Annotated in this window: 57 protein-coding genes and 1 tRNA gene (1 of these 58 cut by a window edge); 22 read left to right on the top strand and 36 right to left on the bottom strand. The window is 70.3% G+C overall.

The window, feature by feature from the left end; genetic code table 11:
* The first annotated feature begins 242 nt into the window (after window positions 1-242).
* Window positions 243-563 carry a hypothetical protein gene (locus A4X17_RS09525; RefSeq protein ID WP_064295440.1) on the top strand — a complete coding sequence of 107 codons (321 nt, stop codon included), beginning with the start codon at window positions 243-245 and terminating at the stop codon, window positions 561-563.
* A gap of 64 nt (window positions 564-627) precedes the next feature.
* Here A4X17_RS09525 and ligD read toward each other — a convergent pair whose 3' ends face one another.
* The 3 genes from ligD to A4X17_RS09540 form a co-directional block, all read right to left on the bottom strand.
* Complete coding sequence (gene ligD / locus A4X17_RS09530; protein ID WP_064295441.1) at window positions 628-1,653, bottom strand: non-homologous end-joining DNA ligase; 1,026 nt, start codon at window positions 1,651-1,653, stop codon at window positions 628-630.
* 70 nt (window positions 1,654-1,723) lie between these two features.
* On the bottom strand, window positions 1,724-3,205 hold the full coding sequence (locus A4X17_RS09535) for an MFS transporter (protein WP_064295442.1): 1,482 nt from the start codon (window positions 3,203-3,205) through the stop codon (window positions 1,724-1,726).
* A gap of 173 nt (window positions 3,206-3,378) precedes the next feature.
* Window positions 3,379-4,311 carry an alpha/beta fold hydrolase gene (locus A4X17_RS09540; RefSeq protein WP_064295495.1) on the bottom strand — a complete coding sequence of 311 codons (933 nt, stop codon included), beginning with the start codon at window positions 4,309-4,311 and terminating at the stop codon, window positions 3,379-3,381.
* Between the two features lie 116 nt (window positions 4,312-4,427).
* Here A4X17_RS09540 and A4X17_RS09545 point away from each other — a divergent pair, with 116 nt between their 5' ends.
* Complete coding sequence (locus A4X17_RS09545) at window positions 4,428-5,264, top strand: DUF1206 domain-containing protein (protein ID WP_064295496.1); 837 nt, start codon at window positions 4,428-4,430, stop codon at window positions 5,262-5,264.
* Window positions 5,265-5,356: 92 nt separating this feature from the next.
* Window positions 5,357-7,195: a DEAD/DEAH box helicase gene (locus A4X17_RS09550; protein ID WP_064295443.1), complete on the top strand. Its 1,839-nt coding sequence runs from the start codon at window positions 5,357-5,359 to the stop codon at window positions 7,193-7,195.
* An 84-nt stretch (window positions 7,196-7,279) separates the two neighbouring features.
* Here the strand turns inward: A4X17_RS09550 and A4X17_RS09555 are convergent, their stop codons facing one another.
* The 3 genes from A4X17_RS09555 to A4X17_RS09565 are packed head-to-tail and all read right to left on the bottom strand — an operon-like array spanning window position 7,280 to window position 9,929.
* On the bottom strand, window positions 7,280-7,843 hold the full coding sequence (locus A4X17_RS09555) for a hypothetical protein (RefSeq protein WP_064295444.1): 564 nt from the start codon (window positions 7,841-7,843) through the stop codon (window positions 7,280-7,282).
* Window positions 7,844-7,900: 57 nt separating this feature from the next.
* Window positions 7,901-9,259 (bottom strand): cell wall metabolism sensor histidine kinase WalK, encoded by a 1,359-nt coding sequence (locus A4X17_RS09560; RefSeq protein WP_082916067.1) that lies wholly within the window; start codon window positions 9,257-9,259, stop codon window positions 7,901-7,903.
* Window positions 9,252-9,929, bottom strand: coding sequence for a response regulator transcription factor (locus tag A4X17_RS09565; RefSeq protein ID WP_064295445.1), 678 nt, complete (start codon window positions 9,927-9,929; stop codon window positions 9,252-9,254). The genes A4X17_RS09560 and A4X17_RS09565 overlap by 8 nt, the downstream gene beginning before the upstream one ends.
* A 122-nt stretch (window positions 9,930-10,051) precedes the next feature.
* On the opposite strand from A4X17_RS09565, the gene A4X17_RS09570 reads away from it, so the two are divergent.
* From A4X17_RS09570 to A4X17_RS09595, 6 genes are all read left to right on the top strand, one after another.
* A complete protein-coding gene (locus tag A4X17_RS09570) occupies window positions 10,052-10,879 on the top strand; it encodes an AraC family transcriptional regulator (protein WP_157583430.1) in 828 nt (275 codons plus the stop codon).
* 239 nt (window positions 10,880-11,118) lie between these two features.
* Window positions 11,119-12,144: an iron-siderophore ABC transporter substrate-binding protein gene (locus A4X17_RS09575; protein ID WP_064295446.1), complete on the top strand. Its 1,026-nt coding sequence runs from the start codon at window positions 11,119-11,121 to the stop codon at window positions 12,142-12,144.
* A complete protein-coding gene (locus A4X17_RS09580) occupies window positions 12,144-13,187 on the top strand; it encodes an iron ABC transporter permease (RefSeq protein WP_231884349.1) in 1,044 nt (347 codons plus the stop codon). Before A4X17_RS09575 ends, A4X17_RS09580 begins: the two co-directional genes overlap by 1 nt.
* A complete protein-coding gene (locus A4X17_RS09585; RefSeq protein ID WP_064295448.1) occupies window positions 13,184-14,236 on the top strand; it encodes an iron chelate uptake ABC transporter family permease subunit in 1,053 nt (350 codons plus the stop codon). Before A4X17_RS09580 ends, A4X17_RS09585 begins: the two co-directional genes overlap by 4 nt.
* A 34-nt stretch (window positions 14,237-14,270) precedes the next feature.
* The gene (locus tag A4X17_RS09590; protein WP_064295449.1) at window positions 14,271-15,074 is read left to right on the top strand and encodes an ABC transporter ATP-binding protein; all 804 of its coding nucleotides are present in this window, start codon (window positions 14,271-14,273) and stop codon (window positions 15,072-15,074) included.
* 38 nt (window positions 15,075-15,112) lie between these two features.
* Entirely contained in the window at window positions 15,113-15,298 is a 186-nt protein-coding gene (locus tag A4X17_RS09595) for a hypothetical protein (protein WP_064295450.1), read from the top strand.
* Window positions 15,299-15,304: 6 nt separating this feature from the next.
* Here A4X17_RS09595 and A4X17_RS09600 read toward each other — a convergent pair whose 3' ends face one another.
* Entirely contained in the window at window positions 15,305-15,769 is a 465-nt protein-coding gene (locus A4X17_RS09600; RefSeq protein WP_064295451.1) for a carboxymuconolactone decarboxylase family protein, read from the bottom strand.
* Between the two features lie 101 nt (window positions 15,770-15,870).
* Window positions 15,871-16,089: a hypothetical protein gene (locus A4X17_RS09605; protein WP_064295452.1), complete on the bottom strand. Its 219-nt coding sequence runs from the start codon at window positions 16,087-16,089 to the stop codon at window positions 15,871-15,873.
* A gap of 25 nt (window positions 16,090-16,114) precedes the next feature.
* Between A4X17_RS09605 and A4X17_RS09610 the strand changes: the two genes are divergently transcribed.
* The gene (locus tag A4X17_RS09610; RefSeq protein ID WP_064295453.1) at window positions 16,115-16,660 is read left to right on the top strand and encodes a CGNR zinc finger domain-containing protein; all 546 of its coding nucleotides are present in this window, start codon (window positions 16,115-16,117) and stop codon (window positions 16,658-16,660) included.
* Here the strand turns inward: A4X17_RS09610 and A4X17_RS09615 are convergent.
* The 7 genes from A4X17_RS09615 to A4X17_RS09645 all read right to left on the bottom strand — a co-directional run bounded on the left by A4X17_RS09615 (window position 16,649) and on the right by A4X17_RS09645 (window position 25,160).
* Window positions 16,649-17,833, bottom strand: a complete 1,185-nt coding sequence (locus A4X17_RS09615) for an ATP-binding protein (protein ID WP_064295454.1) — start codon at window positions 17,831-17,833, stop codon at window positions 16,649-16,651. The genes A4X17_RS09610 and A4X17_RS09615 overlap by 12 nt on opposite strands.
* Before the next feature lie 96 nt (window positions 17,834-17,929).
* Window positions 17,930-19,111 carry a M20 family metallopeptidase gene (locus A4X17_RS09620; protein ID WP_064295455.1) on the bottom strand — a complete coding sequence of 394 codons (1,182 nt, stop codon included), beginning with the start codon at window positions 19,109-19,111 and terminating at the stop codon, window positions 17,930-17,932.
* Entirely contained in the window at window positions 19,108-20,778 is a 1,671-nt protein-coding gene (locus tag A4X17_RS09625; RefSeq protein ID WP_064295456.1) for an amidohydrolase, read from the bottom strand. Before A4X17_RS09625 ends, A4X17_RS09620 begins: the two co-directional genes overlap by 4 nt.
* Entirely contained in the window at window positions 20,778-22,241 is a 1,464-nt protein-coding gene (locus tag A4X17_RS09630) for an amidohydrolase (protein WP_064295457.1), read from the bottom strand. The genes A4X17_RS09625 and A4X17_RS09630 overlap by 1 nt, the downstream gene beginning before the upstream one ends.
* Window positions 22,238-22,912, bottom strand: coding sequence for an FMN-binding negative transcriptional regulator (locus A4X17_RS09635; protein WP_064295458.1), 675 nt, complete (start codon window positions 22,910-22,912; stop codon window positions 22,238-22,240). Before A4X17_RS09635 ends, A4X17_RS09630 begins: the two co-directional genes overlap by 4 nt.
* Window positions 22,909-23,889: a hydroxymethylglutaryl-CoA lyase gene (locus A4X17_RS09640; protein WP_064295459.1), complete on the bottom strand. Its 981-nt coding sequence runs from the start codon at window positions 23,887-23,889 to the stop codon at window positions 22,909-22,911. Before A4X17_RS09640 ends, A4X17_RS09635 begins: the two co-directional genes overlap by 4 nt.
* Complete coding sequence (locus A4X17_RS09645) at window positions 23,886-25,160, bottom strand: hydroxymethylglutaryl-CoA reductase, degradative (RefSeq protein WP_064295460.1); 1,275 nt, start codon at window positions 25,158-25,160, stop codon at window positions 23,886-23,888. The genes A4X17_RS09640 and A4X17_RS09645 overlap by 4 nt, the downstream gene beginning before the upstream one ends.
* Before the next feature lie 202 nt (window positions 25,161-25,362).
* Between A4X17_RS09645 and A4X17_RS09650 the strand changes: the two genes are divergently transcribed.
* Complete coding sequence (locus A4X17_RS09650; protein ID WP_064295498.1) at window positions 25,363-27,168, top strand: GAF domain-containing protein; 1,806 nt, start codon at window positions 25,363-25,365, stop codon at window positions 27,166-27,168.
* A 14-nt stretch (window positions 27,169-27,182) separates the two neighbouring features.
* Here the strand turns inward: A4X17_RS09650 and A4X17_RS09655 are convergent, their stop codons facing one another.
* From A4X17_RS09655 to A4X17_RS09695, 9 genes are all read right to left on the bottom strand, one after another.
* A complete protein-coding gene (locus A4X17_RS09655; protein ID WP_064295461.1) occupies window positions 27,183-27,608 on the bottom strand; it encodes a cupin domain-containing protein in 426 nt (141 codons plus the stop codon).
* Between the two features lie 37 nt (window positions 27,609-27,645).
* A complete protein-coding gene (locus A4X17_RS09660) occupies window positions 27,646-28,419 on the bottom strand; it encodes an ABC transporter ATP-binding protein (protein ID WP_064295462.1) in 774 nt (257 codons plus the stop codon).
* Window positions 28,416-29,285 carry an ABC transporter ATP-binding protein gene (locus A4X17_RS09665; RefSeq protein WP_064295463.1) on the bottom strand — a complete coding sequence of 290 codons (870 nt, stop codon included), beginning with the start codon at window positions 29,283-29,285 and terminating at the stop codon, window positions 28,416-28,418. Before A4X17_RS09665 ends, A4X17_RS09660 begins: the two co-directional genes overlap by 4 nt.
* Before the next feature lie 57 nt (window positions 29,286-29,342).
* Complete coding sequence (locus A4X17_RS09670) at window positions 29,343-30,914, bottom strand: ABC transporter substrate-binding protein (RefSeq protein WP_064295464.1); 1,572 nt, start codon at window positions 30,912-30,914, stop codon at window positions 29,343-29,345.
* Complete coding sequence (locus A4X17_RS09675) at window positions 30,911-31,891, bottom strand: ABC transporter permease (protein WP_064295465.1); 981 nt, start codon at window positions 31,889-31,891, stop codon at window positions 30,911-30,913. Before A4X17_RS09675 ends, A4X17_RS09670 begins: the two co-directional genes overlap by 4 nt.
* Window positions 31,888-32,838, bottom strand: coding sequence for an ABC transporter permease (locus tag A4X17_RS09680; RefSeq protein WP_064295466.1), 951 nt, complete (start codon window positions 32,836-32,838; stop codon window positions 31,888-31,890). The genes A4X17_RS09675 and A4X17_RS09680 overlap by 4 nt, the downstream gene beginning before the upstream one ends.
* Window positions 32,839-32,842: 4 nt before the next feature.
* Complete coding sequence (solA, locus tag A4X17_RS09685; protein WP_064295467.1) at window positions 32,843-34,003, bottom strand: N-methyl-L-tryptophan oxidase; 1,161 nt, start codon at window positions 34,001-34,003, stop codon at window positions 32,843-32,845.
* A 129-nt stretch (window positions 34,004-34,132) separates the two neighbouring features.
* A complete protein-coding gene (locus A4X17_RS09690) occupies window positions 34,133-35,836 on the bottom strand; it encodes an AarF/ABC1/UbiB kinase family protein (RefSeq protein ID WP_064295499.1) in 1,704 nt (567 codons plus the stop codon).
* 61 nt (window positions 35,837-35,897) lie between these two features.
* Window positions 35,898-36,485, bottom strand: coding sequence for a PadR family transcriptional regulator (locus A4X17_RS09695; RefSeq protein ID WP_369808452.1), 588 nt, complete (start codon window positions 36,483-36,485; stop codon window positions 35,898-35,900).
* A gap of 103 nt (window positions 36,486-36,588) precedes the next feature.
* Here A4X17_RS09695 and A4X17_RS09700 point away from each other — a divergent pair, with 103 nt between their 5' ends.
* The gene (locus tag A4X17_RS09700) at window positions 36,589-37,461 is read left to right on the top strand and encodes an oxidoreductase (protein ID WP_064295468.1); all 873 of its coding nucleotides are present in this window, start codon (window positions 36,589-36,591) and stop codon (window positions 37,459-37,461) included.
* A 21-nt stretch (window positions 37,462-37,482) separates the two neighbouring features.
* Here the strand turns inward: A4X17_RS09700 and A4X17_RS09705 are convergent, their stop codons facing one another.
* Entirely contained in the window at window positions 37,483-37,968 is a 486-nt protein-coding gene (locus A4X17_RS09705) for a glutathione peroxidase (protein WP_064295469.1), read from the bottom strand.
* Between the two features lie 185 nt (window positions 37,969-38,153).
* Here A4X17_RS09705 and A4X17_RS09710 point away from each other — a divergent pair, with 185 nt between their 5' ends.
* Genes A4X17_RS09710 through A4X17_RS09720 form a run of 3 tightly spaced genes read left to right on the top strand, consistent with a single transcriptional unit; the run spans window position 38,154 to window position 40,557 of the window.
* Window positions 38,154-38,780, top strand: coding sequence for a dihydrofolate reductase family protein (locus tag A4X17_RS09710; protein ID WP_064295470.1), 627 nt, complete (start codon window positions 38,154-38,156; stop codon window positions 38,778-38,780).
* On the top strand, window positions 38,777-40,189 hold the full coding sequence (locus tag A4X17_RS09715) for an NAD(P)/FAD-dependent oxidoreductase (protein WP_064295471.1): 1,413 nt from the start codon (window positions 38,777-38,779) through the stop codon (window positions 40,187-40,189). The genes A4X17_RS09710 and A4X17_RS09715 overlap by 4 nt, the downstream gene beginning before the upstream one ends.
* Window positions 40,190-40,233: 44 nt before the next feature.
* Complete coding sequence (locus A4X17_RS09720; protein WP_064295472.1) at window positions 40,234-40,557, top strand: YciI family protein; 324 nt, start codon at window positions 40,234-40,236, stop codon at window positions 40,555-40,557.
* Window positions 40,558-40,678: 121 nt separating this feature from the next.
* Here A4X17_RS09720 and A4X17_RS09725 read toward each other — a convergent pair whose 3' ends face one another.
* Window positions 40,679-41,239, bottom strand: a complete 561-nt coding sequence (locus A4X17_RS09725; RefSeq protein ID WP_064295473.1) for an NADPH-dependent FMN reductase — start codon at window positions 41,237-41,239, stop codon at window positions 40,679-40,681.
* 161 nt (window positions 41,240-41,400) lie between these two features.
* The gene (locus A4X17_RS09730) at window positions 41,401-42,258 is read right to left on the bottom strand and encodes a helix-turn-helix transcriptional regulator (protein WP_064295474.1); all 858 of its coding nucleotides are present in this window, start codon (window positions 42,256-42,258) and stop codon (window positions 41,401-41,403) included.
* 174 nt (window positions 42,259-42,432) lie between these two features.
* On the opposite strand from A4X17_RS09730, the gene A4X17_RS09735 reads away from it, so the two are divergent.
* Window positions 42,433-43,353, top strand: a complete 921-nt coding sequence (locus A4X17_RS09735) for an SDR family oxidoreductase (RefSeq protein ID WP_064295501.1) — start codon at window positions 42,433-42,435, stop codon at window positions 43,351-43,353.
* Window positions 43,354-43,417: 64 nt separating this feature from the next.
* On the opposite strand, the gene A4X17_RS09740 is transcribed toward A4X17_RS09735, so the two are convergent.
* Window positions 43,418-44,464, bottom strand: a complete 1,047-nt coding sequence (locus tag A4X17_RS09740; protein WP_064295475.1) for a YafY family protein — start codon at window positions 44,462-44,464, stop codon at window positions 43,418-43,420.
* 94 nt (window positions 44,465-44,558) lie between these two features.
* Between A4X17_RS09740 and A4X17_RS09745 the strand changes: the two genes are divergently transcribed.
* Both A4X17_RS09745 and A4X17_RS09750 read left to right on the top strand, forming a co-directional pair.
* Window positions 44,559-44,942, top strand: a complete 384-nt coding sequence (locus tag A4X17_RS09745) for a glyoxalase/bleomycin resistance/extradiol dioxygenase family protein (protein ID WP_064295476.1) — start codon at window positions 44,559-44,561, stop codon at window positions 44,940-44,942.
* Window positions 44,943-45,074: 132 nt separating this feature from the next.
* The gene (locus tag A4X17_RS09750) at window positions 45,075-45,626 is read left to right on the top strand and encodes an AAA family ATPase (protein WP_064295477.1); all 552 of its coding nucleotides are present in this window, start codon (window positions 45,075-45,077) and stop codon (window positions 45,624-45,626) included.
* 73 nt (window positions 45,627-45,699) lie between these two features.
* Here A4X17_RS09750 and A4X17_RS09755 read toward each other — a convergent pair whose 3' ends face one another.
* The gene (locus tag A4X17_RS09755) at window positions 45,700-46,329 is read right to left on the bottom strand and encodes a TetR/AcrR family transcriptional regulator (protein ID WP_157583432.1); all 630 of its coding nucleotides are present in this window, start codon (window positions 46,327-46,329) and stop codon (window positions 45,700-45,702) included.
* Window positions 46,330-46,415: 86 nt separating this feature from the next.
* Here A4X17_RS09755 and A4X17_RS09760 point away from each other — a divergent pair, with 86 nt between their 5' ends.
* Window positions 46,416-47,378 (top strand): zinc-dependent alcohol dehydrogenase family protein, encoded by a 963-nt coding sequence (locus A4X17_RS09760; protein WP_064295478.1) that lies wholly within the window; start codon window positions 46,416-46,418, stop codon window positions 47,376-47,378.
* Window positions 47,379-47,412: 34 nt separating this feature from the next.
* Here A4X17_RS09760 and A4X17_RS09765 read toward each other — a convergent pair whose 3' ends face one another.
* Window positions 47,413-47,778, bottom strand: coding sequence for a DoxX family protein (locus tag A4X17_RS09765; RefSeq protein WP_064295479.1), 366 nt, complete (start codon window positions 47,776-47,778; stop codon window positions 47,413-47,415).
* 119 nt (window positions 47,779-47,897) lie between these two features.
* Here A4X17_RS09765 and A4X17_RS09770 point away from each other — a divergent pair, with 119 nt between their 5' ends.
* Window positions 47,898-48,272, top strand: a complete 375-nt coding sequence (locus tag A4X17_RS09770; protein ID WP_064295480.1) for a helix-turn-helix domain-containing protein — start codon at window positions 47,898-47,900, stop codon at window positions 48,270-48,272.
* A 63-nt stretch (window positions 48,273-48,335) separates the two neighbouring features.
* Here the strand turns inward: A4X17_RS09770 and A4X17_RS09775 are convergent.
* Window positions 48,336-48,412: transfer RNA gene (locus A4X17_RS09775), tRNA-Pro, on the bottom strand.
* Between the two features lie 231 nt (window positions 48,413-48,643).
* Between A4X17_RS09775 and A4X17_RS09780 the strand changes: the two genes are divergently transcribed.
* Window positions 48,644-48,844 (top strand): hypothetical protein, encoded by a 201-nt coding sequence (locus tag A4X17_RS09780; RefSeq protein ID WP_071260713.1) that lies wholly within the window; start codon window positions 48,644-48,646, stop codon window positions 48,842-48,844.
* A 79-nt stretch (window positions 48,845-48,923) separates the two neighbouring features.
* On the opposite strand, the gene A4X17_RS09785 is transcribed toward A4X17_RS09780, so the two are convergent.
* The 4 genes from A4X17_RS09785 to A4X17_RS09800 form a co-directional block, all read right to left on the bottom strand.
* On the bottom strand, window positions 48,924-50,618 hold the full coding sequence (locus tag A4X17_RS09785) for a long-chain-fatty-acid--CoA ligase (protein ID WP_064295503.1): 1,695 nt from the start codon (window positions 50,616-50,618) through the stop codon (window positions 48,924-48,926).
* A 279-nt stretch (window positions 50,619-50,897) separates the two neighbouring features.
* Window positions 50,898-52,418 (bottom strand): flotillin family protein, encoded by a 1,521-nt coding sequence (locus tag A4X17_RS09790; RefSeq protein ID WP_064295482.1) that lies wholly within the window; start codon window positions 52,416-52,418, stop codon window positions 50,898-50,900.
* 46 nt (window positions 52,419-52,464) lie between these two features.
* Window positions 52,465-52,953: an NfeD family protein gene (locus tag A4X17_RS09795; protein WP_064295483.1), complete on the bottom strand. Its 489-nt coding sequence runs from the start codon at window positions 52,951-52,953 to the stop codon at window positions 52,465-52,467.
* Window positions 52,954-53,053: 100 nt separating this feature from the next.
* Window positions 53,054-53,968 carry an NUDIX domain-containing protein gene (locus tag A4X17_RS09800; RefSeq protein ID WP_064295484.1) on the bottom strand — a complete coding sequence of 305 codons (915 nt, stop codon included), beginning with the start codon at window positions 53,966-53,968 and terminating at the stop codon, window positions 53,054-53,056.
* Between the two features lie 146 nt (window positions 53,969-54,114).
* Here A4X17_RS09800 and A4X17_RS09805 point away from each other — a divergent pair, with 146 nt between their 5' ends.
* Window positions 54,115-54,762: a TetR/AcrR family transcriptional regulator gene (locus A4X17_RS09805; RefSeq protein ID WP_064295485.1), complete on the top strand. Its 648-nt coding sequence runs from the start codon at window positions 54,115-54,117 to the stop codon at window positions 54,760-54,762.
* 93 nt (window positions 54,763-54,855) lie between these two features.
* Here A4X17_RS09805 and der read toward each other — a convergent pair whose 3' ends face one another.
* Window positions 54,856-55,375, bottom strand: partial view of a ribosome biogenesis GTPase Der gene (gene der / locus A4X17_RS09810; RefSeq protein WP_064295486.1) — the 3' portion only. Its footprint extends 989 nt past the window's final position; only the last 520 of its 1,509 coding nucleotides appear in the window; the start codon falls outside the window, past its right edge — the gene reads right to left on this strand; its stop codon occupies window positions 54,856-54,858.

Here is a 55,375-nt window from a genome sequence, read left to right on the forward strand (position 1 = left end):
GTGTTGGGGGTGCTGTGGGGCGGGATGCACGCGCCGGACAGCACGTTCGACGCTAGCAGCCCACTCCACCGAACGGACCCCCAAGGGACGATCACCCGGGCTGTGCTACGAGCAGCGCGGAGGTGTGAATCCCTGCAGAGTTGCTTGGCAGTTCCCGCAGAGGATCGGCCTCGGGGTGGCATCTCGCCGAGAACCCGAGCATGGTGGGGAACTCGTATTCGCGAACGGAACGGAGAACACACATGCTCACCCTGACCGAGAACGCCGGCCGAGTCGTCAAGACCCTCGCCGAGAACGCACCACTCACCCCGGGACTGGTCGTCCCGGACGACGCGTCGTCGCTCACGCACGGCGCCGGACTGCGCATCAGCAGCAGCTCCGACGACAACAACTTCGAAGTCACCATGACGGCGACGCCGCACGAGGCCGACCAGGTCATCGAAAGCGCCGGAGCGACCGTCTTCCTCGAGGAGTCCGCAGCCGTCGCCCTGAGCGACGCGGTCCTCGACGCGCAGATCGACGAGCAGGGCGGCGTCCGCTTCGCCCTCGGCAAGGCCGAATAGCGCCCTGAGTCCACAGAACGCCCGGTGATCCACGATCACCGGGCGTTCGTGTGTCCGGGTGGGCTCAGTCCTCGGCGTGTCTGGCGCGACTCGGCTGCACCCGTGGCGGCTCGCCCGGCATCTTCGGGAAGTCGGGAGGGAACGGGAGCTCGCCCAGCCCCTGCTCGAGGTCCCGCTCCCACCACTGCAGGAGGACGTCGATGCGCCCAGCGGTGTCGTGCATGCCGGCCCACGGGTCGCCGGTCGTCCGGAGTCGCTCCGGGACGGTCCGCACTGTGAAGGAGCCCGGGTCGATCTCGGGGAGTTCGTCCCAGGTCACCGGGCACGAGACGGTCGCCGAGGCCAGCGCACGCGGGCTGTAGGCGCCGGCCATCGTCCGATCGCGGTTCGCCTGGTTGTAGTCGACGAAGATGCGTTCACCACGCTCCTCCTTCCACCACGAGGTCGTGACCCGGTCGGGATCCCGTCGCTCCAGTTCCCGAGCCGCCGCGATCACGGCGTGCCGGACGTCGAGGAACTCGTGCTCCGGCTCGATGGGCGCGAACACGTGGACACCTCGGTTGCCGGAGGTCTTCACGAACCCCGTCAGACCGACCTCCGTCAACAGCTCCCGCAGCGAGCCCGCAACGCGCACGGCGTCGGCGAAGTCGGTTCCCGGCTGCGGGTCGAGGTCGATCCGCAGTTCGTCCGGATGGTCGGTGTCCGACGCCTGTGACGGCCACGGGTGGAACACGACCGTGTTCATCTGCGCGGCCCAGACGACAGAGGCCGCCTCGTCGAGGACGAGTTGCGGATGCCGCCGGCCACTCGGATACACGACGTCGACCGCCCGGACGTACTCCGGCGCCCCCTTCGGCGGGTTCTTCGAGAAGAACCACTCGCCGTCCACGCCGCCTGGGAACCGCTGCAGGGACACCGGACGGTCGCCGTTGGCGGCGAGGAAGGCCGGCGCGACCTCGATGAGGTATTCCGCGAGCTCCCGCTTCGTGACACCGGACGCCTCCCAGAGCACGCGGTCGGGACTGGAGAGACGCACCTCGCGGTCGCCGTGCGGTCCGGGGACGGTGAGGACGATCGCGGTGCTGGCCATGTCGGACACGGTACGCCGACGGCACCCTGCTGTCAGGAGGCTTGTGCTCGACGAAGCGGCGCCGTCCCGCTCAGCCCAGGTGGACGGCCTGCTGGTCACCCGAGGGCAGGAGGTCCTCCTTGCGACCGCGGATGCAGACGACCGCGATGACGCTCGCGATCACGAGGCCGACCGCAGCCGCGATGAACGCCGCCGAGTAGCCCTGGGTGAACGCCACGAGCTGCGAGGCCTGATCCGTGACCGTCGCCTGGTCGGTGACACTCGCGTAGACCGTGGTGAAGACCGACAGGCCGATCGACCCACCGATCTGCATGGAGGCGTTCGCCGTGGCGGAGGCCGCACCGGCGTCGTGCGGGGCGACTCCCGTCAGCGCGAGGTTCTGCATCGGGACGAAGATCATCGCCATGCCGATCCCGAGCACGAGCAGCGCCGGCAGCACCTGGACGAAGTAGTCGCCGTCGGCCGTGATGCGGCTGAGGTATACGAGGGCGGCCGCCGCGACGAGCGGACCGATGATGAGCAGCGGGCGCGGGCCGATGGCCGGCAGGAGCTTCGTGGCGATCGGGGCGACGATCATGATCGCGACGGTCATCGGGAGGGTCGCGATGCCCGCCTCGAGCGGCGGGAAGCCGAGCACGATCTGCAGGTGGAACGTCAGGTAGAGCAGGGCACCGATCATGACGCTGCCGACGATCATCTGCATGAGGAAGGCACCGCCGCGGACCCGGTCCGCCACGATGCGCAGCGGGAGCAGAGGCTGCGCGACACGCATCTCGATGAAGACGAAGAGGGAGAGGAGTCCCGCACCGAGCGCGAGGAAGCCGATGGTGTCGGCGCTCCCCCAGCCGCCCTCGGCCAGCGTGAAGCCGTAGACGAGGGAACCGAGGCCCAGGATGACCGTGATCGCACCGAGCCAGTCGTAGCGGTTGTCGCCCTCGGCCTTGCTCTCGGTAACGAGGATGAGGCCGGCGATGAGTCCGACGATCACGAAGGGCACGTTGACGAGCAGGCACCAGCGCCAGTCGACGAACTCGGTCAGCACGCCGCCGAGGATCAGGCCCACGGCCGCCCCGGCACCGGCGACGGTACCGAAGACGGCGAAGGCCGTGTTGCGGTCGCGGCCGTGGGCGAAGGTGACGGTGAGGAGCGCGAGTGCGGCGGGCGCCATGAGCGCGGCGAACACGCCCTGCAGGCCGCGCGCGATGATGAGTTCGGTCCCGCTCTGGGCGAACCCGCCGAAGGCCGATGCGGCGCCGAAGCCGACCATGCCGACCAGGTAGGTGCGCTTCCGGCCCCAGTAATCGGCGATGCGGCCACCGAGCAGCAACAGCGCGCCGAACGCGAGGGCGTAGGCCGTGACGACCCACTGACGCTGCGTGTCGGACAGCTCGAGCTCCTGCTGGGCTGCCGGAAGGGCGATGTTCACGATCGTGCCGTCGAGGACGACGATGAGCTGCGTCATCGCGAGGACGACGAGGACCCACCAGCGGCGGGCCGGGGAACCGGACGGTGCTGTGGTGGGATGCGATGCGGTGGCTGCGGATGCAGACAAGGAGGACCTCCGTGCGAGGGGTGTGGGTGCTGGGGGTTTCCAGCCCCAGATCGATGCTCGACACACGGCGCGGGTGCAGCACGGTGCGGACGATCAACCACCCCAACCACGAAGTCGGGCAGAGGACCAGGATAGCGGATGCCGACGTCGCTGCACCCGCGAGGCCACGCGGATCACTCCGAGGTGAAGAGATCGAGCACGGCCTCCGGGTGTTCCACCGCCGCGAAGTGCCCGGTCGCCGGCAGGGTGCGCAGTCGCAGGTCCGGGACGAGAGCGGTGAGGACGGCTGCATCGTCGGGCCCGACGAAGACGTCGCGGTCGCCCGTCATGCAGCGGACGGGACACCGCACGCCGCGCCAGACGTGCAGGTCGTAGGCGGCGGCCGCTCGGGCCGCCAGGAGGAACGACGCCGGCCGGACGTCGGCTGCGAGCGCGTCGACGACCGAGCGGTCGAGGTCCCGACGTCGTCCGAACAGGGGCGACATGAGCGGTGCGAGCAGACCGATCCGGTTCAGCGCGCGGACGAGCCCTGGCCCGCGTCCGCCGAGCGCCTGCAGCATCCGCATCGCGAGGAGCATGCCCGCGAACCACGGGAGCCGGGCGCCGCCACCGAGCGGCTGCCGGATCGCCTCGACGACCCCGATCCCCGTCGGTGAGACGAGGTCGACCCGGATCGTCGCCTCGGGTTCGCGGACGGCGAGGTCGAGCGCGACGAACCCGCCGAGCGAATGCCCGACGAGACGCCAGGACAGGTAGCCGAGCGAGCGGGCGACGGTCGCGACGGCGGTGGAGAGGTCTCCGACCGTCACCGGATCGGCGGCGGGAAGTGCCGATGCACCCCACCCCGGGAGATCCACGGCGATGACGTCGTCGACGACCGCGCCCCGCTCGTCGTCGGCGCGGAGGAGGGGTGACCAGGTGGTCCAGGAACCGGCGGCGCCGTGCAGCAGGATCGTTGCCGGTCCACCCGCTTCGCGCCCCGCACGGACGGTGACCGGTCCGAGATCGGTGTCCACCGTGACGCGTCCCAGGCCGAGCGCGGTCGCATCGGCGGTGATCACGGAGGGGTCGTCCGGCGGGGCGGGACGCGAGGGGTTCACGGGCATGCGTGTCATTCGGAAACGAGGTGCCGCTCGGATCGGTGCTCGATCGACGACGCCGGTCCACCGGCACGGCGCGCAACCCCCCTGGTGGTCGGGAACCCGGCCGCTACCGTGGTCTGATGCCTGAGAACGCACGCGCCGCCGCAGACCAAGCCGCTGGAACCGCACACAACAGCACGACCCTCCGCACGCTCGCCCGCACCGGTCACGCCGTCAACGGGTTGCTCCACGTCCTCATCGGCGGGATCGCGATCTCCATCGCCCTGTCCGGCGCGAGCGGTGGATCCGGCGGCGGCGGTGACGCGGACCAGTCGGGTGCGCTCAAGACGCTTGCAGGCACGCCCGGCGGGATCGTCATCATCTGGGTCGTCGCCGTCGGCCTGTTCGCCCTCGGTCTCTGGACGGCGATCTCCGCCTTCCTCGTGCGCGAATCCGACACCCGCAAGCGGTGGAGCAAGCGGATCTCGACCGCCGGACGCGCGATCGCCTACCTCGCCGTCGGATCGACCGCGCTGACCTTCGCCCTCGGCGGCAGCCAGGACTCCTCGCAGTCCAGCCAGGGCCTCACAGCGACACTCCTGTCCTCCCCCGGCGGGGTGTTCGTCGTCATCGTCGTCGGCCTCGTGGTCATCGGCATCGGCGGCTTCTTCGTCTTCAAGGGCGTCACGCGGAAGTTCCTCGAGGACGTGCACCCGCCCACCGGCACGACGAAGCGTGCCGTCGTCGTCCTCGGCGTCATCGGATGGGTCGCCAAGGGGATCGCACTGGTCACCGTCGGCATCCTGTTCCTCGTCGCGGCCGCCACCCAGGACCCCGAGAAGGCCTCCGGCATGGACGGTGCCATCTCGGCATTGGCCGCGCTCCCGTTCGGCGTCGTCATCCTGCTCGTGGTCGGCGTCGGGCTGATCGCCTATGGACTCTTCTGCGGTGCCCGGGCGCGCTGGGGCAGCCTGTAGGACGGTGAGGCGGGCGCCCCGGGCGACGGCGCGGACCGGTCGGCTCCAGACCATGTCCTGCAAACGCTTGCGTTGCGACTACCGTTAGGAGTATGACGTCTTCTGATTCCACGACGCAGCCCGAGGCGGAACCCGCCGGCGCTACGCAGACCTTCTCCGACCTCGGCCTCGACGACGCGGTGCTCAAGGTACTCAAGGACGTCGGCTACGAGACCCCGTCCGCCATCCAGGCGGCCACCATCCCGCTGCTGCTCGAGGGACGCGACGTCGTCGGCCTCGCACAGACGGGCACCGGCAAGACCGCGGCGTTCGCCCTGCCGATCCTGTCCCGCCTCGACATCACGCAGAAGACGCCGCAGGCGCTCGTCCTCGCACCGACCCGTGAACTCGCCCTCCAGGTCTGCGAGGCGTTCGAGAAGTACGCCACCCACCTGCGCGGCGTCCACGTCCTGCCCGTCTACGGCGGCCAGGGCTACGGCGTCCAGCTGTCGGCCCTCCGTCGCGGCGTCCACATCGTCGTCGGCACGCCGGGTCGCATCATGGACCACCTGGAGAAGGGCACCCTCGACCTCACGGAGCTCAAGTACCTCGTGCTCGACGAGGCCGACGAGATGCTGAAGATGGGCTTCGCCGAGGATGTCGAGACGATCCTGGCCGACACCCCGAAGGACAAGCAGGTCGCGCTGTTCTCCGCGACGATGCCGTCGTCCATCCGTCGCATCTCCGCGAAGTACCTGAACAACCCGGAAGAGATCACGGTCAAGACGAAGACCACGACCTCGGCCAGCATCACGCAGCGCTACCTGACGGTCTCCTACCCGCAGAAGGTGGACGCGCTGACCCGCATCCTCGAGACCGAGAACTTCAGCGCGATGATCATCTTCACGCGCACGAAGAACGAGACCGAGACGCTCGCCGAGAAGCTCCGCGCACGCGGTTACTCGGCTGCCGCCATCAACGGCGACGTCGCCCAGGTGCAGCGCGAGCGGACCGTCAACCAGCTGAAGGCAGGCAAGCTCGACATCCTCGTCGCGACCGACGTCGCCGCGCGCGGTCTCGACGTCGAGCGCATCAGCCACGTCGTCAACTACGACATCCCCGTCGACACCGAGTCCTACGTGCACCGCATCGGTCGCACCGGCCGCGCCGGACGCACGGGCGACGCGATCAGCTTCGTCACACCGCGCGAGCGCCACCTGCTGAAGGCCATCGAGCGGGCCACCCGTCAGCCGCTCACGCAGATGCAGCTGCCGAGCGTCGACGACGTCAACGCGACCCGCCTCACCCGCTTCGACGACGCGATCACCGAAGCGCTCGGCCAGACCGAGCGCATCGAGCGTTTCCGCGAGATCATCGGCCACTACGTCTCGCACCACGATGTCCCCGAGGCCGATGTCGCCGCGGCGCTGGCCGTCGTCTCCCAGGGCGAGACGCCGCTGCTCCTCTCCGCGGAGGACGAGCGCCGCCGTCGTGAGGAGTTCGACAACACCAACCGCGGCAACGACCGCGCCGGTCGCGACCGTCGCGACTCCGGTGACCGCGGCTCGCGCTTCGACCGCGGCGACCGGAGCGACCGCGGCGATCAGGGCGACCGCCCCGAGCGTCGCAGCCGCCCGTCCAGCGGACCGATGGCCCCGTACCGCATCGCCGTGGGTCGTCGCCAGAAGGTCGACCCGCGTCAGATCGTGGGCGCGCTCGCGAACGAGGGTGGTCTGAAGCGCGAGGACTTCGGTGCGATCCAGATCAAGCCGGACTTCTCGATCGTCGAACTCCCGGCGAGCCTCGGCAACGACGTCTTCGACCGTCTCGAGAACACCCGCATCAGCGGCAAGCTCATCGAGCTCCGTCCCGACCGCGGCGGCCCGGCCCGCCGACGCGACGACGAGGGCGGCACCGGCGGCGGCTCGTACGACCGCAAGCCGCGTTCCTAGCACGCCACACAGACGACGAGAGCCGGACGGAATCCTGGGATTCCGTCCGGCTCTCGTCGTTCCGCACCCGGCGGGGTGCGTCCGTCAGTCGCGCGGGTCGAGCACGCTCGTGACTACGGCGTAGTCCGCGTCGAGCGTGATCTCGAGCTCGTCGCCGTTCTCGAGGAGGACGTCGACCTCGAACGCCTCGCCGGGGTCGTCACTGCGGTCGACGTCGGTCACGGTACCGCCCTTCGCCTCGGCGAGCGCCGCCTTCGAGGCCGCGTCGAACTCGGTGTCGGTCAGCGGCACGTCGTCGGCGTCACGGGCGTCGCGGTCGTCGGTCGCCGCCGTGGTGTCACCGTCGTCGACGGCGGTGCCACCGTCGCGGTCGGTGTTCGACGCCGCCGTGACGCGGTCGTCGTCGGCGTCGCCGAACTCGTCCACGGCGTAGGCGGCACCGGCTCCACCGAGGGCGAGGGCCCCGACGACGATCGCGGTGATCCACACGGGCTTCCGGCGCCAGAAGGCCGACTTCCCGGAGGTCGCCGGGGTCGCGGGGATGGCGGTGTGATCGGTCGTCTCGACACGGTCGATGGGCTCGATGCGCTCGGTGGCTGCGGTGTCCTGCGTACGATCGGTGGGCTGGGAGGCGGTGTTCTCGTTCATGTGCCCCAGACTGTCCGAGGAGCGCTGAAGCGGACCTGAAGCGAGCTGAAGCCGCGTTCAGGAAGCGGACGACGCCGGGAGCGTGACGATGAACGCCGCACCGCCGAGCGCGCTGTCGACGAGTTCGATCGACCCACCGTGCAGCCGCACGACGTCGGCCACGATCGCCAGGCCCAGGCCCGAACCGCCGGCGTCACGCGAACGGCTCTCGTCGAGGCGGACGAACCGTTCGAACACGTGTGCGCGGGACTCGACCGGCACGCCGGGGCCGTCGTCCTCCACGGAGATCCTGACGAACCGACCATCGGTGGCGGATCCCAGTCGGACCACGGAGCGCGCGTGCCGGACGGCGTTGTCGACGAGGTTCCGCACCACCCGGGCGAGCAGGACGTCGTCGCCGTCGCCCCTCGCCGCCGCGACGGCCGCGGACTCGACACGCAGTCCGCCTGCAGACCGAAGGCGAGCGGCCTCCGCCAATAGGAGGTCGTCGACGTCGACCGTGCGCCGCCCGGTGCCCACCGCCCCTTCGTCGAGCTTCGCGAGGAGCAGGAGTGACTCGACGAGCCCCTGCATCCTGGCACCCTCCTCGAGGACCATCGAGGACAGCTCGGCCGGATCGACCCGGTCCGGGTGGAGCGCCGCAACCTCGGCGTACTGCCTGATCACCGCAAGCGGTGAGCGGAGCTCGTGGGAGGCGTCCGACACGAACCGCCGCTGCGCCGTCTGGGCGTCCTCGAGCCGCTCGAGCATGCCGTTCATCGTCCCGGCGAGGCGACCGATCTCGTCGCCCGTGTCGGGGACCTCGATCCGTCGGTGCAGCTCGCCCGCCCCGAGCTCCGAGACCTCACGGCGGATGCGTTCCACCGGCGCCAGCGCACGCCCGACGAGCAGCCAGGTCAGTCCGCCGACGAGGGCGACGAGCACGGGCACCGCGATGAGGAGGAGCATCGACACGAGTCCGACGGCGTCGTCGGTCTCCTCGAGGGAACGGCCCGCGAGGACGACGAGGTCACGGCCGTCGACGTCGACGTCCTCACTGGCGAACACCACCGGCTCGTCGTCGACGACCGAGACGAACACGTCACCGTCCGGGATCGGCGTCGGGAGCTCGATCTCGTCGTCCGTCCGGTCCACGACACGTCCGTCCTCGACGAGGACCAGGAGTCGACCGTCGTCCTCGGGCAGCGTCGTCGCGTCGGCCGCGACGAGCTGTGCCGAGACGCTCTCCGCCTCGGCCGAGGCGCTCTGCTCGACGCCGGAACGCAGCGCCGCGGAGAACAGGCCGACGAACGCCACGGAGCCGACCCCGAGGAAGACTCCGACCGCGAGCACCGATCCGAGCGCCGCGCGGGCTCGGACGGAGCGCCACAGCCGCCGTCGGGGCGCGACCGCTCCGTGCTGCCCGCCGTCAGCCACGACCGCCCGCCAACCGGTATCCGAACCCGCGCACGGTCTCGATCGAAGCACGCTCGAAGGGGCGGTCCACCTTGTTGCGGAGATGTCCGACGTAGACCTCGACGATGTTGGGGTCGCCCTCGAAATCGTCGTCCCAGACGTTCTGCAGGACCTCGCGCTTCGACACCACCTCGCCCCCGCGTCGCATGAGGAACTCGAGGACCGCGAACTCGCGCGAGGTCAGGTCGATCGGGACGTCGCCCCGGTGGACCTGCTTCGACGCCGGGTCGAGCCGCAGTTCGCCGACCTCGAGCACCGTCGGCCGCTCCCGCGATCCACGCCGGACGAGTGAGCGGATCCGTGCGACGAGCACCGCGAAGGAGAACGGTTTGCTCAGGAAGTCGTCGGCACCGGTGTCGAGGGCCTCGACCTGGTCCCAGTCGCCGTCCTTCGCCGTGAGCATGAGGATCGGGGTCCAGTCGCCCGCGTCGCGGAGCTGCTGACAGACGCGGTAGCCGCTGAGGCCCGGCATCATGATGTCGAGGATGATGGCGTCATAGCGATGCTCGCCGGCCATCCACAGGCCGTCGACACCGTTCGCAGCGACGTCGACCGCGAAGCCCTCCGCCTCGAGCCCTCTCCGAACACCGTCGGCGAGTCGCACCTCATCGTCCACGACGAGTATCCGCATCCGGTGCAACCTCCAGGGTCCGTGCCGGTCGACGGTCGAGCGGCGCGTCCCAGTCTGGCGCGGACGAGCTGAAGCAGTGCTGAAGCGGGACGGTCCGGCGCGGACCCCCGTACGCTGGAGCAGTGCCAGTCCCCGCCGCCGCCGACCCGTGGGACCAGTCCCTCGACGCGACGGACACGGCTCCGGCGCGCCGCCGACTCCCCCTCTACGAGGCCGGCGCGATCCCCGTGCCCTTCGTCATCCGCGGCAACACCGAGCGGATCGCGCGGGACACGCACTGGGACGAGCACTCCCACCCCACGCACGAGCTCCTGTGGAACGATCGCGGCGCATCCACCGCGACCGTCGACGAGCGTGTCTGGACCGTCACCCCGCACCACGGTCTCTGGATCCCGGCCGGTGTCCGCCACACCGGATGGACCCCGGCGGGCACCTGGCAGCGGGCCGCGATGTTCAGCGTCGATCGGGTCCCGATGATCTCCGAGCAGCCGACGGCGGTGGAGGTGACGCCTCTGCTGCGTCTCCTGCTCGATCGGCTCAGCGACGCCGAGCTCGAGGACCGCGCGCGTGCCACCACCGAGGCCGCCATCGTCGACGTGCTGGAGCCGGCCGAGCACGAGCTGCTCCTCCGAGTCCCCCGGTCGGCGCTCCTGGCACCCATCGCCGAGCGCATACGCATCGACCCGTCCGACACGACCTCGCTCGTCGACTGGGCCACCCGACTGGGCGTGAGCACCCGGACGGTGACGCGCGCCTTCGAATCAGAGACCGGGTTGGGGTTCACCCGCTGGGTCGCCGCCGCCCGTGCCCAGCACGCGATCACCCGGCTCACGGCGGGTGACAGCATCGACGAGGTCTCGACCGCCGTCGGGTACCGCTCGTCGACGGCGTTCGGGACCGCGTTCCGCCGCGTCACCGGCATGAGCCCCGGGCGATTCCGGAACCGCTAGGACGGATCGGTGGATCCGCGATCGGTTGTCCGATTCGCGAAGGAACGCGTCGGATCCGCTCGATTGCGCCAGGATCGGTTGCCAGCTAACTTTGGTTAGGCAACCCTTCATCTCCTTCTCCTCGTGCATGATGCCGGCCGCTCACGGTCGCCATACCCGACCCCTCGACGACGTCCTCCGGCGCAGTCGTTCGTCGTGCCCGCACGCAGGTGTCAGCCAGCAGCACCCGAAAGGACCCCATGCAGCGCGCACCACGTCTCATCGCCCTCTCCGCGGCGGCGTTCCTCACCATCGGCCTCGCGGCCTGCTCGTCGTCGTCGGCCGACGAAGGCACCGGCAGCGGCGACGGCTTCACGCCGATCACGATCGAGCACGCCCTCGGCACCACGACGATCGACGCCAAGCCGGAGCGCGTCGCCACCGTGAACTGGGCGAACCACGAGGTGCCACTGGCCCTCGGCGTCGTGCCCGTCGGGATGGCCGCTGCGAACTTCGGTGACGACGACGGCGACGGGATGCTCCCCTGGGTCGAGGAGAAGCTCGAAGCGCTCGACGCCGAGACCCCGGTGCTCTTCGACGAGACCGACGGGATCGACTTCGAAGCCGTCGCCGACACGAACCCCGACGTTATCCTCGCCGCATACTCGGGGCTCACCCAGGAGGACTACGACACCCTCACCGAGATCGCCCCCGTCGTGGCCTACCCGGAGACCGCCTGGGGCACGTCCTGGCGCGACACCATCCTGTTCAACAGCGAGGCCATGGGCATGGCTGACGAGGGCGAAGCACTCGTGACGCAGCTCGAAGACGAGATCAGCGACGCGGCGGCGGCGTACCCGCAGCTCGAGGGCAAGACCGCGATGTTCCTCACCCACGTCGACACCAGTGACCTCAGCGAGGTCAGCTACTACACGACCCACGACACCCGCACCGCGTTCTTCGAGGACCTCGGCCTCGCGTTCCCCGAGAGCGTCGCGGCGGCCTCCGCCGAGACCGAGTCGTTCTCCCTCACGCAGAGCGCCGAACAGGCCGACGCGTTCAGCGACGTCGACATCATCGTGACGTACGGTGGCGACGAGCTCATCGCGGCGCTCGAGGCCGACCCGCTGCTGTCGCAGATGCCCGCGGTCGCGAACCGCGCCATCGTCGCCCTCCCCGGCACCAGCCCCCTCGGAACCGCCGCCAACCCGACGCCGCTCTCGATCTCCTGGATCCTGGACGACTACCTGAAGCTGCTCGCGCAGGCGGCTGACCAGGCGGCGTGATCACCGGCACCGCCACCCCGCCCGCCTCGGGTGTCGCCGTCGTGCGACGCCCGAGGCGGGTTCGTGGGCTCTGGCTCCTCGTCGCAGCCCTCGTCCTCCTCGCCGCGATGGTCGGTTCCGTGACGATCGGCTCGCGCGACGTCGACTGGTCGGCGGTCCTCGGTGCCTTCGCGGGTGGCGTGGACGGCTTCGACCAGGCGGCCGTGGCCAAGCGGATCCCACGCACGCTCCTGGCGGTCGTGGCCGGTGCGGCGCTCGGCGTCTCCGGCGCCGTCATGCAGGGTGTGACCCGTAACCCCCTCGCCGACCCGGGCATCCTCGGGATCAACCTCGGCGCCTCCCTCGCCGTCGTGACCGGTCTCGCCTACTTCGGGCTCGCAGCGGCGAACACCACCGTCTGGGTCGCGATCATCGGTGCCGGAGCCACGGCGGTCTTCGTGTACACGGTCGGCTCGCTCGGCCGCGGTGGCGCGACCCCGCTCAAGCTCGCCCTCGCCGGGGCCGCGACGTCGGCCACCCTCGCCTCCGTCATCACCGCCGTCGTGCTGCCCCGCGGCGACATCGCGAGTAGTGTGCGGTCCTGGCAGATCGGGGGCGTCGGTGGCGCCACCGTCGTCCAGCTCGAGCAGGTCCTCCCGTTCCTCGTCGTCGGGTTCCTCGTCTGCCTGCTGTCGGCCCGCGGCCTCAACTCCCTCGCACTCGGCGACGACCTCGCCGCCGGCCTCGGCGAACGGGTCGCCATCGCACGCGGTGCGGCGGCCCTCGGTTCGGTGGTGCTCTGCGGGGCGGCGACCGCGGTCACCGGTCCCATCGGCTTCGTCGGGCTCGTCGTACCGCACGCCTGTCGGCTCATCGTCGGCGTCGACCACCGGTGGCTCCTCCCCTTCTCCGCCGTCGTCGGGGCGATCCTCCTCACCGTCGCCGACGTCCTCGGCCGCATCGTCGCCCGCCCCGCGGAGATCGACGTGGGCATCATCACCGCGCTGATCGGCGCACCGATCTTCATCGCGATCGTCCGACGCCAGAAGGTGAGCGCCCTGTGACCGGCGTCGACGAGCAGACGCCCTCGACCATCGACCGCGTCGTCGGTGGACGCCGGGTGCGCCGTCGTCGCCGGGTCGCCGTCATGACCGCCCTCGCCGCGCTCATCGTCGCGGTCTTCCTGATCTCGCTGATGGTGGGCAACACCTTCTATCCGCCGAGCGACGTCGTGCGCGTCATCCTCGGTCACGACGTGCCGGGCGCCTCCTTCGCCGTCGGACGGTTGCGGCTCCCCCGGGCGGTCCTCGCGGTCGTCGCCGGCGCCTCGTTCGGCCTGGCCGGCGTCACCTTCCAGACGATGCTCCGGAACCCCCTCGCGAGCCCGGACATCATCGGCATCAGCGCCGGGTCGAGCGCAGCCGCCGCCTTCGCGATCGTCACCCTCTCGCTCGGCGCGACCGAGGTGTCGGTCTTCGCCATCGTCGTCGGCCTCGCGGTGGCGGTCCTCGTCTACGTCCTGGCCTACCGCGGCGGCGTCGCCGGAACCCGACTCATCCTGATCGGCATCGGTGTCGCCGCCATGCTCGACAGCGTCACGACGTACATCCTGTCGCGGGCGGCCCAGTGGGACCTGCAGGAGGCCACCCGGTGGCTGACCGGCAGTCTCAACGGGACGAGCTGGTCGCAGCTCGGTCCGGTCGTCGTGGCACTGCTCGTGCTCGGCCCCGTCCTCCTCGCCCAGTCGAGGAACCTCGCCGCGACCCGACTCGGCGACGACACCGCCGCCGCACTCGGCGTCCGCGTCGGCCGGACCCGGTTGATCATCATCGTCGCGGCCGTCGGGCTGATCGCGTTCGCGACCGCGGCGTCGGGTCCCATCGCGTTCGTCGCGTTCCTCTCCGGCCCCATCGCCTCGCGGGTCGTCGGCCGCGGCGGGTCGATGCTCGTGCCCGCCGCGCTCGTGGGCGCCCTCCTCGTCCTCGTGGCCGATCTCACCGGGCAGTACCTCCTCGGCGCACGCTACCCCGTCGGCGTCGTGACCGGGGTGCTCGGGGCGCCGTTCCTCATCTGGCTCATCATCCGCACCAATCGCGCCGGTGGCTCGCTGTGACCGGCACGCCGCCCGACCATCCCGGAGGCACCCTGTGACCACGGAACACCAGCTCCTCGTCGAGCGACTCGCACTCGGCTACGGCGACCGGACCGTCATCGACGGACTCGACCTCCTCGTTCCGCCCGGTCGGGTGACGGCGATCGTCGGCGCGAACGCCTGCGGCAAGTCGACGCTGCTGCGATCGATGTCCCGCCTGCTGACGCCTCGGAGCGGCCGCGTCGTCCTCGACGGCAAGGACGTGCACCGACTGCCGGCGAAGCAGCTGGCACGCACGCTCGGCCTGCTCCCGCAGTCGCCCATCGCGCCGGAGGGGATCACGGTCGCCGACCTCGTCGGCCGGGGCAGGCACCCGCACCAGGGCTTCCTCTCGCGCTGGAGCACCGAGGACGACGTCGCTGTCGCCGCAGCCCTCGACGCCACCGAGACGAGCGAGCTCGCGGACCGGCACGTCGACGAGCTGTCCGGCGGACAGCGTCAGCGCGTGTGGATCGCGATGGCGCTCGCGCAGCAGACCGACCTGCTCCTCCTCGACGAACCGACCACCTTCCTCGATGTGAGCCACCAGGTGGAGGTGCTCGACCTCCTCACCGACCTCAACCGTTCGCGCGGGACGACCATCGTCATGGTGCTCCACGACCTGAACCTCGCCGCACGATACGCCGACCACCTCATCGCCCTCGCCGGCGGCCGCGTCCATGCGGCGGGGACGCCCCACCAGGTGCTGACGGAGTCGGCGGTGCGCGCGGTGTTCGGACTGCAGAACCAGGTCATCACCGATCCGACCTCGGGCAGGCCGCTCATGCTGCCGATCGGCCGTCACCACGTGACGGTGTGAACGGCGGCGTCACCGCCGACCGCGTCTAGGCTGGGCGCATGGGTGATGAGGACCGCCGGAAGCGAGCCGCCGAGCAGGAGGCCCGGGCACTGCGTGCGCTCGAGTCGATCAGGAACGGTGGCGATCTCGGCCAGGAGACGCTCGACCTCTCGAACGAGTACTCCGACGGGCTGGGCACCCGCGTCGCAGCGTGGTTCCGCGGCGCGAGACGCCGGAAGGACTGACCGCCGTCAGTCCGCCTGCTCCGGGCGCACCGGGTAGTGGCTCGTGATCGAGACGCGGTTGAAGGCGTTGATGACGATCGCCAGCCATCGGACGGCGGCGATCTGACCGTTCGTGAGCGTCGACAGGTCGTCGTCCGGCAGTCGCCGGCGATGTTGCACGTCCGCGATGAGGGTGACGTCCTCGGTGATCGCGAGGGCTGCCTGCTCCACCGGGCTGAAGTACTCGCTGTCGCGCCAGGCGGACAGGATGGCGAGGCGTTCCGTGGTCTCGCCGAGCGCGATCGCATCGGCGACGTGGATGCGCAGGCAGTACGCGCAACCGTTGATCTGTGAGGCCCGGATCCGGATCAGCTCGATGAGCCGCTTGTCGATGCCGGTGGCGAGGGCCGCTCGACCCGCGGCGCGTCCGGTCTCGACGAGCGCCTGATAGACCTCGGGTGATTCCTTGTCGAGCCAGACGTCGGCGCTCATGGGGTTCCTCTCGTCACTGGGCGGGCGCGGTCCCGCATGCATGCGTCCAACGCTAACGCGCGCGGCGGGAGGACGTCACCGTGGTCCGTCTCGGTGCTGCATCACCGCGGCGGGATGTCCTGGCGCGTGACCGCGACCGCTGGTTCGTCGGCGTGGGGTCGCAGTTCCACCCGACGACTGCCGCAGGCGGTACACCGGAGGTAGCGCAGCGACCCCTCCGAGGTGATATGCGCCGACTCCGTCGCCCAGGTGTGGCGGCAGGCGTCGAGGGCGTTCGGCGACGGTTCGGAGGACTGCGGGGGTGCGTCGAGGAGGGTCATGACTCCACCATGATGTAATGGCGTTATGCATCTCAACCCTTACGGTTCGTACGCCGTCCTCCTGGCCGCGTCGCTGGCGAACGACTGGCCCGACGACCGGCACGGCATCGTCGCCCGCACCCGCGAGCACGGGATGACCATGCCCTTCACCGAGGTGACCGACGACCACGCCCGAGTCCGCCGGGTCGTCGACGAGTGGCTGACCGTCGTCGACGCGGCAGACGATCAGGCCAGGGCGGCCGCGCTCAACCGCCAGATGGCTTCCGCGGCCGCGTTCCCGCGGCTGACGGACCACGACGGCGAGGGGTGGCACCTGCACTACCGCGACGAGCATCAGGCGCTCCCCGAAGTCCTGGCCGCGGTGATCAGCGTCGGGACCGCCCTCCACCTGACGACGAGGGGGATGCAGCGGCTCGGTCGGTGTGCCGCGGGGACCGAACCCGGCGACACGTGCCGGCGGGTCGTCGTCGACGTCACCCGCAACGGCCGTCAGCGCTACTGCTCGGTGCGGTGCGCCAACCGGTCGGGCGTCCGCAGGCACCGCGCACGCGCGGGCGGCTCAGCCCGCTGACCGGGCGTCGGGCAACAGGAACCAGATGCTCGCTCCCCCGAGACCCGACTCGTCGATCTCGATCCGGCCACCGTGCGCCTCGACGATGCGTCGGCAGGTCGAGAGGCCGATGCCGAGGCCGGCGACCTCGCTCCCCGCCGCGCGTTCCATGAGGTCGAAGACGCGCTCACGCTGCTCCGGAGCGACGCCGGGACCGTTGTCCTCGACCGCGACCAGCACCCCGGCGGAGACCCGCTCGGCCTGGACGAGCACGTGCGGGACGACTCCGGCGGCCGCACTGAACTTCACGGCGTTCGCGATCAGGTTCTGCAGCAGGGCTCGCAGCAGCGTCTCGTCGCCGTGCACCTGGAGGCGCGTGTCGACCTCGACGGTCGCGCCGGTCGAGGTGATGGTCGCGTCGAGGTCCTCGACCACGGAGGACACGAGCGGCTCGAGGTCGATCGGGACGCGTCGCGGACGGGCGCCACCGATCCGTGCGAAGTCGAGCAGGTCGGTGATCATCGCCGCCATCCGGTCGGCGGCGGACTCGGCTCGCGCGAGCGCCTTCGCCGCGTGTGGCGCGTTCACCATCTCCGGACTGTCGGTCGCGAGCTCGAGGAACCCGGAGACCGCCATGAGCGGGTTGCGCAGGTCGTGGCTCACCTGCCCGGCGAACTGGGCGAGCTGTTCGTTGGACTGGCCGAGCTCGTGCGTCAGGCGAAGCAGCTCGAGGACGTCGACGACCTGCCTCGCGAGGAGGTCCAGGGCTTTGCCCTGTTCCGCGGACAGCTCTCGGACACGGTCGTCGAAGATGCACAGGGTGCCGATCGGGACGCCGTCGGGGGTGATGAGCGGGCTCGACGCGTAGAAGCGGACGTTGGCGAGCTCACCGGTGACGAAGGGGTTCGCCGCGAAGCGTGGGTCCTCCCGAGCGTCCGAGACGATCGTCCGCACCCGCTGTTGGAACACGACCGCGCACATCGAGTCCTCGCGCGAGCAGCTCGCCGGTTCCAACCCGACCGCGGCGATCTGGTGCTGGAACCGGTCGTCGATGATGTTGATCACGGCGGTCGGCACGTCGCACATGGCCGCGGCGAGGTGGACGAGACTCTCGAGGTCCGTCTCGGGCGGACGACCGACGACCTGGTACTCGGCGATCGCGGCACGCCTCGTGATGTCCTCTGCGGTGATCACGCGCGGCCTTTCGTCGTCGGAATCCGGAACGTGTCCATGCTACCCATCCAGGGCACGTGCGCTGCCCCAGCTGTCGGGGATGTCTCATCCCAGCGGTCAACGGAGCCGGAGTCGCCTCCAGGCGAGTTCGGCGAGCACCGCGGCCTGCAGGTCCAGAACGCCGTCATCGAACACCGCGCGCTCGGAGTGCAGCGCGACGGATCCCTCGTCGGGGGCGGCGCCGACGAAGACGAGCGTGCCGGGGACCTCGTCGAGGATGTAGGCGAAGTCCTCCGACGCCATCGACGGCACCTCCTGGCGGATGACCCGGTCTGGCCCTACGAGTGAGTCGAGCGTGCTGAGGACGAACCGCGTCTCCTCCGGGTCGTTGACGGTGACGGGGTAGGACGCGATGAACGTCGACTCGAGGGTGCAGCCGTGCGCCTCGGCGATCGCGGTCAGCAGCTCGGGCAGCTGCTCGCGCACCGTGTTGAGCGTCGCCTTCGACAGCGTGCGGATGTTCGCCTCCAGGCTGACGGCCGAGGCGAGCACGTTGCTGGCCTCGGAGTCGCTGCTCACCCGGGTGACGGAGATGACGGCCTGGTCGGTGGCCGGGAGCCGACGGGCCGCGAAGGTCTGCATCGCGAGGATGAGGTGTGCGGCGACCGGCACCGGGTCGACGGCGAGGTGCGGAAAGGCCGCGTGACCGCCCGTCCCACGGATGGTGAGCTGCAAGGCGTTGGCACTCGCCATCATCGCGCCCTCCCGCGTGACGAGCTGCCCGCGTGGGGTGCTGCAGTCCACGTGCAGTGCGTACGCCGCGACGGGTCGTTCTCCGGCGATGTCGAGCAGACCTTCCTCGAGCATGAGCCGTGCGCCGGCCTGGCCCTCCTCCCCCGGCTGGAACATGAACACGACCGTGCCGGCGAGGTCGGCGCGACGGGCGGCGAGCAGGCGGACGGCGCCGAGGAGGCCCGCCATGTGGAGATCGTGGCCACAGGCGTGCATGGCTCCGGACGTCGACGCGAACGGCAGCCCGGTCGCCTCGGTGACCGGCAGACCGTCCATGTCGGCACGGAGCAGCACGGTGGGGCCCGGAGCACCACCCCGGAGGACGGCGACGACCGAGGAGAGGCCGGTGCCCGTCGTGACCTCCAGGCCGAGCCCGGCGAGTTCGCGCAGGATGATCCCCTGGGTCGCGGGCAGGTCGAGGCCGACCTCGACGGCCTGGTGCAGTTCGCGCCGGACCGCCACGAGCTCGTCGCGTATCGCCGTCGCGTCCTCCTGGAAGCCGGTCACGAGCGCATCGCCTCGACGTGCGGCGAGCGCCGGTACACCTGCTCACCGCGGATCCACGTCTCGGCGACCCTGACGCTGGCGATCTCGTCCGCGGGGACGGAGAAGACGTCGCGGTCGAGGACGGCGAAGCTGCCGTCGTACCCCGTGGCGATCCGACCGACGCTGTCGAGCGGCGAGAGCAGGCCGGCTCGTCCCGTGTACAGCAGGAGCGCCTGGGCGACGCTGACGGCTTCCTCGGGGACGAAGTCGGCGCCGTTGTAGGCCTGTCGTCGGACGGCGGCCTCGACGGAGAGCATGACGTCGTCGGCGCCGCTCCAGGCGGTGGCGGGGCGGTCGGAGGAGAGCGCGAGTGGCCCGATGGTGCGGAACAACCGGGCGATCGGGTAGGCGTCGGGGACCTGTTCGGCGCGGAGTGCGAGTTCGTAGCCGTCGTATTCGGCGAAGAAGAACACGGTGTGGGTCGCGATCCCGAAGGTCATGCGCGCCGCGCGGAGCCGTTCGGCGTACTCCTCGCTGATGATGGTCGCGTGCTCGATGCGGACGGACGGGATACCGTCGAGCCAAGGCTCCTGGTCTGCGAAGAGGCTCGCGACGCGGTCGAGCGCTTGATCACCCATGGCGTGCACCGCGAGCTGGACGCCGTTGCGGCGAGCCCAGGCGCCGGCTGCGAGCACGTCGTCGTCCTCGACGAGTCGGAGTCCGTGGTCGCAGGATTCGGGATACGGTTCGGCGACCCAGGCGGTGCGGTTCGAGTAGGCCCCGTCGAGGACGACCTTCACCCCGCCGATGCGGATCCGCCCCTCGCGATCGTCAGGGGTCAGCTCGTCGAGTGGCGCGGAGGGGTCCCAGCCCGGGTAGAGGGCGACGCGGGTGCGGAGCCCCTTGGCGGCAGCGGCGCGGAAGGCGTCGAGGGGGTCGTGCAGCCGGTTGGACAGCAGGTCGCACACGGCGACGATCCCTCGCGAGGCCAGTTCCTCGCCGATCGCGACGAGCGAGGCGACCTGCTCGTCGCGTTCCGGCACGGGGATGAACCTGGCGACCGCATCGACCGCGGCGATCTCGGTGAGGACGCCGTTCGGTTCGCCGTCCGGTCCGCGTTCGAAACGTGCTCCGGCCGGGTCGGGCGTGATGGCCGTGATGCCCGCGAGGCGGAGCGCCGCGGTGTTGCAGACGGCGGAATGGGCGTCGCAGCGCCAGACGAGGACGGGGCGTTCGGCGGACACCGTGTCGAGATCGGCCGCGGTCGGCATCCGCCCCTCGGGGAACTTCGTGTCGTCGAACCCTCGGCCGAGCACCCAGGCGCTCGGCGCGGTCAGGGTCGCCTGGTGCTCACGCAGCCGCTCCACGAGTCCGTCGATCGAGACCACCGACGGCGGGAAGCACTCGGCGGCCACAGCAGTGGCGGCCATGAGCGCCGGGTGGGTGTGGCTGTCGATGAGGCCGGGGAGCACGGTGCGTCCGCCGAGGTCGACCGCGGGTTCCCCCGCGATGGCGGACGCTTCGCCCACCCAGTCGAAGCGGCCGTCGACGATGCGGAATGCGGAGGCGACGTCCGTCTCGTCGGTGCCGGTGAACACCCGGGCGTTCGTGAAGAGCTGCGAGGTGGTCGGCGTCGCGGTGGGTTGCGGCGTCACGGTGGGGGTCTCCGTCTCGGTCTCGGCTGCCATCAGATCGCGCGCCAGGTGAATCGACCGCCGAGCAGGGTCGCGGCGACCGGCATCGACCGCAGCCGTTCGGCGTCGGCGTCGAACGGGTCGAGGTCCGTGATGACGAGGTCGGCGGGCTGTCCGACCGCGATCGACGTCCGGACGCTCGCGGCCAGGGCCACGTCCAGCGGGAGCCGTTGCTCGGGGTGCCAGGCGTCGCGGCCGTCTCGACTCCGGCTCGTCGCGGAGGCGATCGCCTGCCACGGGTCGAGGGGCGAGACCGGAGCATCCGAGCCGAGTCGGAGGCCGACGCCTGCGCGGTGCAGGGATCCGAACGCGAAGGCGCGACCCGTGCGGCCGCTCCAGTGGCGGTCGGCGACGTCGCGGTCGTCCATCGCGTGCTCGGGTTGCACGCTCGCGATGAGCCCGAGGCTCGCGAACCGGGCGAAGTCCTGCTCGCGCACGAGCTGGGCGTGCTCGATGACGCCACGCATCCCGAGCGCTTCGAAGGTGTCGAGGACCTCGGTGTTGGCTCGGTCGCCGATCGCGTGGACGGCCGCCTCGATCCCGGCGCTCCTCGCTCGTTCCAGCAGTCGGCGAAGCTCGTCGACGGAGACGCTCTCGACCCCGCAGGCGTGCGGGCTCGAGGGGTCGACGCCCGGATACGGGTCCCAGCACCAGGCGGTCCTCGTGTTGAGGGAACCGTCGACGACGACCTTGAGTCGTCCCATGGTGAGGAGTCCGGCCGGGTCGATCGCGTCGCCGGTGCGGAGTCCCGCCGCGATGACGGACTCTAGTCGGTCGGGCCACGCGGCGGCCTCGATCCGCAGGCTCGTCGCGCCGTCCGCGATGCGCTCGGACCACTCGCCGAGGTTGTCGGTGTTCTCGAACTCGACGATCCCGACGACGCCGCGGCGGGCTGCCGCGTCGGCGGCGTCCCGGTAGGCGTGCGCGGCGAGCCCGGAGCGCTGGTCGATCCGCTGCAGCGCCTCGATCCACGGTGCTTCGGCGACGACACCGCTCGCGTCGAGGTCCAAGCCGAGGCGTCGCGCGGCGCGCGTGTTCATCCAGGCGCAGTGCAGGTCGCCGCTGACGAGGACGACCGGTACGTCCGATTCGGTGGCCTCCAGCGCGGCGAGGGTCGCCTGCTGCGTCCACAGGCCGTCGCGGAAGCCGTACCCCATGAGGAACCCGTCGGTGAGGGGTGCATCGGTGTCGACCGCGCGACGGACGGCCGCGAGGACGTCGGCCGCGCTCGCGGTGGCGGTCAGGTCGATCCGGCGCCGCTGGATCACCCACTGGGTCATGTGGACGTGGGCGTCCCAGAGCCCCGGTCCGACGGTGCGTCCGGCGACGTCCACGACCTCGCCGGACGCCTGGACCGTCCCGGCCGGTCCGATCTCGGCGATCCGACCGTCGCGGACGAGGATGTCGACGGGCTCGCCGCCGGAGGGCCGTGCATTCCGGAGCGTGAGCTCGGTCACGGTGTCCGTGTCCCGTCGTCGGTGGTCGGCGCCGTCGTCCCCGTGTCGAGCCCATGGAGGGCGGCCATGCGGGCGGCCAGGGTCACGTTCTGGTACGGACCCGGCTCCCCGAGCGCCGTGACGACCCGTTCGACGACCGCGGCCGGTTTGTCCTGGCTCATCTTCTCCTTGGCCTCGAACCGGGTCACGCGCAGGCGGAACCCGACCGTCCCGTGGACGATGCGCGCCGCGTACTCGCTGTTCGCGATCGTCCCGTTCATCAGGTACGGCTCGGGCAGCACACGCTCGAAGTGGGCGACGAGGCGGTCGAGTACCTGCAGGTTCTCCTCGTCCGAGAGCAGTTCGGGCACCCCGTACAGGTGAGCGACCGCGAAGTTCCAGGTGGGGACGGCCGGCGAGGTGTCGTACCAGCTCGGGGACACGTACCCCTGGGGCCCGTAGACGATCACCATGACCTCATGCTGGCCGAGCTCGTGCAGTCGCTCATCCGGCCGCCCGACGTGGCTGAGGAGCACGATCCCGTCCTCGTCCTCCTCGAGCAGGACCGGATAGTGCGACGAGACGAGCCCACGACCGGGGACGTGACTGACGACCGTCGCCCAGGGGTGCTCGCGCACGAGTGCGCGGACGGCTTCGACGTCGCCCTGGACGTACTCGGGGGTGTGCCTCATCTGCCGCCTCCTGCGGTGCTCGGGGTCTCGACCGCGGACGCTGCGGCCGCCAGGGCCGTCGCCACGTTCGAGGGGGCTGCGACGCCCCGGACGCGCGCCAACCAGGCGGTCGTCGCGGCGAGGGCCCCGAGGTCGAGCCCGGTCTCGATCCCGAGCCCGTGGAGCATCCACACGAGGTCCTCGGTTGCGAGGTTACCGGTGGCGCCCTTCGCGTACGGGCAGCGACCCAGGCCACCCACGGAGGAGTCGAACTCGGCGACGCCCAGGGAGAGCGCCGCGTACACGTTGGCGAGTCCCTGCCCGTAGGTGTCGTGCAGATGCAGCGCGACCGCCTCGACCGGTATCCCGGCGGCGAGCACGTCCCGGACGACGCGGGTCGTGAGCCCGGGCGTCCCCACGCCGATCGTGTCGCTGACGGCGACCGTCGAACACCCGGCGCGGTCGAGCCGCACGGCGGCCTCGACGACCGTCGCCGGATCGACAGCACCCTCCCAGGGGTCCCCGAACGCCATCGACACGTAGCCGCGCACCGGGACGCCCTCCGCGGTCGCGGCGGCGACGACCTCCTCGGCCCGTTCGACGGCCCCCTCGCGCGAGGTGTTGAGATTGGCCCTGGCGAACGACTCCGAAGCGCTCACGACCACGGAGACCTGCCGGACACCCGCGTCGATCGCCCGCTGCAGGCCGCGCAGGTTCGGCACGAGGGCGACGGCGCGTGCACCCGTCGGCACCTCGAGTCCCGCGACGAGCCGTTCCGCATCCGCGAACTGCGGGATCCAGGTGGCCGGTACGAAACTCGTCACCTCGAGGTCCCGCGACCCCGCCTCGTACAGGCGCCGACAGAGTTCCGCCTTCAACGCCGTCGGCAGGATGTCCGTCTCGGCCTGCAGCCCGTCCCGCGGTGCCACCTCGTAGACGCGCACCCGGGTCGGGAGACCGTCCACCGGTTCCATCCGGGGCTGCGGAAGGCCGCTCATGCCGACGTCGCCCGGAGCTCGTCGAGCACCTCACGCGCGTACTCGACCCGGATCCGACGGTCGGCGACGATCCTCGACGCGACCGCCCCGATCTCGTCCACGGTCGCGCCGGCGCTCGCCGCGATCGTCCGGGCGTGCAGGGTCATGTGGCCGCGCTGGATGCCCTCGGCGGCGAGTGCCCGGCACGCGGCCAGGTTCTGGGCGAGGCCCACGGAGGCGATGACGGCCGCGAGTTCCCGGGCCGTCTCGACGCCGAGGAGGGTGACGCCCGCCTGCGCCGTCGGATGTGCCTTCGTCGCTCCACCGACGAGTCCGACGGCCAGTGGGACCTCGATCGTGCCGACGAGGTTCCCGTCGGCGTCCTGCTCGAACTGTGACAGCGCCGAGTAGCGACCGGACCGCGCCGCGTGAGAGTGGCAACCGGCTTCGACCGCCCGGGTGTCGTTGCCCGTGGCGAGGACGACGGCCGTGATGCCGTTCATGATGCCCTTGTTGTGCGTGGCCGCCCGGTACGGATCGGCCTCGGCGAACGCGCTCGCGGCGACGATGTCGGCGACGACCTGCGCACCACCGAGGAGGTCGGCGTCGAAGACCGCTCTCGCCCGGGTGATGCGCTGATCGGCCTTGTTCGTGAGGATCCGCAGGAGGGTCCGCGATCCGGCGATCTCGGCGATGCGGGGCGCGATCGCCTCCGCCATCGTGTTCACGGCGTTCGCGCCCATGGCGTCGCGGACGTCGACGTGGAGGTGGACGATGACCTGCGTCCCGACGCGCGTCGGCAGGATCCGGACGTCGATGTCTCGGGCGCCACCGCCGAAGGAGACGAGGATCGGGTCGAGCTCGTTCGCGAGGGCGAGCAGTTCGTCCCGGGCCTCGAGGACACGGAGCCGCGCGGCGTGCGGGTCGACCGCGTCGAGGACCTGGATCTGCGCGATCATGACGTCGCCCGACGACGACGTCCGGAAGCCGCCGTGCACGCGCGCGATGCGGGCGGCGTTGGAAGCCGCGGCGACGACGCTCGGCTCCTCGGTCGCCATGGGGACGAGTCGGTCCTGGCCGTCGATGGTGAAGTTCGTCGCGACGCCCACCGGGATGGCGATGACGCCGACGACGTTCTCCACCAGGTGGTCCGCCTGGGCGATCGACAGGCCGGCGTCGGGTCGCAGTGCGGCGAGCGCCTCCGCCTCGATCCCGGCCCCCTCGGCGACGAGCTCGAGCCGCTCGTCCGGCGTGTGGTCGCGCAGCCCCTGGATTCGGCTGTTTCTCGGCATGGGTCGCCCTTCGGTACAGGCAGACACCGGATCCTCGGTGCTGCGGTCAAGACGACCCTAGGAGCGGTGATCGTCGACGACGATGGGTGGATGACTCAGCGGATCAACGATCGTGTGGGTGGATCCCACACCCCGCTGGACCGGCCGTCGCTCTAGACTCCTGAGGGACCAGTCAGGAGACCCGATGCGAGAGCCTGCCGACATGCGAACGGCCACCGACCTCGTCGACGCCGACCCCGTCCACGACACCGAGCGGGAGCTGATCCGGCTGCGACGCCGCGAGCACGAGCTCTCCGCCCTGTTCTCCAGCGCCCGTGAACTGGCCGAGCTCCGCGACAGCGACGCCGTGCTCGCCAGGCTCGTCCAGCGCGCCCACCAGATGATGGGTGTCGATCTGGCCTACCTGTCCGAGTTCGACCCGGTCACGCACGAGTTGCGGGTCCGCGAGACGAGTGGCTCCGTCAGTCCGTCGTTCCAGACGCTCCGGGTGCCTCCCGGGCGAGGGCTCGCGAGCGTCGTCGTCGAATCGCGCACGGCCCAGTGGGTCGCGGACTACTCCGACTACTCGACCGACCGACACGAGCGCGGCATCGATGACGCGGTCGCAGCGGAGGGGCTCGTCTCCCTGCTCGGCGTGCCGATGCTCACGAGCGACGACGTCCTCGGCGTCCTGTTCGTCGGCAACCGCGACCGGAAGGACTTCTCCCCCGACGAGGTCGCGCTCCTGGCGGCGCTCGCGGACCACGCCTCGGTCATCCTCCAGACGACGCAGACCCTCCGCGACCTGCAAGACTCCGAGGACGCCAGCCGACGGAACCTCGCGGACCTCACCGCCCACCTCGTCGAACGCGACCGGGCGAACACCGTCCACCAGGAACTCGTCCAGGCGGTCCTCGCGGGGGGCGGATTCGCACCCGTCGCGGAGACGCTCGCCACCGCACTCGGCCGTGCGGTCGCCGTGACCGACGCGCAGGACCGGGTGATCGCTGCGGCAGGGCTCCCGCTCTCCCCCGGCATGCTCGACCTCGACGACGCCACCCGCGCAGCCATCACCGACAGCCGTCGCTCGGGCCACTGCGTCCTGGTCGCGAGCGGTGGTGTCGGAGCGGTCGCCGCCCTGTCCGCCGGCAGCCGGCACTTCGGCGTGCTCATCCTCGGTGACGGCGACTTCGAGCTCGGCGCCGTCGACCTCCGCACCGTCGAACGCGCGGCCCAGGTCGCGGCCCTCCTCGAGCTGCAGCAGGAGGCGGCCTCGGGCGCAGACCACCGCGTCCGCAGCGAACTCATCGCCGACCTCCTCGACGACGTGCCCGAACGCCGATCCGACGTCGAACGACGCGCCAGGCGCCTCGGCATCGACCTGCGCGAACTCGACTCCCTGCTCCTCCTCGCCGTCCCGGGAGACCAGCAGACCACCGCCGCCCGGGCGCTCAGCCGCCGACTCGACGACCACGCGCTCGTCGGCGAGTACCGCGGGTACGTCGTCGCCGCACACGCCTCCGACCGCCGGCCGCTCGACGCCGACGCCGTCCGCCGACACGTCGCCGGCAGCATCCAGCAGCCCGTCGTCGCCGTCGTACCCCGCACCGCTCCCGACGCCCTCACCTCCGCGTTCACCAGCGCGATGCGTACCGCCAGACTCATCGCCGCGCTGGAACTCTCGGACCTCACCGCATCGACCGACGACTTCCTGCCCTACTCCGCGATCTTCGACACCGATGCGCGGGCGCTCGCCGACTTCCTGCGCGACACCATCGGACTCGTCCGGCGCTACGACGCCGAGCGGAACGCCGACCTGCTCGGGACGCTGCGTGCGTTCGTGCGGAACAACGCGAGCCCCACCCGCACGGCGCGCGCCCTGAACTTCCACACGAACACGATCCTCCAGCGGCTCGACCGGCTCGACCAGGTGCTCGGAGCGTCCTGGCGCGAGGACGAGCGCATGTTCCGGCTCGGCATCGCCGTCCGTCTCGACGAGCTCCGTGAGCAGTTGCAGGCCGGACGGTAGGCGAGGTCGCCGGATCAGCGGTCCGTGTCCGCGGCGAAGGCCTCCGCGCCCGACTGCGGGAACGGGTTGCCCGTCGGCCGGCCGAAGACGAGGATCATCTCGGCCACGGCGTCGGACTCGTTGCGGACACCGTGGACGAGCCCGGCCGGCGCATAGAACGCGTCGCCGGATCGCAACAGCCTCCGGTGCTCACCCGAGGTCACGACGAGTTCGCCCGCGGTGACGACGTACAGTTCGTCGGAGCTGTTCGGCGAACAACTCGCGTCGTCACCCTCCAGGTGGAGGTGCTCTCCCTCTGCTGCTCCGGGTTCGAGGCGATACCGCATGACCGATGACGGCAGGGCCGTGGTCTGCTGGAAGTACCACTCCAGATCGATCCGGCCCGGGCCCTCGTACAGGGCCACCTCGTGAGCGTTGTCGCCGAGTCGTTGCACGCGCATCCGGTTCCTCCTGGTGGTCGTCGATCGGTGGGTGGGATCAGGTCCGGTAGAGGACGGGCATCGACTCGAGGAGTTCGCGCGTGTAGGCGTCCTGAGGTCGGGTCATGACCTGCTCCCCCGTCCCCTCCTCCACGACGCGGCCGTTGCGCATCACCGCCACCCGATGCGCGACGTGATGGACGACCGCCAGGTTGTGGGTGATGAAGAGGTAGGTCACGCCCGTCTCCTCCTGGAGGCGGACGAGCAGGTTGAGCACCTGCGCCTGCACGGAGACGTCGAGGGCCGAGGTCGGCTCGTCCAGGACGACGAACTCCGGCTTCGCCGCCATGGCCCTGGCGATCGCGATGCGCTGCCGTTGCCCACCGGAGAACTCGTGAGGGAAGCGCCCCGCGGCGTCCCCCGGCAGCCCCACCTGGTGGAGCGACTCGACGACCCGAGCTCGACGAGCTGCCGCCCCCAGCCCTGCGGCGACGAGCGGTTCGGCGATCGAACGTGCCACCGTGAAGCGCGGGTCGAGGGAGTCGTTGGGGTCCTGGAACACCATCTGCACCCGCCGCCGGTGCGTCCGCAGCGCCGACCCACGGAGCCGCGAGACGTCGCCACCGTCGAACTCGATGCAGCCCGAGCTCGGTCGCCGCATCAGGAGGATCGCCCGGGCGAGGGTGCTCTTCCCGGAGCCGGATTCTCCGACGAGTCCGAGCGTCTCGCCCCGACGCACTTCGAGCGACACGTCGTCGAGCGCGAGCGTCGCGTGCTCACCGTGTCCGAACCGTTGCGTGACGCCGTCGACGCGGAGCAGAGTGTCGCTCATCGGACCTCCTCCAGGACCGCCGGCGCCTCGGCGAAGTCGTTGTCGACGGGGATGACCGCCAACGGCGACCGCACCGGCACCGACGGTCGCGGAATGCTCTCGAGGAGCGCCCGGGTGTACGGATGCTGCGGGTCCGCGAGGACCCGCTCGGCGCGGCCGGTCTCGACGATGCGCCCGCGGTACATCACGGCGACCCGCTCGCAGAGCTGCCCGATGACGCCGAGGTCGTGGCTGATGAACAGGACGCCCATCCCCGTCTCGTCGCGCAGAGTCCGCAACAGCTCCAGGATCTGTGCCTGCACCGTCACGTCGAGCGCGGTCGTCGGCTCGTCCGCGACGAGCAGGGTCGGTCCGGCGGCCACCGCGATGGCGATCACGACTCGCTGGCGTTGACCGCCGGACAGCTGGTGGGGGTAGTAGCCGAGCCGTCGTTCCGCGTCGGGCATCCGCACGAGGTGCAGGATCTCCAACGCCCGCGCCCGAGCCTGCCGTTTGTCGGCGATCCCGTGGATGCGGAGGACCTCGGCGATCTGCGCCCCGATCCGCATGCACGGGTTGAGGGCGGACATCGGCTCCTGGAACACCATCGAGGCGCGCGCTCCGCGGAGCCCCGACCAGTCCCGTTCCGTGGCGCCCTGCATGTCGGTCCCCGCGACGTCGAGGCGGGACGCCGTGACCGTCGCCGAGTCCGGCAGCAGCCCCATCATCGCGAGGGCGATGCTCGACTTCCCGCTCCCGGACTCGCCGATCACCCCGACGATCTCCCCCGGACCGACGCGCAGGGACACGTCCTGCACCGATGGCGCAGCGCCACCGTAGGCGATGCTCAGCCTCTCCACGTGGAGGGCGTCGACGTCTCGATCCATGGTCAGACCAGCTTTCGCTCGAGTGGTGCGGGAGGGACGGTGGGGTGGACGACAGGACTACTGGCTCAGCCAGGCCTCGTCGAGCCGGTACCTGGAGTAGTACGCGTCGCTCTGGTAATCGTGCAGCTTGGCGCTGTCCCAGACCTCGAAGTAGACCGGGACCGCGACCGGCACGATCTCGAGCACCTGCTCGGCCGCTTCCTCTGCCAGCTGGTCGACGAGCTCGGCGTACTCGGCCGGGTCCGAGGCGCTCTTCGCCTGCTGGAAGAGCTCTCGAGCCGCATCCGCCTCGGGGTTCCCCTCCCAGTGGTTGTAGACCCCGCCGTCGACGAGCACGGGGTCGTAGTAGAACAGCGACGCCGCACGAGGGCTGCCCGGGATGGCGACGAGATCGGTCCAGCTCTCACCGGTCGTGAAGACCGGGGCGATCTCTGACAGCGGCTTCGCGTCGAGCTTCAGGGTGATGCCCGCTTCGGCGAGCTGCTGCTGCATCATCTCGTAGACGGGGTGGTGCGACTGCGCGACGTCGCCCATGTAGCTGAGCGTGATGGTCGGGTTCGGCTGGCCGGCGTCCGCGAGGAGTTCCTTCGCGCGGCTGACGTCGCGCTCGTAGTACGGCAGCCCCTTCGGGTCGAGCGCGCCGGGGTCACCGGCCGGTGGCACGAACGACAGCGCGGCGTAGCCGAGCATCGCCGTGTCGACGAGGGCCTGGCGGTCGAGGGACAGCGCGACGGCGCGACGGACGTCGATGTCGGCGAGCGGCCCGGTCTCCGGGTTGATGTAGATCGCGAGGTTCTGGCGGTAGGACGCCTCCCCGAGGGTGAATCCAGCCTGGACCGCCTGATCGGCGAGGCTCCCGTCCGTGAAGTACGCGGCCTGGATGCTGCCCTGCTGCAGCGCGGCGAGGCGTGCGGACTCGTCGGGGATGAAGTCGAAGACGATCTCGTCGAGGTACGGTTTCGTGTCCTGCCAGGCGTTCTCGTTCTTCGCCATCGTGACGCTGACACCGTCGCTCCAGTCGGTCACCTGGAACGCGCCGGTCCCGAAAGTGGTCCGCTGCCGCTCGTCCGGGGTCGCCGCGCCATAGCCCTCCTCGCTCACGATGAAGAACGTCTGGCGTGCGGAGACCGCGTCCACGAAGGTGCCGTCCGGTGCGCTGAACCGGAACGTGACCTCGGTCTCACCGGTCTTCTCGATGCTCGAGACGTTCGCCAGGTAGGTGCTCGCCGACGTGGTGGCCTCTTTCATGAGGGTGAAGGAGTAGACGACGTCGTCGGCGCTGAACGCGCTGCCGTCGGCGAAGGTGACATCGTCGCGCAGCTCGAAGACCCAGGTGAGTTCGTCCGGTTGCGACCACTCGGTGGCGAGCGCCGGGATGACCTCGCCGTCGTCGTCCTTCGCGAGCAGCGTGTCGTACGCGACGGCGTTGATGACCTCGGCGGCGATCGCGCTGGCGGCCATCGGGTCGAGTCCGCCGGCCGACGGCTCGGCCGGGACGCCCCAGTGCAGGGTGCCGCCGGCGACCGGGTCGCCGCCCGCGTCGGCCGTGGATCCGCCGGGCGCACAGCCGCTGAGCGCGAGGGACGCCGCCACGATGGCGACCGTCCCCGCGAGGATGCGTGTCTTCATTGCTGCCTCTTCTCTGGAGCGTCGTCCGTGGACGCCGCGTCGATGGTGGTGCGGGATGACGTGCCGTGGTGCGCCACTGCCGTTCCCCGACGCCCGCGTGGGCGGCCGAGCGAGAACGCGGGCTCCCGCCTCGGGGCGAAGTGGTCCTGGAGCCCGTCGGCGAGGAGGTTCCAGGCCGCCGAGAGCAGGATGATCACGAGGGAGGGCAGGACGATGAGGAGGGGCTGCACCTGCATGAAGCGCGTGAACTCGCTGATCATGCGGCCGGCCGAGGGTTCGGGCGCCTGGACACCCTGACCGAGGTAGCTGAGCGCGGCTTCGATGAGGACCACCTGCGAGGCGACGGACGCGAACTGCACGAAGAGCGGCGTCAGGACGTTGGGGAGCAGGTGCTCGACGATCACCCGATGTCCCCGCACGCCACTGAGCGTCGCTGCGAGGACGAAGTCCCGTTCGCGCAGCGCGATGACCGGGGCTCGCATGACCCTGGCGAATCCCGGCGCGAACACGAGGCCGAGCGCGATGATGAGCGGCCACGGCCCGGTGCCGATGACGACCCCGACGACGAGCGCGACGAGGATCGCGGGCAGGGCGAGCGCCGCGTCGACGATCCGCATGATGATCGCATCGACCCAGCCGCCGAGGTACCCGGCCACGAGCCCCAAGGCCGTACCGATGACCGCGCCGAGTAGGGCGGCGGCGCCCGAGATGAGCAGACTCGTCCGTGCGGCGAGCGCCAGGCGGGTGAGGTTGTCGCGACCGAGGTTGTCGGTGCCGAGCAGGTGGTCGAGGCTCGGCGCGGCGAGGGCCGGTCCGGACGCGGCGAACGGGTCGTAGGGCGGCGCGAGGGTCATCCACCCGGCGAGCAGGAGGATGCCGACGAGGATGCCGGATCCACTCCAGAAGGCGGGGCCGAACCCGTTGCGACGGCGGCGGCCGTCGATCTTCGCGAGCGCGATGGCGCGGGTGACCGTCATGACGTGTGGACCCTCACTCGTGGGTCGATCAGCGGGTAGATCAGATCGACGATGAAGTTGATGAGCACGTAGACCGTGCCGATGAGCAGCACCGTCGCCTGGATGATCGGGTAGTCGGACGAGCGGATGCCGGTGAGGAGGAGCGAGCCCATCCCGGGGAGCGCGAACACGGTCTCTATGACGACCGTCCCGCCGACGAGCGCGGCGAGTTCGATCCCGATCACGGTCGTGACCGGGATGAGGGCGTTGCGCAGCGCGTGCCGGCCGACCAGTCGGGACGGTGACGCCCCTTTGGCCCGCGCCGTGCGGACGAAGTCCTGTCCGAGCGTGTCGAGCAGGGTGCCGCGGGTGTACCTGGCGACGATCGCCGCGAGGACGAGACCGATGAGGAGCGCCGGCAGGACCAGCACGCCCACGAGTCGCAGCGGATCCCCGCTCGCCCCCGCCGTACCCACGAGCGGCAGGCGCAGGGTGAGTGAGTTCACGAGGATGAGGACGGTGCCGAGCACGAACGGCGGCGTCGCGAGGAGCACGAAGGACAGCCCTCGGACCGCGTTGTCGGGGGCCCGACGCCACCGGGTCGCTGCGAGGACACCGGCCGGGATGCCGAGGACGGTCCCGAACAGGGTCGCCATGACGGCGAGGGTGAGGCTGAGCGGGAGGCGCTGGGCGATGAGGTTGGACACCTCGTTCGGGACGGTGATGGCTCGTCCGAAGTCACCCTGCAGGACACCGAGCAGCCACGCGAGGTACTGCGTCAGCCAGGGTCGATCGAGGCCGAGCTCCGTGCGGAGGGCGTCGAGTGCGGCCGGGTCGGGGTTCGAGGGGTCCGCGAACGCCGACAGGGGGTCGCCCGGGATCACCCGGACCATCGAGAAGACGAGGACGGACAGGACGAACAGGACGAAGAGCGACGACAGGACCCGGGAGACGATGTATCGCGCCATGGGATCAGCTCACGGAGGTCGGCATCGGTGAGACGCGGTCGGCGCTGCGGGCGTGGGACGGGGCGAAGCTCGAGATGTCGTCGCTCGTCCGCCCGTCGAGTGCGAGCTCCGCGAGGATGCGTCCGAACGCGGGCGTGAACTTGAAGCCGTGACCGGCGGCGAGGGCGACGATGACGTCCGGGTGCTCCTCGAGCGGGCCGAGGACGAAGTTCCGGTCCGGGGTGAGCGCGTACTGGCACGTCACCGTGCGGAGCTCGCGGCCCGACGCCGGCACGAGGTCCGCCATGAAGTCGGCCAGCTGCCCGGTGAGCTCCGGCGACGGGACGAAGGTGCGCTCCGCCGGCGACATGCGGTTCTCCGAGACGTCGCGTGCGGCCTTCACGGTCGGTTCCCCGAAGGTCGGGAAGCCGTAGTAGCACTCCTCGTCCTCCCAGATCCACACCGGGAACCGCTCGCGATCGAGCTGCTCGGCATCGGACGGGCGGAAGTAGGTGACCTGCTCCTGCATCACGTCGAGCGGGATCGCCGCGTCGAGCGGCTCGAGCAGCTCGTTCGCCCAGGCGTCGGCGGCGAGGACGACCTTGCCGGCACGCACCGGCCCGCTGGAGGTCTGCACGACGACGCCGGCTCCGTCAGGGGTGAGTGCGTCGACCCGGGTGCGGTCGCGGATGTCCGCCCCGAGCGCCCGAGCACGGAGCTGGAGCGTCGCGACGGTACGGGCCGCGTGGGCGATGCCGGTGTCGGCGGTGTAGACCGTCTCCACGTTCTCGGGGATCCGGAACTGCGGCCAGCGCGCCTGCACCTCGACCGGCGTCAGCAGCTCGTGCGGCACCCCGCACTCATCCAGGGCCGCGGTGAAGTCGGTGGCCGAGTAGGGTCCGTCGACCGGCAGGAAGATGACGCCACCCGTGATGGTGAGCAACCGTTCGCCCGACTCCTGCTCGAGGTCAGCCCAGTCGCGGTACGCCGACTGCGCGAGTCGCGCGTACTGCGGAGCCCCGTACGACGTCCGGACGATCCGCGAGGTGTCGTGCGAGGCGCCGCGGACGTGCCCGAGTTCGAACTGCTCGAAGGCGACGACCTTTGCGCCCCGACGGGCGAGGTGGTAGGCGGCGGCACTGCCGAGAGCTCCCATGCCGACAACCGCGACGTCGAACGATTCCATCCGGTGGTGCTCCTTCGTGCTTGCCCGATCGATTCAGGCAAGTGTGCTGGAGCTCCGGAGACCGGCCTATGGACCGATGACCCAGGTTTTCGCGTCAGGAATGTGCCGTGGCGACGACCGCACGCCAGGTCAGCGGCCGCGTCGCCCCGAGAACAGTGCGTGGAGGAGCGGTACGACGGAGACCACCATGAAGACGGTGCCGAGCACGGCGTCGTCGGCTCGGAGGACGGCTCCAGCGACGAGGAGCGCGGCGAACAGCACGGCGGAGACGACCCGGCCCGTCGTGCGGTCGAGCCGCGCGATCCGCTGTTCCAGTCTCGGGTTGGTGGTCGCGACCGCGCCGGCTTCCACCCGCGTGATGACCGCGTCGAGACGCTTCGGCAGGCGGACGGCGACCGTGGCGATGTCGAGTGCCTCGCGACCGAAGTCCTGGACGACGTTGCCGCGTTCGTCACGGAGCAGCTGCGCGGCGTAGGGCTCGACGGAGTCCCAGAGGTTGAACTCGGGATCGAGGGCACTGCAGACACCGGAGGTGAGCGAGATCGCACGGATGATGAGCAGGAAGTTCTCGGGCAGCTGGAACGGCAGCGTGCGGATGACCTCGCTGAACTGGTTGCCGAAGTCTCGGAACTCCTTCGGGTCGACGTCGCGCAGTTCTGCGAACCCCATGCCGCCGAAGCGTCCGAACAGTGCGGTCATGGCCCGCTCGAGCTCGGTCGTGTCGGCCGAGGGCAGGAGGACGCCGAGGTCGCGGATCGCGTCGACCAGGCCCTTGCCGTCGCGCGATGCGGCGGCGATGAGGAGCTTCCGGAGGCCGCGCCTCGTGTTCGGTGGAACCTCGCCCATCATCCCGAAGTCGATGAACGTCAGCTTCCAGGGTCGCTCCCCCGGGGCGCCGTCGACGGGCGTCACGAAGATGTTGCCGGGATGCGGGTCGGCGTGGAAGAAGCCGTTGGTGAAGAGCTGGTCGAACATGACGGCTGCGAACACGGGTGCCACGTCGACCGGGTCGATGCCGGCGGCGCGCAGGGCGTCCGCGTCGGTGATCTTGATGGCGGTGACGTCTTCGAGCGTCAGGACGCGCTGGGTCGTTCGCTCCCACACCACCGCGGGCACGGAGACGCGGTCGTCCCCGGCGAAATCGACGGCGAACCGCTCGGAACTCGCGGCCTCATGGAGGTAGTCGATCTCTTCGAGGCTCGTCGCGGCGAACTCCTCGACGAGTGCGGGCATGTCGACGCGGTCGGAGACGAGCCGGACACGGCGCAGCCAGCCGCCCACCTTGCGGAGGGCGGCGAGGTCGACTGCGACGATCTCGTCGATGCCCGGCCGCTGGACCTTGAGCACGACGGCGTCGAGCCCGGTGTCGGCAGCGAGCGCCGGCGCGAGCATGGCGCGGTGCGCTTGTCCGAGCGAGGCTGCTGCCACGGGACGTTCGTCGATGCCGGCGAAGACCTGCGAGAGCGGCACGCGGAGTTCCGACTCGGCGAGCGCGCGGATGCGAGGGAAGGCGACGGGCGGGACCTCGTCCTGCAGGCCTTCGAGCTCCTTCGTTATCTCCGGCGGGAGCACGTCGAGGCGCGACGACATGAACTGGCCCACCTTGATCATGAGGCCGCCGAGGTCGACGGCGAGCACGTGGAAGCGTCGTGCGAACTTCTGCATGCGGCGAGTGCGGGTCCGCTCCGTCAGTTTGATGAGTCCGAACCGCGGCAGGACGATCTCGAACCACCAGGCGGCGGCCAGGTGCCAGCTCGCGAAGCGGAGGATGCGACGGTACCGGGCACGCCCATGAGCGGGCGGACCGGCTGGAACGCCGGCCCGCCCGCTCAAGGGGAGCTCGCCGAAACGGGACGCCGTGTCGCTGGGCGTCCCGCCGGTCGACGACACTCGGTCAGTCCTGGGCGAGGATCGCGTAGAGGCGCTTGCGAGCGTCGTCGAGGATGGCGACGGCCTGCTGGACCTGCTCGGGCGTTCCGGTGCGGCCGACCTGGGCTGCGGCCTGGGCCAGCTCGACACCGGCCTTCGGCAGGGCGGTGAAGCCGGGGTGGTCGGACGAGTCGGCGTTCTGCCACGGAGCGGACGCCCCGGACTCGGCGACCTCGTCGCGACCGGCTTCGGTCAGCGCGTAGGTCTTGCGACCGCCCGACTCCTCGGCCGTGATGATGCCCTCGTCGGAGAGGAGCTGCAGCGTCGGGTACACCGAGCCTGCGCTGGGCTTCCAGGAGCCGCCGCTGCGCTCTTCGATCTCGCGGATGATCTGGTAGCCGTGCATCGGCTGCTCGGCCAGGAGGGCCAGCACGGCGGAGCGGACGTCGCCGCGGCCGACACGGGAGCCGGCGCTCTTCTCGAACTTCGAACGCAGCTGTTCCATCATCTGCCACATGCCGTCGGTCCCGAAGCCGGCTCCGCTGCCGAAGCCTCCACCGTTACCGAACCCTGCGCCACCGAATCCTGCGCCACCGCTTGGGAATCCACCCATGATTGCTCTCCTCCGTCGTACGTGAACGATGCTCAACGATATATCGGTGAAGCTGTGAACGATATGTGTAATCGGAAGATCGTGATGGCGTAACGTCGCCCTCATGAGCCCCTGGACCGCAGCAGACATCCCCGACCAGCATGGCCGCGTCGCGATCGTGACCGGTGCGAACAGCGGGATCGGCGCGGTGACGGCCCGCGAGCTCGCCGCCCGCGGTGCCGCCGTGATCCTCGCCTGCCGCGACACCGAGAAGGGCGCGCGGGCGGCGGCGACGATGACCGGCGACGTCGAGGTGCGGCAACTGGATCTCGCCGACCTGGCGTCCGTCCGTCGATTCGCCGACGGCGTCGAGCGGGTCGACGTACTGATCAACAACGCGGGCGTCATGGCGGTCCCCGAACGTCGCACGACCGACGGCTTCGAGATGCAGATCGGCACGAACTTCCTCGGGCCCTTCGCACTCACCGGCCTCCTGATCGACCGCATCACCACGCGGGTCGTGACGCTGTCGAGTGCCGCGCACCGGGCCGGCAAGATCGATCTGACCGATCTCAACTGGCGCAGCCGGACGTATCGGCGCTGGTCGGCCTACGGCCAGTCGAAGCTCGCCGATCTGATGTTCTCGGCCGAGTTGCAGCGACGCCTCACGGCGGAGGGGTCCTCGGTGCTGTCCGTGGCCGCGCACCCCGGCTTCGCGTCGACCGAGCTCCAGTCGCACACCGAGTCCGCGCAGGGTCCACTCCTCGCATGGGGGACCCGGCTCCTCGGTCAGAGCGCGGACATGGGTGCACGTCCGACGCTGTATGCGGCGACCTCGCCCGACGTCGAGCCCGGCGGCTACTACGGTCCGAGCGGCTTCGGGGAGATGCGTGGTGGTCCGAAGCCGGTCGGCCGGACCTCGGCGGCCCGCGACGAGCACGTCGCCGCCGAGCTCTGGAAGACGGCCGAGGCGCTCACCGGAGTCACCTACCGGTGAGCGCTCCCGGCCGTCTCGGCGTCACGCGGGAAGGATCTCCTCGATCGCGGCGATGACCTCGGGGGCGTCCGGCTCGGTCGTCGGACGGAAGCGGTGAACGGTCCCGTCGGGCGCGATGAGGAACTTCTCGAAGTTCCACTTGACGTTGCCCGCCTTGCCGTTCGCGTCGGCGGTCTTCACGAGCTCCTGGTAGAGCGGGTGCCGGTTGCGGCCGTTGACCTTCACCTTGTCCATCATCGGGAAGGTGACGCCCCAGGTGGCCGAGCAGTACTCGGCGATCTTCTCGTTGTCGCCGAGCTCCTGCAGGAACTGGTTGCTCGGGAACCCGATCACCGTGAAGCCGCGGTCGGCGTACTGCTTCTGGAGTGCCTCGAGCTTCTCGTACTGCGGTGCGAGGCCGCAGCGGCTCGCGACGTTGACCACGAGTTTGGCCTTCCCGTCCCACTCCGCGAGGGTCGTGTCCCGGCCGTCGAGGGTGGTGACGGGGATGGTGTCCAGATCGGTCATGGTGTGATGCCTCTCATCTGTCGAACGACGTCCTGCTCGAGCACCGTTGTGCGCAAGCGAATCCACTCCGAACGCTACTCGCCCGGGGCGCGACCGACGCCCTTTCGGCAGGGCGTTCCCAGCCGACAGCCGTTGACACCGCCTGCCCGCCGGTGGATCGTGAGTGCAGCAGATCGGAGCAGGACATGGGACGCATCCACATCGACCTCTTCATGACCCTCGACGGCGTCGCGCAGGCACCCGGCGGGCCCGAGGAGGACCCCAGCGACGGGTTCGCGTTCGGTGGCTGGCAGGCGCCGCTCATCGACGAGGTCGACGGGGAGCAGATCGACGCCGGCATGGTGGGTATGGACGCCCTCCTGCTCGGGCGCCGGACCTACGACATCTTCGCCGGGTACTGGCCGCACCAGGAGGGTGGCCAGGACGACGGCATCGCGAGGCTCTTCAACCGACTGCCGAAGTACGTCGCATCACGCGAGCCGCAGGAGCTGGGGTGGGCGAACTCGACGCAGCTCGGACCGGACCTCCCCCAGGCCGTTCGAGCTCTTCGCGAGCGTCACTCACAGATCCACGTCATCGGCAGCCTCGACCTCGTGCAGACCCTGCTGGCCGACGCGCTCTTCGATCAGCTGAACCTCTGGGTGTACCCGATCACGCTCGGCACCGGGAAGCGCGTCTTCGCGACCGGCACGGTCCCGTCCACACTGCGCCTGCTCGGCCCCGCGACCACTTCCCCCGCCGGGACCGTCCACCTTCGCTACGAACGGATCGACGGCACACCGGCCACCGGCGACATGGGCGACCCGCGATGAGCGCGTCGGACGAGGCATCGGCGCAGCGGCCCGAAGCAGACACCCGCTTCGACACGGTCGTCGTCGGTGCCGGCGTCGCGGGGCTCGTCGCCGCACGGTTGCTCGCGGCCGCCGGACGCGCGGTGGTCGTCGTCGAGGCCCGCGACCGGGTCGGCGGGCGGGTGTCGACCGAGCGTCGCGACGGGCGGGTGACCGATCTCGGCGCGTCATGGGTGCACGGTGTCGATGACAGCGCGGTCGCCGCGGCGGCCGAGGCGTTCGGGATGCGGACGGTCGAGTTCACCGTCGGTGGTTACCAGCCGGACAGCCGACCGATCGCGTACTACGGTCCCGACGGCAGGCGCCTGTCGGACGCCGAGGCTCGCGGTTTCGCCGAGGACGTCCATGCCCTCGATGCGACGCTGCTCGGTGTCGTCGCCGAGTCGGCCCCGGACGCGTCGTACCGTGACGTGACCGAGGCGGCACTCGCCCTGCAGGCGTGGGAAACCGAGCGGGCGCAGCGGGTCCGTGAGTACCTGGAGCATCGTTCGGAGGAGCAGTACGGCGCGTGGATCGAGGACCTCGCGGCGCACGGGCTCGACGACGACGCGATCGACGGTGACGAGGTCGTGTTCCCCGACGGCTACGACGTGCTCCCGCGACGGCTGGCCGAGGGGCTCGACGTGCGCCTGGAGCACGTGGTGACGAATGTGTGGTGGTCCACGGACGGCATCGAGGTCTCCGCACAGGGGCCGACGGGCGAGGTGGTGCTGCGCGCGGGCTCGGTGGTGGTGACGGTGCCCGTCGGGGTCCTGCAGTCGAAAGAGTTCGCGATCGATCCCCCGCTGCCGGAGCCGGTCGCCGGCGCCCTCTCACGATTGCGGATGAACGCGTTCGAGAAGGTGTTCCTGCGTTTCGAGCGACGGTTCTGGGACGACGGCGTCTATGCGATCCGCCAGCAGGGGCCGGAGGGTCGCCGGTGGCACTCCTGGTACGACCTGACGACGGCGCACGGCGCCCCGACCCTGCTGACGTTCGCCGCCGGCCCGACGGCCGTGGAGATCCGGGACTGGGACGAGTCGCGCGTCGTCGAGTCGATCCTCGACCAACTGCGGCGTCTGTACGGCGACCGTGTCGAGGAGCCGACGGAGGTGCACGTCGCCCGGTGGCAGGACGACCCGTTCTCCCGCGGGTCCTACGCCTACATGACCGTCGGCTCGACGACCGCGGACCACGACGCCCTCGCGACCCCGGTCGGCGACGTCCTCCACCTCGCGGGTGAGGCGACGTGGACCGACGACCCGGCGACCGTCACAGCGGCCCTGCACTCCGGCCACCGGGCCGCCGAGCGCGTCCTCGGTCGGTCGATTCCCATCGAGACCCTCTGGCGCGACGAGAGCGCAGTACCGGTCGTCGACCCGGTCCGATGACGACCACGAGTGCGCTCTCACGAGCGTGGAGAGAGAGGAAACGTATGCGATTCATGATGTTCGTCCTCACGGACCCCGTGCCCGACGAGCCAGCCGATGACGCGGACGTCGACCACTGGGTCCAGGCGCTCGACACGACGGGGCGTCGTCTTCTCGGCGACGTGCTTGACCCGAGCGAGGCGTGCGGCGTCCGTGTGCGCGCCGGTGAGCGACTCGTCACCAAAGGACCGATCCCGGGAGCGACCGACACGCTCTGGGGCTTCGACATCCTCGAATGCGCCGACCTCGATGAGGCGATCGACATCGCCGCCCACCACCCGATGGCCCGCAACGGCCGCCTTGAGCTGCGCCCGTTCCCGGGCCCGTAGGAAGCCGACGGGCTGAGCGGACACCCAGGCGCCGACCGCCGGTCTCAGGAGCCCGCCGGCGTTGACCCATTGACCTCGGGCCGACGAGGGAGGCGGAATCGCCGAGCGTTCGGTCCTTCGATCAGGCGCGCAGCGGCTTCAGCGCGCCTGCCCACGCCTCGAGCTGGTCGAACAGCACCCCGGCGGCTTCGGTGTGCTGGGGTCCGGGCGTGAAGGTGCTGAAGTCCTCGAAGTCGGTGAAGAGCGAGAAACTCAACTGCTGCCGCACATCCGCGATCTGCAGTTCCGCGCTGATGCCGCGAAGGTGTTCGATCGCGCGGGCACCGCCGAGGCTTCCCCACGCCACGAACGCGGCGGCCTTGTTGTTCCATTCGGCGTACAGGTAGTCGACGGCGTTCTTCAAGACGGCGGAGGTGGAGTGATTGTATTCGGGCGTGACGAAGACGAATCCGTCGTAGGGCGCGATCGTCGCCGCCCAGGCCTTCGTGTGCTCGTTCTCGTATGCCCCGAACGACGGCGGCGTCGGCTCGTCGAGGAGAGGCAGCGGGTGGTCGAGCAGGTCGATGAGCTCGTAGCTCGCGCTCCGACCGGCGGCCTGCTCGACGACCCAGTCGGCGACTGCCTTGCCGTTTCGGCCGGGGCGGGTGCTGCCGAGGATGATGGCGATTCGGAGGTCTGACATGGGGTGCTCTCCTTCGATGTGCGTGCCCGTCCCGCGAAGCACGGGACGTGGTGGTGCTTGGCTCGCACTGTAGCCGGGAGGCTGGGCAGGCGCCTCCATCCGGGGTGGGGCTTGCCGAAGGGCTCCGGGCGTGCTGGGAGCGGCGAACCCGGGCGTCAGGCTCAGGAGCCCGCCGGCCGGCCCGGCAGGGTCTGCGCACCGATGACGGCGAGGAGCCGGAGTTTCTCGGCGCTCTCACTCCCGGGCTCGGCCGTGTAGACGAGCAGCCGGTGGGACTGATCGGGGTCCAACAGCGTCTGGCAGTGCAGTTCCAGCTCGCCGACCTCGGGGTGGAGGAACCGCTTGACCTCCGTCGGCCGGAGACCGACCTCCTGCGCGGCCCACAACTCGCGGAAGTCCTCGCTCCGTTCCAGCAGTGCGTTCGCGAGGCGTTCCGCACGCGATCCGGGACCGCGCATCGTGACGACCTCGCGGAGCCCGGCGGCGTACACGCGCGAGAGCAGCAGGCGATCGGCGGGCGCGTAGGCCGCGCTCGCGGTCGGGTCGGTGAACCACCGGTAGCCCAGGCTCCGGTCGTCCCCGGTGAACCGGGAGGCGTCGCCGTTGAGTGCGACGGCCATCGGGGTCTGGCGAAGCGTCTCGCCGAGTTCGTTGATGATCTCGGCGGGGGTGTCCTGCAGGCGGTCGAGGATCCGCAACAGACCGGGGCCGACGTGGTCGCCGTGCGCTCCACGCGCGGGAGGCGTGCGCCCGGCCAACCGGAAGACGTGGTCCCGTTCATCGAGGGAGAGACGCAGGCCCTGCGCGATCGCCGCGATCATCTGCTCGGACGGCTGAGGCCCGACGCCGCGCTCGAGCCGCGCGTAGTAGTCGGTCGACATGTTGCAGAGCGCCGCGACCTCCTCCCGGCGGAGGCCGTCCGTCCGTCGCCGCGGACCGCGCGGAAGCCCGACGTCCTCCGGCTGCAGCTGGTGCCGACGGTGGCTGAGGAAGGTCGCCAGGCCGTGCCGATCGATCATGTCGCGTCTCCTCGTCGTGCAGCGGTCCGTGGACCTCTTTTCTATCGTGCGAGAGCGGTGCCAGCCACGGATCGCCGATCAGTGGATGAGCCGGTCCTGGACCGGCCGAAACCGACCGTCGAGAGTGGTTCCCACACGCCGGACCACGGCGACACCCACGACGAAGGAACGACCATGCCAAGAACACCCGCGTTCACCATCCCCGACCTGACCGGGTCGTTCGCCGTCGTCACCGGCGCGAGCGACGGCCTCGGTCGGATCATCGCAACCGACCTCGCCCGGGCGGGTGCCGAGGTCGTCCTGCCCGTGCGCTCGACCACGAAGGGCGCGCACGTCGCCGACGGCATCCGTGCAGCGGTTCCCGGCGCGACGGTGTCGGTCCGCAGTCTGGACCTCGCCTCCCTGGATTCCGTCACAGCGCTCGTCGACCAGCTCTCGGCGGAGGGTCGCCCGATCGACCTGCTCGTCAACAACGCGGGCGTCATGACGCCACCGGAGCGGCAGGAGACGCGGGACGGCTTCGAGCTGCAGTTCGGCGTCAACCACCTCGGCCACTTCGCGCTGACCCTCGGTCTGCTACCGCTGCTCAAGGCCGGTGGAGCGCGCGTCACGCACCAGACGAGCATCGCCGCCCGGAGCGGATCGATCAACTGGGACGACCTCGACTGGAAGAGCAGCTACGACGGGATGCGGGCCTATCAGCAGTCCAAGATCGCCGTGGCATTGTTCGCCCGCGAACTCGATGCTCGGAGCCGAGCCGGCGGCTGGGGTGTCTCCAGCAACCTGTCGCACCCCGGCGTCTCCCCCACCAACCTGTTGGCCGCCCAGCCGGGCATGGGCCGACAGCGCGACACCGGAGCCCGTCGTGTGGTCCGCCTGCTCTCACGCCTCGGCGTCGCAGGCACGGTGTCGAGTGCCGCTCAGCCCGCGCTCATGGCCGCGACGGCACCGACCGCGCGAGGCGACGAGTTCTACGGACCGGTCCGCACGATGGGTGGCCGACCCGCGCTCCTCCCGGCACTCTGGCCGCCGATGCGGAACCTGGACGACGCCCGTCGACTCTGGGACGAATCCGAGCGGCTCATCGGACGGTGACGCGGCGGCAGGGCGCTGGTCGGACGGCCGGCGCTCTGAGCACGCCCGCCGGAACCCGTGGCGGTCACCGCCACCCCGGACGTCCGGCGGCGTGCTTCGACGTGATTCGCATGGTCGCGCCCTCCGGGAGCGGAGGCGTCCCATCCGCGCCGCGTGCGATGCGGAGCATCCGCGTCGCTGTCGCGTGGAGGAGTTCGCGGAGATCCTCGGGCTCGTCGACGATCACCGCATGATCCCCCAGCCCGGCGATCACCGCTGGAAGCCAGTCGAGGCGTTTGGCTCGGATCGAGACCCGATGCCAGGCAGGTGCGTCATCGATCGACTCCACGACGGCCACGCTCTCCGGGAAGTGGGCCCGGATCTGCGGGACGTTCGCCTGGATGCGCAACCGGACGTGCCATCGGTAGTCCGCCCCCGCGAAGCGATCGACGAGTGGAGGGCGCTCCGCTCGAGCACCCGGGCCCGAGACGACGCCGGGCAGCGTCCGCGCCGATCGGATGCGGTCGACCCGGAAGGTGCGCTCCTCCGCTCGCTCGACGTCGAACGCGTCCAGGTACCAACGAGCGTCGTGGACGAGCAGGTCGAACGGATGCACCGTGCGACGCGAGGGCGTGTCCTCCGCGTCGCGGTAGCGCAGTTCCACGGGGCGTCTCGCTCGGATCGCGTCCGACACGGTGAGCAGGACGCCCGCGTCGGGCACGTCGTGGCGCGACGGCCTCAGCGCTGCGGACTGCATGACCGCCTCGAGGCGATCCACGGATGCGGCCGGGAGGGATCGTCGGATCTTCGCGAGGGCGATCTGCGCTGCGACGTCCGGGGAGTCCGAGGACGATTGGGCTTCGCTCAAGCCGAGGAAGACGGCGACCGCTTCCTCGTCAGTGAGGATGATCGGCGGCACGCGTCGGCCGACGGCGAGGCGGTACCCGCCGTAGCGACCGCGCACCGACTCGATCGGGACATCGATGTCCACGAGACGCTGCACGGAGCGGCGCACGGTCCGTTCGTCCACGCCCAACCGCTCGGCGAGCTCTGGCACGCTGCGGATCTCCGCGGACTGCAGCAGCTCGAGCAACTGCAGCGCTCGAGCAGTCGGCGAGCCGGTGTGTCCCATCTCATGAGAATACCGGGCGAAAACGGTCCGGTATTGGCTCTATGGTCGTCACCGCCCCGCACCTGTGGGGGAACCACCAGCCAAGGAGACACGCATGCACCTCGCAGCCACCCGGATCATCACCGACGACGTCGACACCCTGGTCGCGTTCTACGAACTGGTCACCGGTGCGACCGCGGCACGATTGCACCCGTTGTTCGCCGAGGTGCGCACCGACACCGGCACGCTCGCCATCGCCAGTTCAGCGACCATCCCGCTGTTGGGCGAGGACGCCGCCGCACCGCGTGCCAACCGATCCGTCATCCTCGATCTACTCGTCGAGGACGTCGACGCGGCCTATGCGACGCTCCAGGGCGTCGTGGCGACGTTCGTGAACGAGCCGACGGACATGCCGTGGGGCAACCGGTCGCTGCTGTTCCGTGACCCCGACGGCAACCTCGTCAACGTCTTCACCCCGATCACCGTTGACGCAGGGTGAACGCGTCGACTCGTGACGTACGTCCACGGCCTACGCCGGGATGACACGCTCGCCGGCTGTGGGAGGCGTCCGAGCAGCTCATCAGCTGACGCGCCAGAGCCGGCGAGCGGAACACGGCCTATCCTCGGTCCCGTGAAGATCGTCGTGTCGGGCACCCACGCCAGCGGGAAGAGCACGCTCATCGCGGACTTCGCGCTCCGCCACCCGGAGTTCACGGTCCTCGGGGAGCTGTTCGACCTCGTGGAGGACGCCGGAGACGTCCCGAGCAGCGCCATGTTCGCCGCCCAGCTACGCCTCTCGGCGGACCGACTGCTGGACGAGTCGGATGACGGAGACGTCATCGCGGAACGCGGGCCACTCGACTTCCTCGCATACCTCCTCGCGTCAGCGGAACAGGCCGGCACCGACCTCGACACCGGGTTCCTCGAGCGGGCGACCTCCCGCACCGCTGCGGCGCTCCAGACGGTGGATGTGCTGGTGGTCCTGCCGTTGACGCCGAACGACGGGATCCACGTCGGCGCGGACGAAGACCTGGAGCTGCGGACGGCCATGAACGCCGTCCTGCTCGATCTCGTCGACGAGCCCGATCTCATCGCCGACCACGTCACGGTCGCCGAGATCACCGGCGACTCGTCAGACCGATTGGCCGCCCTGGAGGCTCTGGTCGCGTCGCAGCAGCGCTGACCTGCCACCGGACACGCCCACGACTGGGTGCCGGGTGGTCGTCATCCGGGTCACCGCGGGCACGGGCACACGCCTACGCCGGGATGACGCTCGACATGAGTCGCGGTGCTGGCGGGAGCGCTTCGTGCCGGTCTGACGCACGCAGGCCGTCGATCACGAGTGCGGCGTAGCGTCGTGCAGCTCGGACGCGCTCCGTCTCCGTCGTCGTCGAGAGTCCGCGAGCCGCGAGCAGGACCACGAGGAAGTCGTCGAGGACGAAGTCCGGGCGCAGCGCGCCGGCGTCGATGGCACGACGAGCGACGGCGGTGATCGCCCGCACGGCCTGTTCGCGCTGGGTCCGGAAGTCGACGGCATCGGGGTAGGCGGCGAGGAACGCGTCCGTGAACCCCTGGTTGCGGGCGTTGAGGACCAGGACCTCCTCGATGATGCTGCGGAAGGCACGCCAGGGGTCGACGTCCGCGAGGGCGTCGACCACGATCGAGCGGCAGGCGCCGAGCTCGTCCACGAAGGCGGCTCTGACGAGATCGGCTTTGGTCGGGAACCGTCGGTAGAGGGTGGCCGGCCCGACACCGGCTCGGCGGGCGATCTCCCGCATGGTCACGTGGAGGCCGTCCGTCCCGAACAGATCGCGGGCTGCGGCGAGGACGCGGTCACGGTTCTCCTGCGCGTCGGAACGCAGGTTCTGAGGCAGTGTCGCGGACATGTGTCTCACATTACTCAAGTGGACGGGTGCGTCCGTTACGTTTCGGGAGGCGGGTCAGATCCCCCGCCGCGAAACGGAGTGCACCCATGCGCGCAGTGATCATCCGCACCTTCGGCGACCCGAGTGGAATGGAGGTGACGGACCTTCCCGTCCCCACGCCCGGGGTCGGTGAGGTCCTCGTCCGAACGGAGGCCGCAGGCGTCGGCGGGGTCGACGTCGTAATCCGCCGGGGAGGGATCGCCCAAGCCGCTCGCGACTCGGGGATGATCCCGGGGAGTGAAGCCGCTGGCGTCATCACCGCGACCGGGCCGGACGTCGATCCCGCGTGGGTCGGTCGACGGGTCTGGGCGTTCACGGGGACCTCGGGTGCGTACGCCGAGTACGTGACCGCGCGCGCCGACGAGATCGTCGAGCTGCCGTCCGACCTGACGTCCGTCCAGGCGGTCACGCTGGGCAGCGCGTTCCCGGTCGCGCACTTCGCGCTCGAACGCGCTCGCCTGGCCGAGGGCGAATCCGTCCTCGTGCGCGGGGCCGCCGGGAGTATCGGCCTGGCCGGCGTCGAGCTGGCCGCTCGTGCCGGCGCCGGCGTCATCGCCGTCACCACCTCGTCCTCCGAACGCGGGGAACGTCTGCGGGCGTTCGGTGCAACCCACGTGCTCGACCGCTCCGGCGCAGGCGATGCGGATGCCCCGGCGGAGTTCGACGTCATCCTCGACATCGTCGGCGGGCCCAACCTCCCCCGGTTCATCGAGCGGCTCTCGCCGAACGGCCGCTTGATCGCCGTGGGCGTGGTGGGTGGGTTCCCGCCCGCCGACTTCGGCACGGCTCTCCTGGCCGGCTTCCGCCGATCGATCACCTTCGGGACCCTGAGCCTCGACACCGTGCCGCGCGAGGAACTCGCCCGGGTGCGAGCCGAGGTGTTCGACGACGCCGTCCGAGGCACGCTCTCGCCGGTCGTCCACGACACCATGCCGCTGAGCGACGCAGCCGAGGCGCACCGTCTCATGGACGTCGGGGACGTGTTCGGGCGCATCGTGCTCGTCCCCTGAGTCGGCTGACGAGGCAGGCACCGATCCGCCACCGCTACAGCCAGATCGTCGCCAGCCAGACCTCGACGGCGGCGAGCACGAGCAGCGCGACGTTCAGCCCGAGGACACGGAACTCGCCGCGACGCACGTGCACGGCGATGCCACCGATCTGCACCATGACCAGCCCGACCGCGGCCGCGACGGTCAGCCAGGTGAGGACGCCCACGAGCGGTGGCAGGATCAGGCCGAGCACGCCGAGGATCTCGAGGGCGCCGATCGCGCGGACGGTCCACAGCGGCATGGTGTCGACCCAGGCCATCATGGGGCGCAGCTGATCCGTCGAGCGGACGAGCTTCATTCCGCCCGAGTACAGGTACATGACCGCGAGCAGTCCTGCGACGATCCAATAGGCGACGACCATGTGCAACCTCCGATTGTATGCATGCGTTGATGGTTACGATGGGTAACCAACGCAAGTGTGGACCGGATCGGACCGGCGTACAAAAGGCACACGCGTGTGACCGAGCCGCGAGGGGTGCCGTGTTCCGCTACCAGAGGCTGTGTTCCGTTCGAGGCGATCAGGGCAAGGCCATCCGTTCCCTCCTCGACCGAATCGCCGACAAGTGGGCGCTCCTCCTCATCGCGACGCTCCACGACGGCCCGATCCGGTTCACCGAGCTCGAGCAGCGCATCCCGGGCATCTCCCGACGCATGCTCACCCTGACCCTCAGGAACCTGGAGCGCGACGGGCTCGTCATCCGCACCACCTTCGCCGAAGTGCCGCCGCGGGTCGAGTACGAGCTGACGGACCTCGCGCAGTCGCTCATCCCCCACGCGGTGGCACTCGCCGAGTGGGCCGGTGAGCACGTCCCGACGATCGAGGCGAGCCGCAGGGCGTTCGACGAGCGGTCCTGAGCGCCGGGCGTGGTGCGGACCAACGGAAAAAGTCCCGGAAACCAGACGGTTTCCGGGACTTCCTGGTCGGGCTGACAGGATTTGAACCTGCGACCCCTTGACCCCCAGTCAAGTGCGCTACCAAGCTGCGCCACAGCCCGATGCCATCCCCGCGGGCGGAGAAGACAACTCGAACAGTCTAGCGGATTCCGAGAGCGCTCCGTGACACGACTCCGGGGACGGCAGATCGGCCCAGACAAGCCTCGGACAGGCCGCACTCGTCGGGTGGGAGGTCTCCCCTGCCCGCCCCCGGACGGGGCACGCTACCGTGACTCGTCCGCAATCGCGTGACAGGACGAACGGACCGATCCGGCCACCCGATGGAGGACCCCATGCGCTACAGCCACTACTGGAAAGAGGTCCGCGTCGCGGCCCTCACCGCCTTGCCCGTCGCGATCGGCTCCGGCATCGTCCAGGTCAGCCGCAACACGCCGATCGACGACGCCGTCATCGGCGGCGCCATCACCTTCGTCGCGCTGTCACTGCTCATCCCGGTCGTGCGCCACTGGCTGCACCCCGAGTCCCGCGGCTGACCACTGCGGCAGGCCGCAGCACCCGCGGCACGCCCTGCACGACGCGCCGCGAGATCGGGCACGTGCCATCGCAGAGCCGCTACTCGGCCTTGCGGTCCGCGACGAGCTGGTCGCGCACCTTGCGCCGCAGCACCTTGCCGATGAGCGACGTCGGCAACTCGTCGAGCTGCACGACCCGCTTGGGCACCTTGTACGCCGTGAGGCGGGTCCGGCAGTAGTCGCGCAGCGAACCCGCGTCGAACACCGTTCCGGCGCGCATGACCACCGCGGCCGTGACATCCTCGCCACCGGAATCGCGCGGCAGACCGACCACGGCGGCCGACTCGACGTCCGGGTGCGACAGGAGCGTCTCCTCCACCTCGGACGGACTCACGTTGAACCCACCGGTGATGATGAGCTCCTTGACGCGGTCGATGACGGTCACGAAGCCGTCCACCGACACCGTCACGATGTCACCGGTCCGCAACCAGCCGCCCTCGAGCAACGCCTCACGCGTCTCGTCCGGACGACCCCAGTAGCCCTGGAAGACCTGCGGACCACGGAGCAGCAACTCACCCGACTCCCCCGCCGCACGATCGACCGCCGGGTTCTCGGGATCGACGACGCGGATCTCCGTGCTCGGGAACGGCACTCCCACAGTGCCCGGCCGACGCGACGGACCGATCGGGTTGCCGAGTGCCACCGGCGACGACTCCGTCATCCCGTAGCCCTCGACGAGCAGACCGCCGGTCGCCTCCTCCCAGCGCGTGACCGTCGACACCGGGAGGCTCATCGCCCCCGAGATCGCGAAGCGGACACTCGTCAGGTCGACACCCTTGCGGCTCGACGCACGCGACAACGCGTCGTAGATAGGCGGCACCGCCGGCAGGAACGTCGGCGGCGACTTCTTCGCCGCCGTGAGCACCAGCTCCAGGTCGAACTTCGGGAACAGCACGAGCCGCGCCCCGATGCTCATCGCGAACGTCAGGCACAGCGTCATGCCATAGGCGTGGAAGAGCGGCAGCACGCCGTAGAAGACCTCGCCACCCTCGCTCAGGCCCGGCACCCAGGCGCGTCCCTGCGCCGCGTTCGCCCGCAGGTTGCGGTGCGTGAGGATGGCACCCTTCGGCGCCCCCGTCGTCCCGCTCGTGTACTGCAGGAGCGCGGTGTCGTCGAGCGTCGGACGCACGACCCGCTTCGACAGCTTCCGTCCGCCGATCAGCCGATCCCACGGAAGCACGTGCTTCGCCGACGGGGTCGCGGTCATCGCCGCACGCGAATCGCGCGCACGCTTCACCGGCAGCCGGAGCGCCAGCCGCTTCGACAACGGTAGGGCCTGGGTGATGTCGACCGAGACGATCCGCCCGCGCATCACGTCGGCCGGGAGGTCGGCCACGAGGTCGTAGACCTTGTCCCACACGATCGCGACGTGCGCACCGTGGTCCTCGAACTGATGCCGCAGCTCCCGAGCCGTGTAGAGCGGGTTGTGCTCGATGACCGTCGCGCCGAGCCGGAGCGCCGCATAGAACGCGACGACGTGCTGCGGACAGTTCGGCAGCACGAGCGCCACGCGGTCGCCCGGCTTCACGCCGAGCTTGCGGAGCCCTTCGGCCGCTCGCGCGACCTGTTCGCCGAGCTCGCTGTAGCTCGTCTCCGCGCCGAAGAACTCGAGGGCGATGCGATCACCGAAACGCTTGACCGAGGTGTCGAGCAGGTCGACGAGCGTCTCGGTGACCTCGTCGATGTCGGCTGGCACGCCGCTGGCGTAGGACGACAGCCACGGCCGTTCGGCCAGACGCTGACGCTGGGCCTCGCCGGCCTCGGTCGGCTCCGACGACTGCTCGCCCTCACGCTGCTCGGCTGTGTTTCCTCGATGGTCCACGATGATCCTCCAGATGACACCGCGCGCACCGCACGCATGCCTCCACCCTAGGCGGGCGCGTATGCCCGACCGGGGATGCGACCGGACCGCTTGACAAGCTCCAAAGCGTCACCGGTGAATCGCCCGAGGAGCCGTGGATCAACGCCAGAAGCCGGCCACCCGAAGGCGACCGGCTCCCGATGATCCAGCGACTCAGACGGCGTCGGGTGACGCTGGCGTCTTCGGCTGACGCTTCGCGGCCGCAGCTGCGTTGTCGGACATTGCCTGCTGGAGGTTCTCCCCCAGCGCGCCACCGGCGACTCCGCCCAGGAGGGCGGACAGGTCGAGCCCAGTGATGTCCTTGACGACCTTCGGGACCTCGCTGACGACCTGGCCGACCGTCTTCGTGACGGCTGACGCCCCCTCGGTCGAGATGACCGTGAGGTTCGAGATGTTGCCGAGCGGCTCGGACACGGCTCGCGTGATCTCAGGCAGACGAGCGATGATCTCGGATGCGAGTCCGGCCTCACCGTACTTCTTCAACGCCTCCGCCTTCGCGTCGATCGCCTCAGCCTCGGCCAGACCCTCCGCGGCCACGGCCGACGCCTTCGCGTCACCCTGGGCGCGGATACCCTCGGCCAGCGCGATCTGCTTGTCGCGCTCAGCGGTACCGGCGAGGCGCACGGACTCTGCAGCGGCCTGGGCGTCCTGCACGGCCGCGACCTTGTTCGCCTCGGCGATGGTCTTGCGCTTGAACGCGTCGGCCTCCGTCGCGGCATTGGCTGCGTCTCGGGCCGCCTGCGCGCGCTGGACCGTCGCGTAGGCGTCGGCCTCGGCCGGCTTGCGCACCTCGATGTCGAGGCGTTCCTGCTCCACCTTCGCCTTCTCGGCGAGCGCCTCACGCTCCTGCTCCGCGACCAGACGGTCCTGCTGCGCCGTGGCCAGCTGACCGGAGGCCTCGGCCTCGGCGTTCGCGCGGTCGGTCTCCGCCTTGATCGTCGCCTGCTTGAGGCTCAGGGCCTTCTGACGCTCCGCGACCTGCTCCGCCGCTTCGATCCGCGCGAACTCGGACGCACGAGCGGTCTCGGCCTCCTTGATCTCGGCGTTCTGCCGGGCGAGCGCGTTCTCCGCGCGCCCGAGGTCGGCGAGGTAGTTGGTGCCCGGCGTCGAGATGTCGGAGATGTTCAGCAGGTCGACCTGGAGGCCCTGCTCGGCGAGATCCGTCTTGGTCGCCTCGACCACTGCTTCGGACAGGGCGTTGCGGTTGGAGATGATCTCCTTGATCGGCATGTTGCCGATGATGGAACGCAGCGAACCTTCGAGGGACTGCTGGATGATCTGCGTCAGCGACCCCTGCTGGGAGAGGAAGCGCTGCGCGGCACGGCGCACACCCTCCGGCGTGCCGGAGACCTTGAAGTTCACGCTCGCCTGGATGGCGACCTTGATGAAGTTGGTGTCGACACCCTCCACGACGATGCCGATCTGACGCTGCTCGAGCGAGATCGGGAAGCCCTGCTGCAGGATCGGCCAGATGAACACCCGCCCACCGATGACGACGCGCTGACCGCCGTCGGGCTCACCCGTCTTGGCGCCGGCCCCCCGACCGACGATGACGAGCGCCTGGTTCGGCGGTACGCGCTTGATGCGTCCGGCGACGAACGCGACGATCGCGAGCGCCACCACGACGAGTGCGATCACGGCGATCACCGTGATGTTGGTGGTGATGAAGTCCATAGGGCAGGTGCCTTCCCCTCGAGGGCGTGCTGGTGGATGGATGGAATCAGGGCTGCGTGTCGGCAGCGGCTCCGCTCGACGCGGGTTCGACCTTCACGCGGGAGCCCTGGAGCTCGACCACGCGGATCCGGCTGCCCGTTTCGATCCGCGTGTCGGAGAACGCGAGGCGCGTCTCGATCTCGTGCGGGCCGTCGAGGCTGACCTCGCCGAAGGACGCCGAGATGGTCGACCGGGCGACGCCGTAGAGACCGAGCGGTGAACTCGGCGTGCCGTCCTCCGAACGCTTGAAGCTCCGGATCATCAGCTGGACGCCGACGAGCACGAGGACACCGATGACGGCCGAGATGACATAGGCGGACCAGACGGGCAACCCGTTCGCCAGCACGATCGCGCCGACCGCACCGAAGACGGTGAACGCGCTCCCGAGCGCGGTCGCCGAGACCGCCCCGTCCAGGAAGTCGAAGATCTCACCGAAGACCAGGGAGATGAGGACGATCACGAGACCGACGGCGCCGACGATGATGAACAGGGTCATGCCACCAACCCTACTGAACGCCCAGGCGACGTGCAGGAAAGCGGTCTCCCGTCACGGCGGCGACGGGCTGCGGGCCCCTGTGGAGCGACTGCAGCGGCCCTCAGACCACTGCGTCGAGCAGCTCCGTCAGCCAGCCTGCACCGCGCGTCGTCGCGCCCAGACGCTCGACGCGTTCGCGCAACCCTCGGTCCGAGGTGACCACCACGATCGCCCCGTCGAGTTCACGGACGACGTCCACGATCGCGTCGTCGCCACTCCCCGCAGCGTCGACGATCGAGACGCCGGCCCGCAGTTCGTGCCCGGCCTCTCGTACGCTGTCATCGGTGTGGACGCCGCGGGCCTGTCCTTCCACGACGGCGATGTAGGCCGGCCACCAGCGGTTGAAGTCGAGGTCGAGCGCCTGGGCGTCGAGACCCTCGTGCGCGAGGCGGCCGAGGCGCGCGACGAACCGCTGTGCGGCACCCGCACGGTCCTTCCACCACCCGTCGGGTCGCGAGCCGACGACGTTCGCGACGTCGACGACGACCGTGACGCGGCGCTCGAGCTGCGACCGCAGGCCAGGCCACGAATCGGCGAAGCCAGGGTGCAGAGGCAAGGTCTCGACCTCGGCGAGCGGCACCCAGGCGAGAGCGATGCTCTCCGGGTCGGACACCACGGGTTCGAACGGCTCGACCGCCTCGACGATCACCGTCGTGTACGACCAGAACCCGAGATCGAGCACGGAGTCGAACCGCAGCTCGATCGACTCGGCGGGGACACCCGCCTCCTCGTGCGACTCGCGGACCGCACCGTCGACAGCGCTTTCGAACTGGTGACGCGCGCCTCCCGGGATGCCCCAGGTGCCGCCGAAGTGGCTCCAACCGGCCCGGTGCTGCAACAGCACGCCGCGCGCCCGATCGTGCACGAGGAGTCCGGCTGCACCGAACCTCCCCCAGAACTTGCGGCCGTCCCCGGATTCGACCCAGGCATCCCCGGCGTCCCGGAGGGGGCCGCCGGGAGGATGCGCATCAGTCATTGGACCAGCCTGGCACGAAACGCTGGGCGGCACCCCCTTGCCCACCGTCATCTCCACACCACGTGCAGAATATGTTATATATTGAACTCCAGTATTGCATCGGCAGCGCTCGCGCCCGCCGCACCGACCCCACGCGAAGGACCCTCATGGATGCACGTCAACGCCGGACGCGGGCACGGCTCGCGCGCACGATCCTGCAACTCGCCGCCGAACGCCCCACCTCCGAGATCTCCGTCTCGGAGATCGCCGCACGCGCCGGCATCAACCGATCGACCTTCTACCAGCACGCGGCGGCGCCGTGCGAGCTGCTCGAATCGGTCCTCGCCGAGGAGCTCACGGAACTGAGCATGACCCACCTGGCGACCGTCTCCGCGGACGACGCCCCGGCGGCGATCACCAGCGCCACAGTCGCCGCGCTCCGCCACATCGACGAGCGCGCCGACATCTACCGCGTCGGTCTCGGCGACGACCTCATCGGTGCGAGTCTGCAGCCGATGCTCAACCGCGTCTTCACCTCGACGGTGCTCGAGATCTTCGAGCGCGGGGCGATCACCCTCCCCCACGCCGAATGTCTGAGCGAGGAGCAGCGCGAGCTGTTCACGCGATCGGCAGCGCACTTCGTCGCCGCGGGCTCCGTCGCGGCGTTCCGCGTCTGGCTCGACACCCCTGCACCACGCGATGTCGCGTCGTTCCTCGAGGTCATCGGCGAGCTGCTCCCGAGCTGGTGGCCGTTCCAGGCCGAACACGAGCCCGCCTTGGCGCCAGCGGACGAGCCCGCCCTCGCTCGCCCCTGATCACGCCTCGACCAGGACGACGAAGGCCCGGGACCACTTCATGGAGTGGTCCCGGGCCTTCGTCGCCACCGTCAGGCAGACGGACGCCGCGGTTCAGCGCTGGCGCTTCTCGCGGACGCGCATGTTGACGTTGATCGGCGTGCCCTCGAAGCCCCAGATCTCGCGCAGGCGACGGACCACGTAGCGACGGTAACCGGGATCGAGGAAGCCGGTCGTGAAGAGCACGAAGGTCGGCGGACGGCTCGCGGCCTGCGTGCCGAACAGGATGCGGGGCTGCTTGCCACCGCGCAACGGGTGCGGGTGCGCCGCCGTGAGCTCGGCGAGGAAGGCGTTGAACTTGCCGGTGGGGATACGCATGTCCCACGACTCGAGGGCGACCTCGAGGGCCGGGACGAGACGCTCCAAGTGGCGGCCCGTGCGCGCGGAGATGTTGACGCGCGGCGCCCAGGACACGTGCGAGAGGTCCTGTTCGATCTCGCGCTCCAGGTACTTCCGGCGCTCGTCGTCGAGCTGGTCCCACTTGTTGAAGGCGAGCACGAGGGCGCGACCGCTCTCGAGGACGAGGTCGATGATGCGCACGTCCTGCTCGCTGATCACCTCGGTGACGTCGATG

The sequence above is a fragment of the Plantibacter sp. H53 genome (assembly GCF_001650455.1).
GTDB lineage: Bacteria > Actinomycetota > Actinomycetes > Actinomycetales > Microbacteriaceae > Plantibacter > Plantibacter flavus_A.

Bases quoted from the DNA above. Each gene is read 5' to 3' on its own strand.
- A4X17_RS09525 (WP_064295440.1), top strand. From the start codon at position 243: ATGCTCACCCTGACCGAGAACGCCGGCCGAGTCGTCAAGACCCTCGCC.
- ligD (WP_064295441.1), bottom strand. From the start codon at position 1,653: ATGGCCAGCACCGCGATCGTCCTCACCGTCCCCGGACCGCACGGCGAC.
- A4X17_RS09540 (WP_064295495.1), bottom strand. From the start codon at position 4,311: ATGCCCGTGAACCCCTCGCGTCCCGCCCCGCCGGACGACCCCTCCGTG.
- A4X17_RS09545 (WP_064295496.1), top strand. From the start codon at position 4,428: ATGCCTGAGAACGCACGCGCCGCCGCAGACCAAGCCGCTGGAACCGCA.
- A4X17_RS09550 (WP_064295443.1), top strand. From the start codon at position 5,357: ATGACGTCTTCTGATTCCACGACGCAGCCCGAGGCGGAACCCGCCGGC.
- A4X17_RS09555 (WP_064295444.1), bottom strand. From the start codon at position 7,843: ATGAACGAGAACACCGCCTCCCAGCCCACCGATCGTACGCAGGACACC.
- A4X17_RS09565 (WP_064295445.1), bottom strand. From the start codon at position 9,929: ATGCGGATACTCGTCGTGGACGATGAGGTGCGACTCGCCGACGGTGTT.
- A4X17_RS09575 (WP_064295446.1), top strand. From the start codon at position 11,119: ATGCAGCGCGCACCACGTCTCATCGCCCTCTCCGCGGCGGCGTTCCTC.
- A4X17_RS09595 (WP_064295450.1), top strand. From the start codon at position 15,113: ATGGGTGATGAGGACCGCCGGAAGCGAGCCGCCGAGCAGGAGGCCCGG.
- A4X17_RS09600 (WP_064295451.1), bottom strand. From the start codon at position 15,769: ATGAGCGCCGACGTCTGGCTCGACAAGGAATCACCCGAGGTCTATCAG.
- A4X17_RS09605 (WP_064295452.1), bottom strand. From the start codon at position 16,089: ATGACCCTCCTCGACGCACCCCCGCAGTCCTCCGAACCGTCGCCGAAC.
- A4X17_RS09610 (WP_064295453.1), top strand. From the start codon at position 16,115: ATGCATCTCAACCCTTACGGTTCGTACGCCGTCCTCCTGGCCGCGTCG.
- A4X17_RS09625 (WP_064295456.1), bottom strand. From the start codon at position 20,778: ATGGCAGCCGAGACCGAGACGGAGACCCCCACCGTGACGCCGCAACCC.
- A4X17_RS09635 (WP_064295458.1), bottom strand. From the start codon at position 22,912: ATGAGGCACACCCCCGAGTACGTCCAGGGCGACGTCGAAGCCGTCCGC.
- A4X17_RS09640 (WP_064295459.1), bottom strand. From the start codon at position 23,889: ATGAGCGGCCTTCCGCAGCCCCGGATGGAACCGGTGGACGGTCTCCCG.
- A4X17_RS09645 (WP_064295460.1), bottom strand. From the start codon at position 25,160: ATGCCGAGAAACAGCCGAATCCAGGGGCTGCGCGACCACACGCCGGAC.
- A4X17_RS09650 (WP_064295498.1), top strand. From the start codon at position 25,363: ATGCGAACGGCCACCGACCTCGTCGACGCCGACCCCGTCCACGACACC.
- A4X17_RS09655 (WP_064295461.1), bottom strand. From the start codon at position 27,608: ATGCGCGTGCAACGACTCGGCGACAACGCTCACGAGGTGGCCCTGTAC.
- A4X17_RS09660 (WP_064295462.1), bottom strand. From the start codon at position 28,419: ATGAGCGACACTCTGCTCCGCGTCGACGGCGTCACGCAACGGTTCGGA.
- A4X17_RS09665 (WP_064295463.1), bottom strand. From the start codon at position 29,285: ATGGATCGAGACGTCGACGCCCTCCACGTGGAGAGGCTGAGCATCGCC.
- A4X17_RS09670 (WP_064295464.1), bottom strand. From the start codon at position 30,914: ATGAAGACACGCATCCTCGCGGGGACGGTCGCCATCGTGGCGGCGTCC.
- A4X17_RS09675 (WP_064295465.1), bottom strand. From the start codon at position 31,891: ATGACGGTCACCCGCGCCATCGCGCTCGCGAAGATCGACGGCCGCCGC.
- A4X17_RS09680 (WP_064295466.1), bottom strand. From the start codon at position 32,838: ATGGCGCGATACATCGTCTCCCGGGTCCTGTCGTCGCTCTTCGTCCTG.
- solA (WP_064295467.1), bottom strand. From the start codon at position 34,003: ATGGAATCGTTCGACGTCGCGGTTGTCGGCATGGGAGCTCTCGGCAGT.
- A4X17_RS09695 (WP_369808452.1), bottom strand. From the start codon at position 36,485: ATGGGTGGATTCCCAAGCGGTGGCGCAGGATTCGGTGGCGCAGGGTTC.
- A4X17_RS09700 (WP_064295468.1), top strand. From the start codon at position 36,589: ATGAGCCCCTGGACCGCAGCAGACATCCCCGACCAGCATGGCCGCGTC.
- A4X17_RS09705 (WP_064295469.1), bottom strand. From the start codon at position 37,968: ATGACCGATCTGGACACCATCCCCGTCACCACCCTCGACGGCCGGGAC.
- A4X17_RS09710 (WP_064295470.1), top strand. From the start codon at position 38,154: ATGGGACGCATCCACATCGACCTCTTCATGACCCTCGACGGCGTCGCG.
- A4X17_RS09715 (WP_064295471.1), top strand. From the start codon at position 38,777: ATGAGCGCGTCGGACGAGGCATCGGCGCAGCGGCCCGAAGCAGACACC.
- A4X17_RS09720 (WP_064295472.1), top strand. From the start codon at position 40,234: ATGCGATTCATGATGTTCGTCCTCACGGACCCCGTGCCCGACGAGCCA.
- A4X17_RS09725 (WP_064295473.1), bottom strand. From the start codon at position 41,239: ATGTCAGACCTCCGAATCGCCATCATCCTCGGCAGCACCCGCCCCGGC.
- A4X17_RS09730 (WP_064295474.1), bottom strand. From the start codon at position 42,258: ATGATCGATCGGCACGGCCTGGCGACCTTCCTCAGCCACCGTCGGCAC.
- A4X17_RS09735 (WP_064295501.1), top strand. From the start codon at position 42,433: ATGCCAAGAACACCCGCGTTCACCATCCCCGACCTGACCGGGTCGTTC.
- A4X17_RS09740 (WP_064295475.1), bottom strand. From the start codon at position 44,464: ATGGGACACACCGGCTCGCCGACTGCTCGAGCGCTGCAGTTGCTCGAG.
- A4X17_RS09745 (WP_064295476.1), top strand. From the start codon at position 44,559: ATGCACCTCGCAGCCACCCGGATCATCACCGACGACGTCGACACCCTG.
- A4X17_RS09755 (WP_157583432.1), bottom strand. From the start codon at position 46,329: ATGTCCGCGACACTGCCTCAGAACCTGCGTTCCGACGCGCAGGAGAAC.
- A4X17_RS09760 (WP_064295478.1), top strand. From the start codon at position 46,416: ATGCGCGCAGTGATCATCCGCACCTTCGGCGACCCGAGTGGAATGGAG.
- A4X17_RS09765 (WP_064295479.1), bottom strand. From the start codon at position 47,778: ATGGTCGTCGCCTATTGGATCGTCGCAGGACTGCTCGCGGTCATGTAC.
- A4X17_RS09780 (WP_071260713.1), top strand. From the start codon at position 48,644: ATGCGCTACAGCCACTACTGGAAAGAGGTCCGCGTCGCGGCCCTCACC.
- A4X17_RS09790 (WP_064295482.1), bottom strand. From the start codon at position 52,418: ATGGACTTCATCACCACCAACATCACGGTGATCGCCGTGATCGCACTC.
- A4X17_RS09795 (WP_064295483.1), bottom strand. From the start codon at position 52,953: ATGACCCTGTTCATCATCGTCGGCGCCGTCGGTCTCGTGATCGTCCTC.
- A4X17_RS09800 (WP_064295484.1), bottom strand. From the start codon at position 53,968: ATGACTGATGCGCATCCTCCCGGCGGCCCCCTCCGGGACGCCGGGGAT.
- A4X17_RS09805 (WP_064295485.1), top strand. From the start codon at position 54,115: ATGGATGCACGTCAACGCCGGACGCGGGCACGGCTCGCGCGCACGATC.